Annotated in this window: 54 protein-coding genes (1 of these 54 running past the window's edge); 30 read left to right on the top strand and 24 right to left on the bottom strand. The window is 69.9% G+C overall.

What is annotated here, in order from left to right; genetic code table 11:
• Window positions 1-261: the beginning of an ArsR/SmtB family transcription factor gene (locus tag VF106_RS50095; protein WP_330847355.1), read on the bottom strand. Its footprint begins 441 nt before the window's first position; 261 of the gene's 702 nt are visible here — the first part of the coding sequence; it begins with the start codon at window positions 259-261; its stop codon lies beyond the left edge, outside the window.
• 57 nt (window positions 262-318) lie between these two features.
• Between VF106_RS50095 and VF106_RS50090 the strand changes: the two genes are divergently transcribed.
• Both VF106_RS50090 and VF106_RS50085 read left to right on the top strand, forming a co-directional pair.
• Complete coding sequence (locus VF106_RS50090) at window positions 319-900, top strand: flavin reductase family protein (protein ID WP_330847229.1); 582 nt, start codon at window positions 319-321, stop codon at window positions 898-900.
• Between the two features lie 48 nt (window positions 901-948).
• Window positions 949-1,929: an aldo/keto reductase gene (locus tag VF106_RS50085; protein WP_330847228.1), complete on the top strand. Its 981-nt coding sequence runs from the start codon at window positions 949-951 to the stop codon at window positions 1,927-1,929.
• An 18-nt stretch (window positions 1,930-1,947) separates the two neighbouring features.
• Here the strand turns inward: VF106_RS50085 and pafA are convergent, their stop codons facing one another.
• The 7 genes from pafA to arc all read right to left on the bottom strand — a co-directional run bounded on the left by pafA (window position 1,948) and on the right by arc (window position 9,727).
• Window positions 1,948-3,306, bottom strand: coding sequence for a Pup--protein ligase (gene pafA / locus VF106_RS50080; RefSeq protein ID WP_330847227.1), 1,359 nt, complete (start codon window positions 3,304-3,306; stop codon window positions 1,948-1,950).
• Window positions 3,307-3,386: 80 nt separating this feature from the next.
• Window positions 3,387-4,157, bottom strand: a complete 771-nt coding sequence (gene prcA / locus VF106_RS50075; RefSeq protein ID WP_330847226.1) for a proteasome subunit alpha — start codon at window positions 4,155-4,157, stop codon at window positions 3,387-3,389.
• A 36-nt stretch (window positions 4,158-4,193) separates the two neighbouring features.
• A complete protein-coding gene (gene prcB, locus VF106_RS50070) occupies window positions 4,194-5,075 on the bottom strand; it encodes a proteasome subunit beta (protein ID WP_330847225.1) in 882 nt (293 codons plus the stop codon).
• 41 nt (window positions 5,076-5,116) lie between these two features.
• On the bottom strand, window positions 5,117-5,344 hold the full coding sequence (locus tag VF106_RS50065; protein ID WP_414639252.1) for a ubiquitin-like protein Pup: 228 nt from the start codon (window positions 5,342-5,344) through the stop codon (window positions 5,117-5,119).
• A gap of 71 nt (window positions 5,345-5,415) precedes the next feature.
• The gene (gene dop / locus VF106_RS50060) at window positions 5,416-6,924 is read right to left on the bottom strand and encodes a depupylase/deamidase Dop (protein ID WP_330847224.1); all 1,509 of its coding nucleotides are present in this window, start codon (window positions 6,922-6,924) and stop codon (window positions 5,416-5,418) included.
• A 91-nt stretch (window positions 6,925-7,015) separates the two neighbouring features.
• Window positions 7,016-7,912: an aldo/keto reductase gene (locus VF106_RS50055; RefSeq protein ID WP_330847223.1), complete on the bottom strand. Its 897-nt coding sequence runs from the start codon at window positions 7,910-7,912 to the stop codon at window positions 7,016-7,018.
• Entirely contained in the window at window positions 7,913-9,727 is a 1,815-nt protein-coding gene (gene arc / locus VF106_RS50050) for a proteasome ATPase (protein WP_330847222.1), read from the bottom strand. It lies immediately after the preceding gene.
• 255 nt (window positions 9,728-9,982) lie between these two features.
• Between arc and VF106_RS50045 the strand changes: the two genes are divergently transcribed.
• The 4 genes from VF106_RS50045 to VF106_RS50030 all read left to right on the top strand — a co-directional run bounded on the left by VF106_RS50045 (window position 9,983) and on the right by VF106_RS50030 (window position 12,889).
• Window positions 9,983-10,678, top strand: coding sequence for an Rv0361 family membrane protein (locus tag VF106_RS50045; RefSeq protein ID WP_330847221.1), 696 nt, complete (start codon window positions 9,983-9,985; stop codon window positions 10,676-10,678).
• Between the two features lie 176 nt (window positions 10,679-10,854).
• The gene (locus tag VF106_RS50040; RefSeq protein ID WP_330847220.1) at window positions 10,855-11,484 is read left to right on the top strand and encodes a hypothetical protein; all 630 of its coding nucleotides are present in this window, start codon (window positions 10,855-10,857) and stop codon (window positions 11,482-11,484) included.
• Window positions 11,485-11,520: 36 nt separating this feature from the next.
• Window positions 11,521-12,240 carry a flagellar basal body-associated FliL family protein gene (locus VF106_RS50035; protein WP_330847219.1) on the top strand — a complete coding sequence of 240 codons (720 nt, stop codon included), beginning with the start codon at window positions 11,521-11,523 and terminating at the stop codon, window positions 12,238-12,240.
• A complete protein-coding gene (locus VF106_RS50030) occupies window positions 12,227-12,889 on the top strand; it encodes a hypothetical protein (protein ID WP_330847218.1) in 663 nt (220 codons plus the stop codon). The genes VF106_RS50035 and VF106_RS50030 overlap by 14 nt, the downstream gene beginning before the upstream one ends.
• A 9-nt stretch (window positions 12,890-12,898) precedes the next feature.
• On the opposite strand, the gene VF106_RS50025 is transcribed toward VF106_RS50030, so the two are convergent.
• Window positions 12,899-13,732: a tRNA (adenine-N1)-methyltransferase gene (locus VF106_RS50025; RefSeq protein WP_330847217.1), complete on the bottom strand. Its 834-nt coding sequence runs from the start codon at window positions 13,730-13,732 to the stop codon at window positions 12,899-12,901.
• A 117-nt stretch (window positions 13,733-13,849) separates the two neighbouring features.
• Between VF106_RS50025 and VF106_RS50020 the strand changes: the two genes are divergently transcribed.
• The gene (locus tag VF106_RS50020) at window positions 13,850-14,614 is read left to right on the top strand and encodes an Rv0361 family membrane protein (protein WP_330847216.1); all 765 of its coding nucleotides are present in this window, start codon (window positions 13,850-13,852) and stop codon (window positions 14,612-14,614) included.
• On the opposite strand, the gene VF106_RS50015 is transcribed toward VF106_RS50020, so the two are convergent.
• Window positions 14,611-15,741 carry a M50 family metallopeptidase gene (locus VF106_RS50015; protein ID WP_330847215.1) on the bottom strand — a complete coding sequence of 377 codons (1,131 nt, stop codon included), beginning with the start codon at window positions 15,739-15,741 and terminating at the stop codon, window positions 14,611-14,613. The two genes, VF106_RS50020 and VF106_RS50015, sit on opposite strands and share 4 nt — an antisense overlap.
• 84 nt (window positions 15,742-15,825) lie before the next feature.
• Between VF106_RS50015 and VF106_RS50010 the strand changes: the two genes are divergently transcribed.
• Both VF106_RS50010 and VF106_RS50005 read left to right on the top strand, forming a co-directional pair.
• Window positions 15,826-16,707, top strand: a complete 882-nt coding sequence (locus VF106_RS50010) for a RecB family exonuclease (protein WP_330847214.1) — start codon at window positions 15,826-15,828, stop codon at window positions 16,705-16,707.
• Window positions 16,708-17,475 (top strand): thioesterase family protein, encoded by a 768-nt coding sequence (locus tag VF106_RS50005; protein ID WP_330847213.1) that lies wholly within the window; start codon window positions 16,708-16,710, stop codon window positions 17,473-17,475.
• A 74-nt stretch (window positions 17,476-17,549) separates the two neighbouring features.
• Here the strand turns inward: VF106_RS50005 and hisG are convergent, their stop codons facing one another.
• From hisG to VF106_RS49990, 3 genes are read right to left on the bottom strand one after another with little or no spacing between them, the layout of a single operon-like run.
• A complete protein-coding gene (gene hisG, locus VF106_RS50000; RefSeq protein WP_330847212.1) occupies window positions 17,550-18,395 on the bottom strand; it encodes an ATP phosphoribosyltransferase in 846 nt (281 codons plus the stop codon).
• A 14-nt stretch (window positions 18,396-18,409) separates the two neighbouring features.
• Window positions 18,410-18,673 (bottom strand): phosphoribosyl-ATP diphosphatase, encoded by a 264-nt coding sequence (locus VF106_RS49995; RefSeq protein WP_330847211.1) that lies wholly within the window; start codon window positions 18,671-18,673, stop codon window positions 18,410-18,412.
• Between the two features lie 39 nt (window positions 18,674-18,712).
• Window positions 18,713-19,405 (bottom strand): HAD family hydrolase, encoded by a 693-nt coding sequence (locus VF106_RS49990; RefSeq protein WP_330847210.1) that lies wholly within the window; start codon window positions 19,403-19,405, stop codon window positions 18,713-18,715.
• Window positions 19,406-19,457: 52 nt separating this feature from the next.
• Here VF106_RS49990 and VF106_RS49985 point away from each other — a divergent pair, with 52 nt between their 5' ends.
• Both VF106_RS49985 and VF106_RS49980 read left to right on the top strand, forming a co-directional pair.
• Complete coding sequence (locus tag VF106_RS49985) at window positions 19,458-20,336, top strand: PAC2 family protein (RefSeq protein WP_330847209.1); 879 nt, start codon at window positions 19,458-19,460, stop codon at window positions 20,334-20,336.
• A gap of 82 nt (window positions 20,337-20,418) precedes the next feature.
• Window positions 20,419-21,570 carry an MFS transporter gene (locus VF106_RS49980; RefSeq protein WP_330847208.1) on the top strand — a complete coding sequence of 384 codons (1,152 nt, stop codon included), beginning with the start codon at window positions 20,419-20,421 and terminating at the stop codon, window positions 21,568-21,570.
• A 499-nt stretch (window positions 21,571-22,069) separates the two neighbouring features.
• On the opposite strand, the gene mshC is transcribed toward VF106_RS49980, so the two are convergent.
• Window positions 22,070-23,308 (bottom strand): cysteine--1-D-myo-inosityl 2-amino-2-deoxy-alpha-D-glucopyranoside ligase, encoded by a 1,239-nt coding sequence (gene mshC / locus VF106_RS49975; RefSeq protein ID WP_330847207.1) that lies wholly within the window; start codon window positions 23,306-23,308, stop codon window positions 22,070-22,072.
• Window positions 23,309-23,447: 139 nt separating this feature from the next.
• On the opposite strand from mshC, the gene VF106_RS49970 reads away from it, so the two are divergent.
• Window positions 23,448-24,626: a S8 family peptidase gene (locus VF106_RS49970; protein ID WP_330847206.1), complete on the top strand. Its 1,179-nt coding sequence runs from the start codon at window positions 23,448-23,450 to the stop codon at window positions 24,624-24,626.
• Between the two features lie 22 nt (window positions 24,627-24,648).
• Complete coding sequence (locus VF106_RS49965) at window positions 24,649-24,888, top strand: hypothetical protein (protein WP_330847205.1); 240 nt, start codon at window positions 24,649-24,651, stop codon at window positions 24,886-24,888.
• 306 nt (window positions 24,889-25,194) lie between these two features.
• On the opposite strand, the gene VF106_RS49960 is transcribed toward VF106_RS49965, so the two are convergent.
• On the bottom strand, window positions 25,195-26,166 hold the full coding sequence (locus tag VF106_RS49960; protein ID WP_330847204.1) for an aldo/keto reductase: 972 nt from the start codon (window positions 26,164-26,166) through the stop codon (window positions 25,195-25,197).
• Window positions 26,167-26,221: 55 nt separating this feature from the next.
• Between VF106_RS49960 and VF106_RS49955 the strand changes: the two genes are divergently transcribed.
• From VF106_RS49955 to VF106_RS49945, 3 genes are all read left to right on the top strand, one after another.
• On the top strand, window positions 26,222-26,887 hold the full coding sequence (locus VF106_RS49955) for a DUF427 domain-containing protein (protein ID WP_330847203.1): 666 nt from the start codon (window positions 26,222-26,224) through the stop codon (window positions 26,885-26,887).
• A 117-nt stretch (window positions 26,888-27,004) separates the two neighbouring features.
• Complete coding sequence (locus tag VF106_RS49950; protein WP_330847202.1) at window positions 27,005-27,961, top strand: efflux ABC transporter ATPase subunit, DrrA-related; 957 nt, start codon at window positions 27,005-27,007, stop codon at window positions 27,959-27,961.
• Complete coding sequence (locus VF106_RS49945) at window positions 27,958-28,725, top strand: ABC transporter permease (protein ID WP_330847201.1); 768 nt, start codon at window positions 27,958-27,960, stop codon at window positions 28,723-28,725. Before VF106_RS49950 ends, VF106_RS49945 begins: the two co-directional genes overlap by 4 nt.
• On the opposite strand, the gene VF106_RS49940 is transcribed toward VF106_RS49945, so the two are convergent.
• Window positions 28,703-31,774, bottom strand: a complete 3,072-nt coding sequence (locus VF106_RS49940; protein WP_330847200.1) for an ATP-binding protein — start codon at window positions 31,772-31,774, stop codon at window positions 28,703-28,705. The two genes, VF106_RS49945 and VF106_RS49940, sit on opposite strands and share 23 nt — an antisense overlap.
• Window positions 31,775-31,833: 59 nt before the next feature.
• Between VF106_RS49940 and VF106_RS49935 the strand changes: the two genes are divergently transcribed.
• Complete coding sequence (locus VF106_RS49935) at window positions 31,834-32,457, top strand: YdcF family protein (RefSeq protein WP_330847199.1); 624 nt, start codon at window positions 31,834-31,836, stop codon at window positions 32,455-32,457.
• Here VF106_RS49935 and hrpA read toward each other — a convergent pair.
• The gene (gene hrpA / locus VF106_RS49930; protein ID WP_330847198.1) at window positions 32,451-36,335 is read right to left on the bottom strand and encodes an ATP-dependent RNA helicase HrpA; all 3,885 of its coding nucleotides are present in this window, start codon (window positions 36,333-36,335) and stop codon (window positions 32,451-32,453) included. The two genes, VF106_RS49935 and hrpA, sit on opposite strands and share 7 nt — an antisense overlap.
• A gap of 87 nt (window positions 36,336-36,422) precedes the next feature.
• Here hrpA and VF106_RS49925 point away from each other — a divergent pair, with 87 nt between their 5' ends.
• Window positions 36,423-36,803 (top strand): PPOX class F420-dependent oxidoreductase, encoded by a 381-nt coding sequence (locus VF106_RS49925; RefSeq protein WP_330847197.1) that lies wholly within the window; start codon window positions 36,423-36,425, stop codon window positions 36,801-36,803.
• A 10-nt stretch (window positions 36,804-36,813) separates the two neighbouring features.
• On the opposite strand, the gene VF106_RS49920 is transcribed toward VF106_RS49925, so the two are convergent.
• From VF106_RS49920 to VF106_RS49910, 3 genes are read right to left on the bottom strand one after another with little or no spacing between them, the layout of a single operon-like run.
• Window positions 36,814-37,434 (bottom strand): L-threonylcarbamoyladenylate synthase, encoded by a 621-nt coding sequence (locus tag VF106_RS49920; RefSeq protein ID WP_330847196.1) that lies wholly within the window; start codon window positions 37,432-37,434, stop codon window positions 36,814-36,816.
• Window positions 37,435-37,444: 10 nt separating this feature from the next.
• Window positions 37,445-37,816 (bottom strand): DUF3037 domain-containing protein, encoded by a 372-nt coding sequence (locus tag VF106_RS49915; protein WP_330847195.1) that lies wholly within the window; start codon window positions 37,814-37,816, stop codon window positions 37,445-37,447.
• Window positions 37,800-38,558 carry a HipA family kinase gene (locus tag VF106_RS49910; protein ID WP_330847194.1) on the bottom strand — a complete coding sequence of 253 codons (759 nt, stop codon included), beginning with the start codon at window positions 38,556-38,558 and terminating at the stop codon, window positions 37,800-37,802. Before VF106_RS49910 ends, VF106_RS49915 begins: the two co-directional genes overlap by 17 nt.
• 115 nt (window positions 38,559-38,673) lie before the next feature.
• On the opposite strand from VF106_RS49910, the gene VF106_RS49905 reads away from it, so the two are divergent.
• Window positions 38,674-39,642, top strand: coding sequence for a formylglycine-generating enzyme family protein (locus tag VF106_RS49905; RefSeq protein ID WP_330847193.1), 969 nt, complete (start codon window positions 38,674-38,676; stop codon window positions 39,640-39,642).
• 28 nt (window positions 39,643-39,670) lie between these two features.
• Complete coding sequence (locus VF106_RS49900) at window positions 39,671-40,225, top strand: hypothetical protein (protein ID WP_330847192.1); 555 nt, start codon at window positions 39,671-39,673, stop codon at window positions 40,223-40,225.
• Here the strand turns inward: VF106_RS49900 and VF106_RS49895 are convergent.
• Genes VF106_RS49895 through VF106_RS49885 form a run of 3 tightly spaced genes read right to left on the bottom strand, consistent with a single transcriptional unit; the run spans window position 40,219 to window position 42,814 of the window.
• Window positions 40,219-41,223 carry a GNAT family N-acetyltransferase gene (locus VF106_RS49895; RefSeq protein WP_330847191.1) on the bottom strand — a complete coding sequence of 335 codons (1,005 nt, stop codon included), beginning with the start codon at window positions 41,221-41,223 and terminating at the stop codon, window positions 40,219-40,221. The genes VF106_RS49900 and VF106_RS49895 overlap by 7 nt on opposite strands.
• Window positions 41,220-42,233 (bottom strand): GNAT family N-acetyltransferase, encoded by a 1,014-nt coding sequence (locus tag VF106_RS49890; RefSeq protein ID WP_330847190.1) that lies wholly within the window; start codon window positions 42,231-42,233, stop codon window positions 41,220-41,222. The genes VF106_RS49895 and VF106_RS49890 overlap by 4 nt, the downstream gene beginning before the upstream one ends.
• Window positions 42,230-42,814: a hypothetical protein gene (locus VF106_RS49885; protein ID WP_330847189.1), complete on the bottom strand. Its 585-nt coding sequence runs from the start codon at window positions 42,812-42,814 to the stop codon at window positions 42,230-42,232. Before VF106_RS49885 ends, VF106_RS49890 begins: the two co-directional genes overlap by 4 nt.
• Before the next feature lie 382 nt (window positions 42,815-43,196).
• Here VF106_RS49885 and VF106_RS49880 point away from each other — a divergent pair, with 382 nt between their 5' ends.
• From VF106_RS49880 to VF106_RS49855, 6 genes are read left to right on the top strand one after another with little or no spacing between them, the layout of a single operon-like run.
• A complete protein-coding gene (locus VF106_RS49880) occupies window positions 43,197-44,156 on the top strand; it encodes an NAD-dependent epimerase/dehydratase family protein (protein ID WP_330847188.1) in 960 nt (319 codons plus the stop codon).
• A 12-nt stretch (window positions 44,157-44,168) separates the two neighbouring features.
• Window positions 44,169-45,128, top strand: coding sequence for a glycosyltransferase family 2 protein (locus tag VF106_RS49875; protein WP_330847187.1), 960 nt, complete (start codon window positions 44,169-44,171; stop codon window positions 45,126-45,128).
• Window positions 45,125-46,315, top strand: coding sequence for an ATP-grasp domain-containing protein (locus VF106_RS49870; protein ID WP_330847186.1), 1,191 nt, complete (start codon window positions 45,125-45,127; stop codon window positions 46,313-46,315). Before VF106_RS49875 ends, VF106_RS49870 begins: the two co-directional genes overlap by 4 nt.
• Window positions 46,312-47,592, top strand: coding sequence for a hypothetical protein (locus VF106_RS49865; protein WP_330847185.1), 1,281 nt, complete (start codon window positions 46,312-46,314; stop codon window positions 47,590-47,592). Before VF106_RS49870 ends, VF106_RS49865 begins: the two co-directional genes overlap by 4 nt.
• Before the next feature lie 18 nt (window positions 47,593-47,610).
• Entirely contained in the window at window positions 47,611-49,398 is a 1,788-nt protein-coding gene (locus VF106_RS49860; RefSeq protein WP_330847184.1) for a carbamoyltransferase family protein, read from the top strand.
• Window positions 49,395-50,030 carry a hypothetical protein gene (locus tag VF106_RS49855; protein ID WP_330847183.1) on the top strand — a complete coding sequence of 212 codons (636 nt, stop codon included), beginning with the start codon at window positions 49,395-49,397 and terminating at the stop codon, window positions 50,028-50,030. Before VF106_RS49860 ends, VF106_RS49855 begins: the two co-directional genes overlap by 4 nt.
• Before the next feature lie 12 nt (window positions 50,031-50,042).
• On the opposite strand, the gene VF106_RS49850 is transcribed toward VF106_RS49855, so the two are convergent.
• Window positions 50,043-50,549 (bottom strand): hypothetical protein, encoded by a 507-nt coding sequence (locus tag VF106_RS49850; RefSeq protein WP_330847182.1) that lies wholly within the window; start codon window positions 50,547-50,549, stop codon window positions 50,043-50,045.
• 526 nt (window positions 50,550-51,075) lie between these two features.
• Here VF106_RS49850 and VF106_RS49845 point away from each other — a divergent pair.
• The 4 genes from VF106_RS49845 to VF106_RS49830 all read left to right on the top strand — a co-directional run.
• Window positions 51,076-52,101 (top strand): zinc-dependent alcohol dehydrogenase family protein, encoded by a 1,026-nt coding sequence (locus tag VF106_RS49845; protein ID WP_330847181.1) that lies wholly within the window; start codon window positions 51,076-51,078, stop codon window positions 52,099-52,101.
• Between the two features lie 340 nt (window positions 52,102-52,441).
• Window positions 52,442-53,755, top strand: a complete 1,314-nt coding sequence (locus tag VF106_RS49840) for an MFS transporter (RefSeq protein ID WP_330847180.1) — start codon at window positions 52,442-52,444, stop codon at window positions 53,753-53,755.
• A gap of 20 nt (window positions 53,756-53,775) precedes the next feature.
• Entirely contained in the window at window positions 53,776-55,464 is a 1,689-nt protein-coding gene (locus tag VF106_RS49835; protein ID WP_330847179.1) for a fatty acyl-AMP ligase, read from the top strand.
• Window positions 55,461-56,936 (top strand): type I polyketide synthase (locus VF106_RS49830; RefSeq protein WP_414639251.1); only part of this gene is annotated, 1,476 nt, incomplete at its 3' end. The genes VF106_RS49835 and VF106_RS49830, both read left to right, overlap by 4 nt.

The following is a 56,936-nucleotide window of genomic DNA, read 5'->3' as shown; positions in this document are numbered from 1 at the left end:
GCTGGCCAGCCGTTCGATCAGCTCGGCCACGTCGGCATTGGCAAGTCGAACGTATCGGTGACGGCCCTGCTTGAGGGAGCGGACGAACCCGGCGTCGGTGAGGGCGCGGATGTGCTCACTCGCTGTCGACGGGGCGATGCGGGCAGCCTTGGCCAGCTCACCCACCGTCCAGGCACGACCGTCGATGAGCGCCAGGCACATGGTCGCCCGGCTCCCGTCGGCCAGCACGGCGGCCACCTCCGCGAGCTTCATGCCTCCGATGCTAGGTAGTCGACACGTCGGCGCCGACCGAAGAGTCCCGCGGGCAACCTGACGATCATGGTGATCGATCCTCCCGTGCTCTACCCCGGCAATTCGGTCGTATTGCTGTCCAGCGTGAACCAGGACGGCACGACGAACCTCGCACCGATGTCGTCCGCGTGGGCCTTGGGACGGACAGTCGTATTGGGGCTCGGCCTCGGTGGGCACACCTTCCGGAACCTGTCCGCCAGGCCGGACTGCGTGCTCAACTACGCCAGCGCGGACCTCTGGCAGGCGGTGGAACGGCTCGCACCGCTGACGGGTGGACCGGCACGTGGTGTGTTCCGGACGGAACGGGACAAGTTCGGCGCCGCCGGCCTCACCCCGGTCCCCGGCGACCTGGTCGCCGCGGACCGGGTCGCGGAGTGCCCGATCCAGGTGGAGGCCAGGGTGCTGGACGCCCGCCCACTCACCACAGGCGACGGCGGAGTTGTTGAGGTGGCCGTGCGACGGGTGCACGTTCACCCGTCGCTGGCCGAGCCGGACGGACGGCACGTGCGGGTGGCCGAGTGGGAGCCGCTCTTCTACGTGTTCCGGCACTACCTCGGCCACGGGATGGAGTTGGGCCGCACCTTCCGCGCCACCGCCGCCGCTCGTTAGGGCGAATATCGCTTGCGGTTTCGCGGCCGAGACGGTGGTGTGGGCTGAGTGAAGATCAATCGACTCGGACGCAGCGCCGTGACGGTCACGGAACTCGGTTTCGGGGGCGGCCCGCTGGGTGGCCTGTTTACCCCACTGGACGACGGCACGGCGGCGGAGGCGTTGACCGCGGCGTGGGAGGGCGGGATCCGCTACTTCGACACGTCCCCGCATTACGGGATCGGGCACTCGGAGCGGCGGATCGGCGAGTTCCTGCGCCAGGTGCCGCGCACGGAGCTCACCCTGTCGACCAAGGTCGGCCGGCTGCTGGTCCCCCAGGACGCGGCGGGCCGGATGGACGACTACTTCCAGGTACCCGCGACGCACCGGCGGGTGTGGGACTTCTCCCGTGACGGGATCCGTCGCAGTGTCGAGGACTCCCTCACCCGCATGGGTGTCGACCGTATCGACATGCTGTTCCTGCACGACGCCGAGGAGCATTTCGAGACCGCACTGCGTGACGGGTACCCGGCGCTGGCCGAGCTGCGGGCGGAGGGCGTGATCGGCGCTATCGGGGCTGGCATGTACGACAGCGGCAAGCTGACCCGGCTCGTACGGGAATCCGAGGTCGACGCCGTCATGCTGTCCGGCTACTACACGCTGCTCGAACAGTCGGCCCTCGACGACCTGCTGCCGGCGTGCATGGCACGGGGTGTCTCCGTCCTGGCGGCGTCGATCTTCAACTCCGGACTGCTCGCCACACCACGGCCCCAGCCCGACGCGCGGTTCGACTACCGGCCCGCCGCCGAGGAGGTGCTCCAGCGGGCGCACCGCATCGCCGACGTGTGCGAGGCCCACGGCGTGACGCTGCCCGAGGTCGCCATGGCGTTCCCGCTGCGGCACCCCGCGGTCGCCGGCATCGTGGTCGGCATGCGCTCCGCCGACGAGGTACGGCGCAACCTGGCCGCGTTCACCACACCGGTGCCCGACGGCGTGTGGACCGACCTGACGACGGCCGGGCTCCTCGACGAGCGGGTCGCGCTCGCCTGAGCAGGCCCGCCCGCCCTGCTAGAGGGAAGCGATCAGGCGCTCGACCCGTTCGTCCACCGCGCGGAACGGGTCCTTGCACAGCACGGTGCGCTGGGCCTGGTCGTTCAGCTTCAGGTGCACCCAGTCGACCGTGAAGTCGCGGCCGGCCTGCTGCGCCGCCGCGATGAAGTCGCCGCGTAGCTTCGCTCGGGTGGTCTGCGGGGGTGTGTCCTTGGCGGCCTCGATCTCGCCGTCCTCGGTCACCCTGGCGACGAGGTCCTTGCGCTGAAGCAGGTCGAAGATGCCGCGGCCCCTGCGGATGTCGTGGTAGGCCAAGTCCAGCTGCGCGATGCGGGGCGAGGACAGCTCCATGCCGTGTTTGGCCTGGTAGCGCTCGACGAGGCGGTGCTTGATCGCCCAGTCGATCTCGCGGTCGATGCGGCTGAGGTCCTGCGCCTCGACCGCGTCGAGCGTCCGACCCCACAGCTCGATCACCCGCTCGGCGATCGGGTCGGGGCCGCGCTGCGCCACGTGGTCCGCCGCCCGGTTGAAGTACTCGCGCTGGATGTCCAGCGCCGACGCCTCCCGGCCGCCCGCGAGCCGCACCAGCCGGCGACCGGTGAGGTCGTGGCTGATCTCGCGGATGGCGCGGATCGGGTTGTCCAGGCTGAAGTCCCTGAACTGGACGCCGTCCTCGATCATCTCCAGCACGAGGTTCGCGCTGCCCACCTTGAGCAGCGTGGTCGCCTCGGCCATGTTCGAGTCGCCGACGATCACGTGCAGACGGCGGTAACGCTCCGCGTCCGCGTGTGGCTCGTCGCGGGTGTTGATGATCGGGCGGGACCGCGTGGTCGCGGACGACACGCCCTCCCAGATGTGCTCCGCGCGCTGCGACAGGCAGTACACGGCGCCACGCGGGGTCTGCAGCACCTTGCCGGCGCCGCAGATCAGCTGACGCGTCACCAGGAACGGCAACAGCACGTCCGCGATCCGCGAGAACTCCCCGGCCCTGGTGACCAGGTAGTTCTCGTGGCAGCCGTAGGAGTTGCCGGCCGAGTCGGTGTTGTTCTTGAACAGGAAGATGTCGCCGCCGATGCCCTCGTCGGCCAGCCGCCGCTCGGCGTCGACGAGCAGGTCCTCCAGGATCCGCTCGCCCGCCTTGTCGTGCGTGACCAACTGCACCAGGTCGTCACATTCCGCGGTGGCGTACTCGGGGTGCGAGCCGACATCGAGGTACAGACGAGAGCCGTTGCGCAGGAACACGTTCGAGGAACGTCCCCAGGACACCACCCGACGAAACAGGTACCGCGCGACCTCGTCCGGGCTCAGCCTGCGCTGGCCGTGGAAGGTACAGGTCACGCCGAACTCGGTTTCGATGCCGAAGATCCGCCGCTGCATCCCTTTAGCCTAAGCGCTTGACGGCCAGAGATCTGCTGGCCGCTCCGAGGTGAGATGAACTAGTCATCGAACGACTCCGATCACGCCTCGTCAGCGCCTGGGGACTCGGAGTCAGACTTTTCGGCCGACCCCTCGGTGGATTCGGACGAAACGGACGGTAGCAGTGCCGTCAGCGCAGCGCCCTCGATCCGTCGGAACGCCCGCTTGGGCCGCGCCCGATCGAGCACGGCGACCTCGAGCTTGCCCACGCCGTTGTCGCCGTTGCCGGACGCCGACCCCGCCGACCCCGCCGACAGCGCGGCGACCGCGAACCCGAGCGCCGCCTCGAGCGACATGCCCTCCTCGTAGGTCTCCTTCATCTTGTTGGAGACCGGCTCGGTCTGACCGCCCATGACCAGGTACGACGGCTCGTCCACGATCGAGCCGTCGTAGGTGAGCCGGTAGAGCCGGTCGGCCTCCGGAGTGGCGCCCACCTCACCGATGCACAGCTCCACCTCGTACGGCTTGAGCTGGTCGGCGAACACCGAGGCGAGCGTCTGCGCGTAGACGTTGACCAGCAGGCGGGCCGAGACGTCCCTGGGGTCGTTCGCGAGCCCCCACAGGTCGACGTGCCGGATGCCGCCCCGGCGCAGGCCGTCGAACTCGCTGTAACGGCCGGTGGCGGCGAACCCGATCCGGTGATAGATCTCGGACACCTTGTGCAGCGTCGCCGACGGGTTGTCGGCGACGAACAGCACGCCACCCGCGTACTTGAGCGCCACGACACTGCGGCCCCTCGCGATGCCCTTGCGGGCATACTCCGAGCGATCCCGCATCAACTGCTCGGGCGAGGCGTACAGCGGCATTGTCACGTTGGGGGCTCCTACTCTCTGCTCTCCGTCAGGGGGTCAGCCGCGAGGCTGGCTGGTCCGGGCGGTCACCACGGCCTCGGCGACCTCGGCCGCCTGCTCCTCCGGCACGTGTACCGCGCCGTCGGCCGCGGTGATCGTGACGATGCTCGGGTAGATCTTGCGGGCGAGGTCCGGACCGCCGGTCGCCGAGTCGTCGTCGGCGGCGTCGTACAGCGCCTCGACCGCCATGCTGATCGCGGCGTCCTGGCTGGCGCCGGGATCCCACAGCTTCTTCAGCGCCGACCGGGCGAAAAGCGAACCCGAGCCGACCCCGTGGAAGCCGGCCCGCTCCTCGTACCGCCCACCGACGACGTCGAACGACACGATCCGCCCGGCCTTCGCCGGATCGGGCGCGTCCACGTCGTAGCCGACGAACAGCGGGATGGCCGCGAGGCCCTGCATGGCCGCCTCGAGGTTGCCCCGCACCAACGCCGAGAGCTTGTTGGTCTTGGCGTCGAGGGACAGCGAGACACCTTCGAGCTTCTCGTAGTGCGACAGCTCGACCTGGTAGATCCGCACCATCTCGATGGCGAGACCGGCGGTACCCGCGATGCCCACCGCCGAGTACGCGTCGGCGACGAACACCTTCTCCATGTCACGTTGCGAGATCAGGTTGCCCGAGGTCGCACGCCGGTCGCCGGCGATGAGCACGCCACCGTCGAACGTCACGGCCACGACCGTGGTGCCGTGCGGGGCCTGTTGGGCCAGGTCGGCGAACTGCCGGGCGCGCACCGGCTCCTCGATGCCCGGTCCACCGCTGCCCGGCAGCAGGTGGGGGGCCTGCACCCGGAGGAAGTCGATGAACGACGACGTCTCGGCTGTCATGTAGGCAGCCGGGAGTGAGGCGCCGGGCATGGCGCGAGATCGGGTGTGTTCCATGCCTGCTTTCTGTCCTGTCGGGTGGGGACGGAAGAGGGAATTTACTCCCCGCCCTTTTGCACGTAGGCCCGCACGAAGTCCTCGGCGTTCTCCTCTAGCACGTCGTCGATCTCGTCCAGGATCGTGTCGACGTCCTCGCCGAGCTTCTCGCGGCGTTCCTGACCAGCCGGCGCCGCGCCGTCGACATCCTCGTCGCCGTCACCGCCACCTTGCCGGTGGGTCTGTTCCTGCGCCATCTCGCCTCCCGTATCGGGGCTTGTCTTCTCCAAGATTACCGACCAGCACCGACAATTTCGCGGACCATCCGGCTGATGATCTCGATTCGCCCTCAGCGAACGGGTTACCTGCGTGGCGCACCGGTTAACGCGTCTACCAGCTGTTCGGCCGTCTCGGACGCCTCGATCAGCTCGCCGACGTGGGACTTGGTGCCTCGCAGCGGCTCCAGCGTCGGTATACGGACGAGCGACTCGCGCCCCAGATCGAAGATGACCGAGTCCCATGACGCCGCCGCGATCGAGTTCGGGTAGCGCTCGAGGCAGCGGCCGCGGAAGTAGGCCCTGGTGTCCAGCGGCGGCGTCGTGATGGCCGCCCGCACCTCCTCCTCGGTGACCAGCCGCTTCATCGAGCCGCGGGTGACGAGGCGGTTGTACAGGCCCTTGCCGAGCCGCACGTCGGAGTACTGCAGGTCGACCAGGTGCAGGCGTGGGGCGTTCCACGCGAGGCCGTCACGGGCGCGGTAGCCCTCCAGCAGCCGCAGCTTGGCCGGCCAGTCCAGGCGGTCGGCGCACTCCATCGGGTCACGGGCCAGTGCGTCGAGGGTGTCGCCCCACGTCTGCAGGACGTCCATCGACACCGCGTCCTGCTCGGTGCGGTCGATGTGCTCGGAGATCAGCTCGTGGTAGGCCCTCTGGAGGTCCAGGCCGGTGTACTTGCGCCCGTTGGACAGCTCGACGGTGACCTTGAGCGTCGGGTCGTGACTGATCGTGTGCACCGCGCGGACCGGGTCGGCCAGCTTGAGCGAGTCGAACCGGACGCCGGCCTCGATCAGGTCGAGGACCAGCGCGGTCGTCCCGACCTTGAGGTAGGTGGACGTCTCGGCCAGGTTGGCGTCGCCGATGATCACGTGCAGGCGGCGGTACTTGTCCGCGTCGGCGTGCGGCTCGTCGCGGGTGTTGATGATGCCCCGCTTCAGCGTGGTCTCGAGGCCGACCTCGACCTCGATGTAGTCGGCACGCTGGGACAGCTGGAAGCCGGCCTCCTCGCCGGCCGCGCCGATGCCGACCCGCCCGGAGCCGACCACGACCTGCCGGGACACGAAGAACGGCGTCAGGCCGGCGATCACGGACGTGAACGGTGTGTTGCGGGCCATCAGGTAGTTCTCGTGGGTGCCGTAGCTGGCGCCCTTGCCGTCCACGTTGTTCTTGTACAGCTGCAGCCGCGGCTGGCCGGGCACGGTGGCGGCCCGCATCGCCGCCTCCTCCATCACCCGCTCGCCGGCCTTGTCCCAGATGACGGCGTCCCGCGCGTTGGTGACCTCCGGCGCGGAGTACTCCGGGTGCGCGTGGTCGACGTAGAGGCGGGCGCCGTTGGTGAGGATGACGTTGGCCGCGCCGAGGTCCTCGACCTCGGGGTCGGACGGGGGCACACCGGGCGCGCCGAGGTCGAAGCCGCGCGCGTCGCGCAGCGGTGACTCGACCTCGTAGTCCCAGCGGGCCCTGCGCGCGCGAGGGATGTCCGCGGCGGCCGCGTAGGCGAGCACTACCTGGGTGGAGGTCAGTACCGGGTTTGCGGTGGCGTCTCCTGGAACAGCGATGCCGTACTCCACCTCGGTACCCATGATCCGGCGCATGTTCTAGAGCCTACGGTCAGTGGCTGTCTCGGTGTCGACTGCCACGCGAGTGGTCTCCACTCCATCGCGGCACCGGGAGTGCAGGCTCCCGTCAGGCCCAGGCCAGGGACGAGCGGTGTCGCCAGTAGTCGGCGGGTGGCTCGGCCAGGTTCGGGAGGTCCACGTCGCCGACCGTGAGTGCCGCGAGGTTGCCGGCCAGCTGCTGGGTGCCCGCGGCGCCGGAGAGCACGATGTCGACCCAGGGTTGGGCGAGCGCGGCGGCCAGCGCGACCGCGTCGGGGCCGACGTCGAGGGACTTCGCCAGCGCGGCCACCGGTTCCGGCGGGTCGAGCGCCAGCCGGCCGTTGGCCATGGCCTCCTTGACGAGCACGTGCGCACCCTCCGTGTGCGCCTCGGCAAGGGCGGGGCCGACCGACGGCTCCAGGACGTTCCAAGTCGACTGTACTGCTGAGAAGACGCGGACTCCGTGACGTTCCAGTGCCAGCGCCCGCCGCACCACGTCGGCCTGCGCGGGGCCTGACGTCGAGAAGCCGACCCGCACGGGGAGCGCCGCCAGCGCGTCCTGTAGTGCGAGGTCGTCGAAGAGCGGGCTGTCCGGGGTCAGCGAATGCACCTGGTACAGCGCGAGGCGGTCGCCGAGAAGGGCCGTGCTCTCGGCCCACTGGGCACGAAACCGGTCAAGTGTATGGGACTTCTCCTCGTGGACGGCCGCGTCGAGACGCCAGCCGCCGACGTAGGCGTAGCCCCACTTGCTGGACACCGTGACACCGGCGGGCACTCGCGAGTCAAGCCAGCCCGCCAGGAACTCCTCGGCCAGCCCGTACGAGCGGGCCACGTCCACCCAACGCACGCCGGCCTCGTAGGCGGCGTCGAGCACCGCCCACGAGGCCGCGCGCATGTCCTCCACCGAACGCGACGGCGGCAGCTCGGAACGGCCGACGTTGATGTACGCCGGCCGGCCGAGTGCCGCCAGTCCGAGCCCGAGCACCTACAGGTACTGGCCCGTGTTCGTCGCGGTGTCGATCGCCCGACCCGACTCCTGGTTCTTGCCGGTGACGAGGGTCCGGATGTAGACGATCCGCTCCCCCTTCTTGCCGGAGATGCGTGCCCAGTCGTCCGGGTTGGTGGTGTTCGGCAGGTCCTCGTTCTCCGCGAACTCGTCGACGATCGCGTCCAGCAGGTGCTGCACGCGCAGGCCGGGCTGCTTGGTCTCCAGCACCGACTTGATCGCCGCCTTCTTCGCCCGGTCGACGATGTTCTGGATCATCGCGCCCGAGTTGAAGTCACGGAAGTACAGGACCTCCTTGTCACCGTTGGCGTAGGTGACCTCCAGGAAGCGGTTGTCCTCCGTCTCCTCGTACATCCGCTCGACCGTGTGCTGGATCATCGCGTCGATCGTCGCCTTCGGGTCCCCACCGAACTCGGCGAGGTCCTCGGCGTGGATCGGCAGGTTGCGCGTGAGGTACTTCGAGAAGATGTCCCGCGCCGCCTCCGCGTCCGGCCGCTCGATCTTGATCTTCACGTCGAGCCGGCCGGGCCGCAGGATCGCCGGGTCGATCATGTCCTCGCGGTTGGAGGCGCCGATCACGATGACGTTCTCGAGGCCCTCGACACCGTCGATCTCACTGAGCAACTGAGGCACGATCGTGGTCTCCACGTCCGAGGAGACACCGCTGCCCCGGGTGCGGAAGATCGAGTCCATCTCGTCGAAGAACACGATCACGGGCGTGCCTTCCGACGCCTTCTCCCGTGCGCGCTGGAAGATCAGCCGGATGTGCCGCTCGGTCTCGCCGACGAACTTGTTGAGCAGCTCGGGGCCCTTGATGTTGAGGAAGTACGACTTGGCCTCGTGCGCCTTGCCGTCACCCCGCGCCGCCGCGACCTGCTTGGCCAGCGAGTTCGCCACCGCCTTGGCGATGAGCGTCTTGCCGCAGCCGGGCGGGCCGTAGAGCAGGACACCCTTCGGTGGCCGCAGCTCGTACTCGCGGAACAGCTCCGCGTGCAGGAACGGCAGCTCCACCGCGTCGCGGATCTGCTCGATCTGCCGGAACAGGCCGCCGATGTCCTCGTACCGGACGTCGGGCACCTCCTCCAGCACCAGGTCCTCGACCTCGGCCTTGGGCACCCGCTCGTAGGCATAGCCCGACTTCGAGTCGACCAGCAGCGAGTCGCCCGGCTTGAGGGTCGACTCCCGCAGCGGGTCGGCCAGCCACACCACGCGCTCCTCGTCGGCGTGCCCGACGACCAGCGCACGCAGCGGTGGCGAGTCGTCGGCCTCCGCGAGCAGCTCACGCAGCGTCGAGACCTCACCGATGCGCTCGAAGGCGCCGGCCTCGACGATCGTCAGCGCCTCGTTCAGTCGCACGGACTGACCGCGGCGCAGGTCCGCCACCTCGACGGCGGGTGAACAGGCCACCCGCATCTTCCGGCCGGCCGTGAACACGTCCACGGTGCCGTCCTCGTGCCCGGAGAGGAACACGCCATAACCGCTCGGTGGTTGTGCGAGCCGGTCGACCTCCTCCCGGAGCGCGAGGAGCTGGCTCCTCGCCTCCCGCAGGGTCTCGACCAGCTTGGCGTTACGCTCAGTCAACTGGCTGACCCGCTCCGACGCCTCGGCGAGCCGCTGCTCAAGCAGGCGGGCATGCCGAGGCGAGTCCGTCAGTTTCCGGCGCAGCAGCGCTACTTCCTCTTCGAGGAACCGGATCTGGGCAGCCTCCGACGGCTCGTGCCCAGTACCCGGTTCCGGTCCAGCGCCGTGCTCGTCAGCCTCCTCTGGCCGACCACCGGGACGATCGTGCTGCATGTCGGCACCTCCTCCCGAACATCTACTTACCCACACGGTACCGGTGCAGACCGACAAAAGAAGACCATCCACATCTCGGAACTGTCGCGTCACATCGCGGAAACGGCCACTGTCGGAAGTGGATTAGGCCATCTCAGCGCTTTGTGGAACCGGTCACCCGCTACCGTGCGTCAGGAAGTTGACCGACGTCAGCGCCGTCGGCGGCGCTGTCCAGACCTGGCGGCGGGCCCGCCACGAACGAGGGAGTCGCAAGCGATGTCGCAACCACCGCAGCAGCCCGGCCCATGGGGCGGGCAGCCGGGGTGGGGGCAGCAGCCGGGCCCTGGTCAGCAGCCCGGTGGCTATCCCCCGCAGGGCAGCTATCCCCCGCAGAGCGGCTATCCCCAACCGGGCGGCTACCCGCAGACCGGTCCGCAGCCACAGCAGTACGGACAGCCGGCGTACGGCCAACCGGCCTACGGACCGCCGGGCCCGTACGGGCAGCCGACCGGCTACGGCTACCCGCCGCGGAAGAAGAGCCCGATGCCGTGGCTACTCGCAGGTGGCGGCGTGGTCGTCATCGCGGTCGTCGTGGTCCTGGTCATCGCCCTCACCGGCGGCTCGGACACCAGCAGCCCGGAAGGTGTCGCGAAGGCCGCCGTGGCCGCGGCCAACGACAACGACATCGACGCGCTCACCAAGCTGACCTGCAGCGGCAGCAGGGCGGACGTCGAGGCCCAGATGGCTGACCCGAGCGAGCTCGACCCGTCCCTCGCGGACGTGAAAGTGAGCTACGAGCTGGGCGACGTCACGACCGAGGGCGAGGACAAGGCGACCGCCAAGATCACGATCACCTTCGAGAACCTGCCGGCCGAGGCCGAGGGGTTCATCAGGCCCACCACGGTGCCGTTGAACCTCCGCAAGAAGGACGGCGAGTGGTGCCTCGACGGGTTCGCGAGCCCCAGCCCCTGAGCCGGGTCACGACTTGGTCGACGCGGTGGTCGCTGGGCGTGTCCCGGCGACCACCGATGTCGCACCGCTCTCCTACGATGGGATGAGTCCCGTCAGATCGTCCGCGTCTTTCGGGAACGGACGGCGCACCGGCTCCGTCTGGTCAGTGACACGCGTGAGGAGTTCGGGGCCCGAAGATGACGTATCCACCGCCGCAGCAGCCCGGTCAGTCGTCCTACCAGGGCCTGGGTGCGTACTCGGGTGGTCCGCCGAAGCAACGCAACACCGGCAAGATGGTCGCCATCGTCGTCATCATCGTGATGGTGCTCGCCGGCGGTGGCGTCGCCGCCTACTTCCTCACGAAGGGTGACGACAAAGCCAACGACAAGGCGTCCTCCGAACAGAGTAAGGACGCGTCGTCCAACGACACGGACAGCAACGAGCCGTCCAACGGTGCGTCATCAGATCGTGACCAAGGTCAAGCCGGGGGCGATTCGGACGCCAGCAACACTCCAGACGACGTGCGTGACGACTACATGGCCGCCTACGAGAACAACGACTTCTCCGACGTCGTGACCGACGCCTGCGGCGCATACAAGAAGAAGTTCGGCACGGACACCTCCGAGCTGGAGAGCACGCTGCAGGACTACGAGATCACCGCGACGGCCGACGGCGACGTGGACGTCGACGGTGACAACCCCGACACGGCGACCGCGAAGATCGATCTGACGCTCGTCAACACCGAGGAGACGCAGGACGCGAAGATCCTCATCAAGATGGTCGAGGAGAACGGCAGGTGGCGGTTCTGCGGCGAAGACGAAGCCTGACCTGACCACTCGTCCCCCACGATCGGAGTCACCGTCATGACGTACCCGCCGCAGCCGGGTCAACCCGCGCCGCAGGGTCCGCAGAACCCGTACGGCCAGCAGCCCGGTCAGCCTGGCCAGTACGGACAACCGCCTCAGCCCGGCCAGTACGGACAGCAGCCCCAGACCGGCCAGTACGGCCAGCCACCCCAGCCCGGTCAGTACGGTCAGTACGGCCAGCCCCAGACCGGGCCGCAGCCCCAGTACGGGCAGTACGGACAGCAGCCCTACGGGCAGCCGGGTTATCCGGGAGGTGGGCCGCCCAAGAAGAGCAAGACGGGCCTCATCGTCGGGATCGTCGTGGCGGTTCTGGTGCTGGCCGGCGGCGGCGTGACCGTGTGGCTGCTCACGAAGGGCGACGACAACCCGAGCGCGACCGGCGGCACGAGCCAGTCGGCGGATCCGCCGTCGGGAGGCAACGAGCCGAGCAGCGGCGAGCCGGGCGGCGAGGCCGCGGTGACCGCCGCCGCGCAGAAGTACGCCGACGCGATCAACGACACGGACGAGGCCGCGGCGACCGAGGTGATGTGCGACAAGTCTGGTGGCGCCGGCACCCTGTTCACATCGATCAACGGTCAGGCGAAGGTCGAGCTCGGCGACACCGAGATGGCCTCGGACACGACCGCGACGGTCGGCTTCATCCTCGTGGGCGCCAGCGGCGACCCGCTCCTGCTGCCGTTCGAGTTCACCGATGGAGCCTGGTGTGTCGTCTTCTGAGGAACCAAGAGACGACGACCTGACCGAGAAAACGGACCCGGCGTCCGACAGCGGCGGCGACGGGACGGACGAGGCCGCCGCCGGCGCCGCACCGGAAACGGGCGCCGCGACTCCGGGACCCGAAGCCGGCCGGCGGAAGGTGCTGCTGATCTCGACGGCAGCGGTCGTTGTGCTGGCCGTCGTCGGCCTCGTCGTCTACCTCCTGACCAGCGGCGACGACAACGTGGAGAACACGGCGGGCCCGGACGTGCCGAGCATCACGGGCACCGCCCCGCCGAACGGCACGATCCCGTCCGCACCGCCCGGCGAATCGACGCCTCCGCTCGCCCCGCCGTCCTCCTCAACCACCGAGGAGGAGACCACGGAGGCGAACTCCGCGGACGTCGGGGCCGCCGGGGACGTGGCCGAGCAGGCGGCGAACGCGATCTCCGGCGCGGACGTCAGCACACTCGCCGAGCTGAGCTGCGACCCGAGCACGGTGGGCACCGACGAGACGTTCCCCGACAACGCGACGGCCGAGGTGGTCGGCGAACCGCAGATCGACGGCGACACGGCGACGGTCGACATCAAGCTGACCATCGAGGGCGCCGAACCGGCCACGGTCCCCATCCCGCTGACCAAGCAGGACGGCAGGTGGTGCATCCCGTGATCCCGTGCGTCAGGGCTGACGGCCCCGGCGCTGCGGGCGTGGGGTGACGACACCGTCGGCCAGACGGCGGGCGGTCAGCAGGAACGCGGTGTGCGCCACCATCCGGTGGTCCGGGCGCACGGCGAGGCCGACCACGTGCCAGGGGCGCATCAGGGTCTCCCACGCCTCCGGCTCGGTCCAGCACTGCTGCTCACGCAACGCCTCGGTCACCTTCGACAGCTGCGTGGTCGTGGCCACGTACGCCACCAGCACGCCGCCGGGGATCAGGCTCGCCGCGACCGTGGGCAGCATCTCCCACGGAGAGAGCATGTCCAGGATCACCCGGTCGACCTCACCCTCGTGGGTCGCGAGGTCACGGACCCGCAGGTCCCAGTTCGGCGGGCGCTCGCCGAAGAACGCGGTGACGTTGCGGACCGCGTGCTCGGCGTGGTCCTCCCGCACCTCGTAGGAGGTCACGCAGCCGGCCGGGCCGACCGCCCGCAGCAGCGAGCACGTGAGCGCGCCGGAACCGGCGCCCGCCTCGAGCACCCGAGCGCCGGGGAAGATGTCCCCCCACATCACGATCTGCCCGGTGTCCTTCGGGTAGATCACCTGGGCGCCGCGCGGCATGGACAGCACGTAGTCGGCGAGGCGTGGGCGCAGCGCGAGGTAGGCGGTGCCGCCAGCGGAGGTGACCAGCGAGCCCTCCGGTTGACCGATGAGGTCGTCGTGTGCCACCGCGCCGCGATGGGTGTGGTAGTGCTCGCCCGCCGCGAGCACGAGCGTGTAGTGCCGTCCTTTCGGATCGGTGAGCTGTACCCGGTCGCCTACTCCGAACGGTCCGCTCGCCCTGACCTCCGCCACCCGATTCCCTTCCTCCACTAGGTCCAACCGCGAGATCGTCCCAGACCCGGTCCCGGTCACTGTCGGGGACCGCCACTACCCTGACCGGGCGAACCGCAGGTGATCAAAAGGGGGATCATGACGTACCCACCGCAACAGCCAGGTCCGTACGGTCCGCAGGACCCGTACGGCCAGCAGCCGTACGGTCAACAGCCCTATGGCCAGCAGCCTTATGGCCAGCAGCCGCCCGGTCAGCAACCTTCGGGGCAGCAGCCCTATGGGCAGCAGCCACCGCAGTACGGTGCGCCCCAGTGGGGTCAGCCGTCGTACCCGGTGGGCCCGCCGCCGAAGAAGTCGAGGACCGGTCTGATCACGACCCTGGTCATCGTCGCCGTGCTGGTGGTCGCCGGTGGCGGCGTGGCGGCGTTCCTGCTGTTGAAGGACAACACCACCACGGCCGGTGGGGACACCCCGCGGGAGGCCGCGGACGCGTTCGTCGGCGAGCTGGGCAACCAGCTCAGCAAGCCGGTCGCGGAGGTCGACCTCGGGGCGTTGCGGTCGCTGACGTGCGGAAGCGACTACGGCACGCTGACCGACGACCTTGCGGAAGCGCGTGAGAAGCAGAGCAGCGCCACGAAGAAGCCCGACCCGGAGAAGGTCTCCTTCGCGATCTCCAACTTCAAGGAGACCAGCGACGGCGCGTCGTTCGACATGACGCCGAAGCACGACGGCGAGGAAGAGGACCCGATGAGCATGAGGGTCCTCAAGGAGAACGACAGCTGGGTCGTGTGCGGCCTGTACGACAAGGAGCAGGAGGACGGGGGGTCCCCGCCGACCAGCGCTGACGGTGAAGCTCCTTCGCTCTCCGAGTCGATCCCCAACCCGATCCCGAAGACCACCTAGAAGCGGCGACGCCCGGCGAGGCTGGCCCGTAGGTCGTCCCGGTGGAGGACGCCGGCGGGTCGGCCATCCGCGTCGACCACCAGGAACTGCCATGCGGCTGTTTCCTGGACCCGTTCCGCGATCTCCTCCCCCGGCTCGGAGTCCAGCAGCACGGACTCCGGCCGGATGGGTTCGGCGGCCTGCTCCGCCGGCGCCATCGGGGAGCGCTCGGCGAGCCGTACGGCGGCCACCGGGTCGAGCAGGCCGGCCGCCACGCCGTCGGCACGGACCAGCACGACACCTCGCCCCGCCGCCGCGCTCAACGCGTTGGCGACCGGGCTTTCCGCGGGCAGTTGCAGTACAGGACGGACCAGGTCGGCGAGCACGAGCCCGTCCGGCCATGTCCTGCGTTGATCCGAGGCGAGCTCTCCGCGCGCACCCGAGACGACGAACCACGCGGTGAGCGCGCACACGCCGAGCCGGAGCCACCGGTCCGGGCTCTCGTTCGCGAGTCCCCAGAGTGCCCAGAACATCAGCAGTGCGGCGACGAGCCAGCCGCCGGCGACGGCGGCCCGGGTGCCGATCCCCCGATCGCCGAACGCGGCCCACACCCCGGCCCGGAGCATCCGGCCCCCGTCCAGGGGGAGGCCGGGCAGCATGTTGAACACGGCGACCGCGACGTTGGCGACCGCGCACTCCAGCACCAGCAGCCAGATCGGGCCTTCCGCCGGCATGAGCAGCAGGACCCCGCCACACAGCGCGGCCAGCACCGCCGACACGATCGGGCCCGCGGCGGCGATCAGGCCTTCCTGGGACGGTTTGCGTGGCGTTCTCGTGATCTCGGCGAGCCCGCCGAGCAGGAACAACCGCAGCCTGCGCACCGGGATGCCGAGCCGCAACGCGACGACGCAGTGCCCGAGTTCGTGTGCCAGCACCGACACCCCGAGCAGGACGGCGAAGGCCGCGGCGAGGGAGAGCGAGACGACGGCGCCCGCGTCGGGCAGGAAGCGTTCGACGAGCGGGGCGTACAGCACGACGATCGCGACGGAGCCGACCCACCAGGAGGGCGAGAGCAGCACCGGCACGCCGCGGAAACGGAACAGCACGAGGCCGCCGTCGCGTTCGGCCCAGCTCGTCCCGTCGGTCATGGGTTGCAAGAGTAGGGGGAAATGTGTGGGAACGCGGTATGAGCCCGCGAGTTCTTGTCGGTGGTCTCTTCTAGGGTCTACCCCATGACGGAAACCCCTGCCGCCACCGCTCTCGAGGAGGTCGTGCCGCAGCAGCGGCGGCCCGCGCTGTCGCCGTCGCGGGCCGGTGACTTCAAGCAGTGCCCCCTGCTGTACCGGTTTCGCGCCGTGGACCGGCTGCCCGAGACGCCCACGACCGCGCAGGTTCGAGGCATCGCCGTGCACTCGGTCCTGGAGGAGCTGTTCGCGTTACCGGCGGCCGAGCGCCTGCCCGACCGCGCGCACGAGTTGCTCGCGCCGGTGTGGCAGCAGCTACGGGAGGATCGGCCCGAGCTCGCCGAGCTGTTCGCCGACGAGGACGCCCTCGAGCAGTGGCTGGAGTCGGCGGCCGGGATGATCGACGGCTACTTCACGCTGGAGGACCCGCGCCGGTTCGACCCGGAGGCCCGGGAGCTGCTGGTCGAGACCGAGCTGAGCTCCGGGGTGCTGTTGCGTGGGTACATCGACCGGTTGGACGTCGCCCCGACGGGTGAGATCCGGGTCGTCGACTACAAGACCGGCGCCGCGCCCCGCGAGATCGGCGAGGCCAAGGCGTTGTTCCAGATGAAGTTCTACGCGCTGGTGCTGTGGCGGCTACGCGGGGTGGTGCCCAAGCAGTTGCTCCTGATGTACCTGGCGGACCGGCAGTCGCTGGCCTACACCCCGGACGAGGCCGAGCTGCTGCGGTTCGAGCGCACGCTGGACGCGGTGTGGGAGGCGATCCTGCGGGCCGGCAGGACGGGTGACTTCCGGCCGAACAAGAGCAAACTGTGTGACTGGTGTTCGCACCAGGCACTGTGCCCGGAGTTCGGTGGCACACCGCCGCCGTACCCGGGCTGGCCGGAACCCGACGCGGGTGAGGAGACACCGTTGGACAGGGCGGACTAGATGTTCTACGAGCCACTCGGCGACGACCGCTACGCCTCGACCGTGCACACGACGGGGCCGTGGTCGCCGCTGACCCAGCACCTCGGGCCTCCGTCGGCGCTGATGGTCCGCGAGATGGAGCGATTACCGGCGCGGGCGCCGATGGTGATCGCCAGGGTGACGGTGGAGATCCTGGGGCCGGTGCCGGTCGCGGAGCTGTCCGTGACGGCGTCGGTCGACCGGCCGGGCCGGGCGGTGGAGCTGCTGAGCGCGTCGCTGTCCTCGGACGGGCGGGTCGTGGCGCGGGCACGCGCGTGGCGGATCGTCCGGTCGGACACTCGCCAGGTGGCGGCGGACGTGCACGAACGGCTGGCGCCGCCGTCATCGGGTCGGGTCCTGACCCGGCCCGAGGGCTGGGTTTCCGGCTACCTCGACATCATGGAGTGGCGTGCCCTGTCCGGTTCGCTCGCCGAGCCGGGTCCTGCCGTGGTGTGGGCACGGCAGGGGGTGCCGCTCGTGGGTGACGAGGAGCCGTCCGGGCTGCAGCGCCTGCTGACCGTCGCCGACTCGGGGAACGGCCTGTCCAACCGGCTGGATCCGCGCAAGTGGCTGTTCATCAACACCGACCTGACCGTGCACGTGTACCGGGAGCCGGTGGGTGAGTGGGTCGCGATGGCCGCGGCGACCGCGATCGGCCCGGAGGGCGTCGGCACCGCGACGACGGTGCTGCACGACCTCGACGGCCCGGTCGGCCATGGTGCGCAGGCCCTGCTGGTGCGGCCCCAGTAAGGCGGCGCCGCACGACGTCGACAACCCGGTCGGGCCGGGGAAGCCGCCGGCGTGGATCGGTCTCCGGAAAGCCCTCAGAGCCGGCAGGAGCGGATGTCCGACGCGAGGACCGCCCGTGCGCCCAGTGCGGCGAGGCGGTCCATGATCACGTTGGCTTCCTTGCGGGACACCATGGCCCGGACGGCCACCCAGTCCGCCGACGCCAGCGGGGCGACGGTCGGCGACTCGATGCCGGGGGTGACGGTGATGGCCTCGTCCAGCAGGGACTTCGGGCAGTCGTAGTCGAGCATCACGTACTGCTGCGCGAACACGACACCTTGGAGACGCCCGGCCAGCTGGTCCTTCGCGGGGCTGTTCTCGGCGTGCACGCCGTGCACCAGCACGGCCTCCGACCGGCAGATCGGGTCGCCGAAGACCGTCAGGTTGTGCTGGCGCAGGGTGCGGCCGGAGTCCACGACGTCCGCCACCGCGTCCGCCACGCCGAGCTGCACCGAGATCTCCACGGCGCCGTCGAGCCTGATCACGGTCGCGTCGATGCCCCTGGCCACCAGGTCCTGCTTCACCAGGTTGGGGTACGACGTGGCCAGGCGCTTGCCGGCGAGGTCGGTGATCTTCCAGTCGGTGCCGGCGGGCGCCGCGTACCGGAACGTCGAGCCGCCGAAGCCGAGCGGCAGCCGTTCCGCCACCGGGGCGGCGGACTCCAGCGCCTGGTCACGGCCGGTGATGCCCAGGTCGAGCTGGCCGGAGCCGACGTAGATCGGGATGTCCTTGGGGCGCAGGAAGAAGAACTCGACGTCGTTGACGGTGTCGAGAACCGTGAGGTCGCGCTGGTCGTAGCGCTTCCGGTACCCGGCCTCGGCGAGCATCTCGGCAGCCGGCGCGGCGAGCGCGCCCTTGTTCGGCACGGCAACGCGCAGCATGAACGAAACTCTCCTTAGAGGTACCGGTAGACGTCTTCGAGATCGAGGCCGCGACCCAGCATGAGCACCTGCACGCGGTAGAGCAGCTGGGACACCTCCTCGGCGAGGCGCTCGTCCGACTCATGCTCCGCTGCGATCCACACCTCACCCGCCTCTTCGAGCACCTTCTTGCCCTGTGCGTGCACCCCCGCGTCGAGCGCGGCGACGGTGCCGGAGCCCGCCGGCCGGTTGGTCGCCCGGTCGCGGAGTTCGGCGAACAGCTCGTCGAACGTCTTCACGCCGCTGATCCTGCCATTACCCGCCAACTCACTTTCGGGTCAGGTCAGCAGAGCAGTGAGGTCCGCCACCGTCAGCCCTTCGAGTGACGTCCGGAGCACGCGCCGCTCCCCCGGCTCGACCGGGACCTCACAGGGCACCACCAGCACCGTGCAGCCGGCGGCGACCGCGGAGGCGGTGCCTGTCGGTGAGTCCTCGATGGCAACGCACGCCGCCGGGTCGACGCCCAGCAGCCGGCACGCCTTCAGGTACGGCTCCGGGAGCGGCTTGTTCTCCCCGGCGACCTCGTCCCCGCAGACCGTCACGTCGAAGCGGGACCTGCCGATCGTGTCCAGCGCGATCTCGGTGAGGGCCCGCTCGGTCGAGGTGACCAGCGCCATCGGCAGCCCTGCCGCGTGCACCGTGGCCAGCGCGTCCGCCGCGCCCGGCCGCCACGGCAGGTCCTGCCGGAAGACCTCGGCCATGCGGCGCTCGATCCAGGCGGCGCCGTCGGCGAGCTGGTCGGGACCGGGGTCGGGGATCCCGACCTCGGCGTACAGCAGGTTCAGGGTCACCAACACGTTGGTGCCGACCATGGCCTGCCTGGTCTCGGCGGACAGCTCTCCGCCGAGTTTCTCGGTGAGCTCGTACAGCGGGATGTCCCACAGCTTCTCGGAGTCGAGGAGTGTGCCGTCGAGGTCCCAGAGGACCGCGGCCGGGCTGTCAGGGGACCTCGGATGGGTCTCGGCTGGCATGCGAACCAGCCTACGATCTACCTCGGGTGCCCTCGGGTCGTAGGCTTGCCCAGTGACCGATCCGGACCTGCGGCCAACCGCATCACTCGTCGACCCCGTGGTCGTCTGCGCCTTCGAAGGCTGGAACGACGCGGGAGACTCCGCGACCGCCGCCATCGAGCACCTGCAGCTCACGTGGGAGGCCACGGAACTGTCCGAGATCGACCCGGACGACTACTACGACTTCCAGGTCACACGGCCGACAGTCCGGATGGTCGACGGGGTGACGCGGCGCGTGGAGTGGCCGACCACACGGCTGTCGGTCTGTCGCCCGCCCGGGGCGAACCGCGACGTGGTGCTGGTGCACGGCATCGAGCCGAACATGCGCTGGCGCAAGTTCTGCGCCGAACTGATCGACCAGTTCACCGAACTCGGCGTGACCACGGTGGTCACGCTCGGTGCCCTGCTCGCCGACACACCGCACACCCGGCCGGTGCCGGTCACCGGCACCGCGTACGACGCGGCGTCCGCGGCGAAGTTCGGGCTGGAGAGCTCCCGGTACGAGGGACCGACCGGCATCGTCGGCGTCCTGCAGGACCTGTGCGTACAGACCGGCCTGCCGGCGATCTCCCTGTGGGCCGCGGTGCCGCACTACGTGTCGCAGCCGCCGTCGCCGAAGGCCACGCTGGCGCTGCTGCACCGGGTCGAGGAGATCCTCGACGTCGAGGTGCCGCTCGGTGACCTGCCCGACCAGTCCGAGGAGTGGCAGCGCACGGTCAGCGAGATGGCCGAGGAGGACGAGGACGTCCGCAACTACGTCCGCGCGCTGGAGGAACGCGGCGACGCGGACCTGGCACTGAACGAGACCAGCGGCGACGCGATCGCCGCCGAGTTCGAACGCTACCTGCGCCGCCGACGCCCAGGCCCCGGTCGAGGTCCGTCGGGGGTCTGACGGGTGCCCTCAGCGTTAACGGCCTTCCCGGGCGGCGCGCCTTTGCCGTGTCCGGTTCGGTGACAACCTGTCGGCTTCTCCGTTGGCACCGGACCCGCGGGCCGGCGGCGTGATCGATCGGGCGCGGCTGGCTCGGGGCGGCTTGTACGCCGGTGGGTTTCTCGGCCCGTTCGGGGGCAGTGTGACGTCCTCGATGCTGCCCGAGCTTGGTGGCGACTTCGGCGTCTCCACGTCGGCCGCGTCCGCGACGATCACCGCATACTTCGTGCCGTTCGCCGTGCTGATGTTGTTCTCCGGGACGCTCGGCGCGCGGTGGGGCCAGCGGCGCAGCGTGCTCGGGGCGTACCTCGTGTCGGTCGTCGGGTCGGCGCTGTGCGCGGGGGCCACCGTGTACCCGGTGCTGCTGGCCGGCCGTGGCGTCCAGGGGGTGGCCAACGCGTTCACGACTCCCCTGCTGCTCGCGACGATCGCCGCCACCACGCCACGGGAGCGGCTGTCCCGCACGCTCGGTTGGTTCGCGTCGTTACAGGCGGCCGGCCAGACCAGCGGTCCGCTCGTCGGCGGCCTCGCGGCGGAGGCGACGTGGCGGCTCGCGTTCATCGGCGTGGCGGTGGCGGCCGGCGCGCTCGTGGTGATCGGGCTACCGGACGTCCCGGAGCGCAGTCGGACCGAGCCCGCCCGGCTGCGGTCGGCGTGGCGTCCGGAGGTGATGCGGGCCGCGGCGGTCGCCTTCGTCGGTTGGGGCTGCCTCGGCGGACTGACGTTCCTGGTCGCGTTCCGCGCGGAAGACGGTTTCGGCATGTCGTCGAGCGCCCGCGGCCTGCTGTTGACGGCGTTCGGCGTCGTGGGGATGCTCACCGCCCGGTTCGCCGGCCATGTGGTCGAACGTATTGGCGGCCGGCGCGGCGCACTGCTCGGTGCCATGGCCGGCGCGCTACCGATAGCGCTGATCGGCGTGGCGCCCTGGGTGTCGGCCGTCGGCGTGCTGTGGGCGATCGGCGGTTTCTGCGCGCAGTTCGTCCAGGTAGGCCTCAATACACTCGTATTGACCAGCGAGGAGAACCCGGCGGGCGCGGTGTCGGTCGTACAGGCGTTTCGCTTCATCGGCGCGTCGGCGGCACCGATCGCGTTCACGCCCGTGTACCACCTGTCGCCGGCACTGGGCTTCCTGCTGCCGGCGCTCATGCTGGCGGTGACGCCACCGGTGGCACTGCTGGGCAAGAGATGGCGGTAGCAATCCCCACTCCGCACGAATGGTCCTTTCGTGCACCGGGTGGGCCCCCCGACTTCCACACTACCGGTGGGCACCGACAATCCCGGCCCACACAAGGCCAAACAGCAAAGAGTTCACCCACCCAACCCGAGCGAAAGTCCCATTGGTGCGCCGGGGCCCCCCGGCTTCCACGCTACCGGTGGGCACCGACATTTTCAGGCTGTCTCAGGGTTTCGGGCTGTCTCAGCGTGCCTGGGGCAGGGCATCGGCGATTTCCGCCGGCAGGTGCCAGCTCCGCCGATAGGCAATTGCGCGGTAATGCTGTGTACCTGTCTTGAGATCGTCGCGGCCTTCATTCCCCGAGCTGTCATGCCGAATGTCGCTCAACCGGCGTGTGTTTCTTCCTTAGCGGTTGTGGACAACTCGCCACGCGGCGGGACGAACTGTCGGTGGCCTGTGGCAGGCTGGAACCCGGGGGCCGGAGGCCAACCGCCGCGGGCCCACCGGGTGTTGTTCGGGGCTACAGCAGCACGCCCAGCAGCGCGTCCACCGCGGCCTGGACTGCTTTCGGGGCCTCGGTGTCCTGGCCACCTACTGACAGGGCGGCGTCTGCCCACGCGTCCACCGCGGCGAGGGCGCGTGGTGTGTCCAGGTCGTTCGACAGGTGATCGCGCAGCCTCGCGATCAGGTCCGCCGCCGGCGGTGCCGCGGAAACGGCGACCGCCGTGCGCCAGCGGGCAAGGCGGGCAACCGCCGCGGAAAGCACGTCGGCGGTCCATGGGCGGTCCGCGCGGTAGTGGCCGGACAACAAGCCAAGGCGCACGGCCATGGGGTCGACCTTGTCGGCGCGCAGGCGGGACACGAACACCAGGTTGCCGCGGGACTTGGACATCTTCTCGCCGTCCAGGCCGATCATGCCCGCATGCGTGTAGTGCCGGGCGAAGGGGCGCTCGCCGGTCAGTGCTTCCGCGTGAGCGGCGCTGAACTCGTGGTGCGGAAAGATCAGGTCCGAGCCGCCGCCCTGCACGTCGAATCCCATGCCGAGGCGGTTCAGCGCGATGACGCTGCACTCGACGTGCCAGCCCGGGCGGCCCGGGCCCAGTTCGCTTTCCCAGCTCGGCTCGCCCGGGCGGGCGGCGCGCCACAGCAGCGCGTCCAGCGGGTGACGCTTGCCGGGACGGTCCGGGTCGCCGCCGCGTTCGGCGAAGAGCTTTTCCATCTCGTCCGGGGTGTACTGCGACACCTCGCCGAACCGGCCGGACGCTTCGTGCGCGAAGTAGATGTCGGGGTACTCGTCGTCCTTGACGCGGTAGGCGATCCGGTCGGTGAGCAGTTTGGCCACCGCCTCGACGATCTCCGGGATGGACTCGACCGCACCCAGGTAGTCGCGGGGTGGCAGGACCCTCAGGGCGGTCATGTCCTCGCGGAAGAGCGCCGTCTCGCGCATGGCGAGTACGACCCAGTCGTCCTGGTCGCGTTCCGCGCGCTCGAGCAGCGGGTCGTCCACGTCGGTGACGTTCTGCACGTAGTGCACGTCATGGCGGTTGTCCAACCACTGCCGGTGCACCAGGTCGAATGCGAGGTATGTCGCGGCATGGCCCAGATGGGTGGCGTCGTACGGGGTGATCCCGCAGACGTACATGGTCGCGGTCCGTCCTGGCGCTGTCGGGCGGATCTCGCGGGCCGCGGTGTCGTACAGGCGCAGCGGGCGGGGGGTGCCGGGAACCTCGGGGACCGGGGTGGATGGCCAACTCTGCATGGGTTCGACGATAAACGTCCTGTTCTCGAAGTTGATTGAGGACGGATTCTGTGAGCACCGTTACACCACATGTTGGGATCGCGACTCTCTGGTTAACGCGTGGTGCACGAACCGAACGAGAGAGTGAAGGTGACCTGCCATGACAGCGGCTGCGGACGGAACCACGGGCCGGTACCTCGTCCTGCTCGAAGACGACTGGAGCGACGCGACCGGCGAGCTGAACCGGGTCGCCGGCATCCGTGCCGTGGACACGGGTCAGGAAGGCGCGTCACCGGGCCTGTGGGAGGGTGACGGCCTGGTCATGGGTCAGCTCGGTGTCGCGCTCGTCACCGCGGACGAGGACCAGGTCACCGCACTCGCCAGGGCCGCGGACGAGCCGGGTCCGATCTCGCTGATCGAGCCGGAGCGGTTCGTGCGGGCCATCGAGCCGACCGCGCCGGCGACGGACGTGGAAGCACCGACCGTCGACGAAACCCTGTTCACGTGGGGACTTCAGGCGACCGGTGCACCGAACAGCAAGGCGACCGGCAAGGGCGTCCGTGTCGCTGTGCTCGACACCGGCTTCGACCTGAAGCACCCGGACTTCGCCGGCCGGACCGTCGTGTCCAGCTCGTTCGTCCAGGGCGAGGAGGTGCAGGACGGCAACGGGCACGGCACGCACTGCATCGGCACTTCGTGCGGACCTCGTGAGCTGGAGGACGGTCCCGCGTACGGCATCGCCTACGAGGCCGAGATCTACGCCGGCAAGGTGCTGAGCAACGAGGGATCGGGCGCGGACGGCGGCATCCTGTCCGGTATCGACTGGGCCATCACCAACGGGTGTGCGGTCGTGTCGATGTCGCTCGGCGCGGCCGCTTCGCCGGGGCAGGCGTACTCGCGCACCTACCAGCGGGTGGCGACCAGAGCCATCCAGAAGGGCACGCTGATCATCGCGGCCGCCGGCAACGAGAGCGACCGACGTGCCGGGCGGGTCAACCCCGTCGGTCACCCCGCGAACTGCCCGTCGATCATGGCGGTGAGCGCGATCGACGCCGCACGCAAGATGGCGTGGTTCTCGTGCGGGACGGTCGACACGATCGGCGCGGTCGACGTCACCGGGCCGGGCTTCGACGTCCACTCCAGCTGGCCCACCCCGCTGCGGTACAAGCGGATCTCCGGCACCAGCATGGCGACCCCGCACGTCTCCGGTGTCGCCGCGCTCATCGCGCAGGCCACCGGTGCGCGCGGATTCGAGCTGTGGGCCCGCCTCTCGCAGACGGCGCGCCGTCTGTCTTTGCCGTGCACCGACGTTGGGGCAGGATTGGTGCAAGCACCCTGACCGGCGTCATCGAGGAGGCCACGTGGCGGAAGAGCAGGTGGTCATCTCGGTGGCCGACGACCAGGTCGACGACATGGCCTCGGTGGTCGAAGCCTTACGGCACGCGGGATTACGCGTCGACGAGGTCCTCGAAAGCGTCGGCGTCGTGACGGGCACGGTCGAAGGGGATGTGCTGGGCTCCCTGTCGGCCGTGCCCGGCGTCGCGGAGGTGGAGCAGTCCCGGGAGTTCCAGCTGCCCCCACCGGACTCCACGGTGCAGTAAGCCACAGCACCTACTCGAACACTCGCCGGACTTGCTCCGATCATTGGAGCAAGTCCGCTCGGTCAGCCACGAAGCAGGACCGCAAACTCCAGCGGCGATCCGAACGAAACGAACCCTGCACCAAAGCCCTGCCCAACCGGCCTCCGCGACGCAGCAAGCCAACGAACTTACTCAGGCACGCGCCACACTTGCACCAAACATCGGAACAAGCCCGCTCGGTCCGCCCACCAAGCAGGACCGCAAACTCCAGCGGCCGATCCGAACGAAACGAACCCTGCACCAAACGTCGGAACAAGGCCTGCTCGCTCAGCCACGCAGTAGGGCGGCGACCTCCGTCAGCTGGTCCGGGCGGAGCGGGCCGTGTGCCAGGGCACCCGCGTTGTCTTCCGCCTGCGCGATGTTGCGGAAGCCGGGGATCGGGATCGTTCGTTCGCTGCGGGCCCACAGCCAGGCCAGTGCGCCCTGGGCCAGTGTGCGGCCGTCGCTCGTCAGGATCTCTCGGAGGGCGTCCACCTTGCTCGCCCACTCGTCGGTCGGCACGCCGTCGGCGAAGAAGCGCAGCCACTCCGGGGCCGCGGACCGGATGTCGGCGCCCGTCGCGGGGCGGTTGCGGTCGCGGCGGCCCAGCAGGCCCATGGCCAGCGGCGTGCGGTTGATGCTCGCCAGGTTGTGCCGTTCGCACAGGTCGAGGATCTCCGGCGCGTCGTGCAGGACGCTGCATTCGTGCTGCACCGCGACATAGCCCGGTCGGCCCGCCCACGCCGCGGCCCGCTCCGGATCGTCGGTGCTCCACGCGTAGCCGCGGATCAGGCCCTCCTTCACCAGCTCCTCGGCGGCGTCGGCCAGCGGTTCCGCCTCGTCGACCGACGGCGCGATGTGGAGTTGGTACAGGTCCAGGTAGTCGGTGCCCAGCCGCTGGAGGGAGGCGCGGATGGCCTTGCGCATGTACTCGACCGACTGGTCGGCACCCGTGAGGACCTTGGTGTCCTCGTCGAAGACGTTGCCCCATTTGCTGGCGATGACCACCTCGTCACGGTGGCCGGTGATCGCCCGGCCCAGCACGCGTTCGCTTCGACCGGCGCCGTAGACGTCCGCCGTGTCGAAGAAAGTGACGCCCAGATCGACGGCGCGGCGGATCGCGGCGATGGACTCGTCGTCGTCGACCTCGCCCCAACCCAGGGGCTTACCCTCGATGTCGGAGAACGGACCGCCGACGGCCCAGCATCCGAAGCCGAGCGCGCTCACCTCGCGGTCACCGATGACTCGTTGCGTGTTCATGCTCGACATCGTGAGGGGTGGAGCGCGCTCCAGGTCCAGGACTATTTTCGAGTTCATGCGCAGCAGTGAGGTGAGCCCCAAGCGGGTGCGGGTGTACGCGGGCGGGCAACTCGTGGCGGACAGCCGTGCACCCGTGCTCGTGTGGGAGATCCCGTACTACCCGACCTACTACCTGCCGATCGCGGACGTCCACGCCAGGCTGGAACCGGCCGCCGACGACACGTACGACGTGGTGACCGACGCCGTGACCGTGCCCGGCGCGGCACGCCTTATGGACGACCTGGTGCGTCTCGAGTTCTCCGCCATGGACGAATGGCTGGAGGAGGACGAGCCGATCTACGTCCATCCCCGCGACCCCTACAAGCGGGTGGACATACTGGCCAGCTCGCGCCACGTCGAGGTGCGGATCGACGGGCAGGTGGTGGCCTCGTCCACGCAGCCACGCATCCTGTTCGAGACCGGTCTTCCGCCGCGGTACTACCTGCCTTTGTCCGACGTTCGCATGGACTTGCTCCAGCCGTCGAACAAGAAGTCGTCGTGCCCGTACAAAGGCACGGCTTCGTACTGGCACGTCGGCGACCACGAGGACATCGTGTGGATCTACCGGACGCCGCTGCCGGAGAGCCAGAAGATCAGCGGGCTCGCCTGCTTCTACAACGAGAAGGTCGAGCTGTACGTGGACGGCGAGTTGCAGGAACGGCCGAACACGCCGTTCAGGTGACCGAGCGCGGCACGCTGGTGGTGCTTGGACACCTTGATGAAGCCGTGATGAAACCAGCTGCCCGCATCCTCCTCCTCGACGTGGCCGCCGGCGCCACGAGTGACGAGAAGGAGGGGCATGACCAGCGCTTCATCACGATCGGCGATCGCGGTGACCGGGTTGCGCAAGTCGTTCGGGGACAAGGTGGTTCTCGACGGCATCGACCTGGACGTCCGTGAGGGGACGACGTTCTCCCTGCTGGGCCCGAACGGGGCCGGCAAGACCACCGCGGTGCGGATCCTGTCCACGTTGATCGGCTTCGACGGCGGTCAGGCGCGGATCGCCGGGCACGATCTCGCCACGGAACCCGACGCGGTGCGTGCCGCGATCGGGGTCACGGGCCAGTTCTCGGCGGTGGACGACCTGCTCACCGGCGAGGAGAACCTCGTCCTCATGGCCGACCTGCACCACCTCGGCCGCGCCGAGGGGCGGCGGCGGGTCGCGGCGCTGCTCGACCGTTTCGAGCTCACCGAGGCGGCCAGGAAGCTCGTGTCGACCTACTCCGGCGGTATGCGACGCCGGCTGGATCTGGCGATGACGCTGGTCGGCGACCCGCACGTGATCTTCCTCGACGAGCCGACCACCGGGCTGGACCCTCGCAGCCGTCGCGTGATGTGGCAGATCATCCGCGAGCTCGTGGCCGGCGGAGTCACGATCTTCCTGACGACGCAGTACCTCGAGGAGGCCGACGAGCTGGCCGACCGGATCGCCGTTCTCGACCACGGCAAGGTGGTCGCGGTGGGCACCGCGGAGGAGCTCAAACGGGGCATGCCGGGTGGCCACGTGCGGCTGCGGTTCGGCGACCTGGCCGGGCTCGACGCGGCGGCGTCCGCCCTTGGCGGGGTGTCGCGGGACGACGAGGCGCTCACCCTGCAGGTGTCCGGCGACGGCGGTGTCCCGGCGTTGCGAGCGCTGCTGGACCGGCTGGAGCGAGCAGGGATCGAGGTCGACGAGCTGTCCGTCCACACCCCGGACCTCGATGACGTCTTCTTCGCCCTCACGGGCCACCCGACCACGGAGGAGACGGTCCGATGAGCGACGCGGTGACCATGGTGAGGCGCAACACCAAGCACACCCTGCGCAACCCCAGCGCGGTGATCATGACCATCGGAATGCCGGTGGTCCTCCTGCTGCTGTTCGTCGGCGTGTTCGGCGGGGCGTTGAACACGGGACTTCCCGCCATCCGACGCGACGGCGACTACATCGACTACCTGGTGGCCGGAATCCTGCTGATGACCGTGGGCTACGGGTCCACCACCACGGCTCTGGCCGTCAACCGGGACATGACCGAGGGTGTGATCAACCGCTTCCGCACGATGGCCATCTCCCGCGCGTCGGTACTGACCGGGCACGTCGTCGTCTCCACGGTGCGCACGCTGATCAGCGCCTTCCTGGTCATCGGCGTCGCCATGCTGCTCGGCTTCCGGCCGACCGGCGACCCCGTGCGGTGGCTGGCCGTCATCGGCATGCTCGCGCTGCTCGCGCTCGCCCTCTCCTGGCTCGCGGTCGCGGTCGGCCTGCTCGCCAGAACGGCGGAGGGCACGAGTCCTTTCGTCCTGATCGTCCAGGTGCTGCCGTTCCTCAGCAGCGCGTTCGTCGCGCCGGATGCCATGTCCGCGCCGGTGCGCTGGTTCGCCACGCACGAGCCGTTCACACCGATCATCGACACGCTGCGGGGACTGCTGCTGGACACGCCGGTCGAGGACAGCGGCGTTCTCGCGGTCGCATGGTGCGTCGGCCTCGGGCTGGTCGGCTACCTGTGGGCGCGGGCGCTGTTCAGGCGGGATCCAAGTCGGTGAGCTGATCCAGCGCGGCGGCCCGCAGGCCGTCATGGTCGAGCCCGGCGTACAACGACACCGCCTCCGCGTACGCCGGCCGATCGGCCTGCTCGGCGATGCCCGTGATCCGCTCGGCCGACATGGTCGGCTGGAACTCCCGCAGCAACCCGAAACGCTGAGCCAGGGCGATCATCCGCACGCCCCGCGCAAAAGCGCCACGGTCGAGTTCCACCACGGCCAGCGCCAGAAGGAGCGAGCCGCAGATCGGGAACTGCGGCACCGGCGCCGAGGTGACCATGGCCGACAGGATGCCCGGCAGCGCTTCGCTGATCTCCCCGACCAGCTCGAGGCGACCGTAACGCGCGTGGGTGACCACGGCGACGGCCTCGACCTGGAAGGGCCACAGCCCGGTCAGGTCACCTCCGGCGTTCCTCGCGCGGTCGGCGGCCTGCCGCCACAGGAGCAACCCCGCGTCGACATCACCGCGGCCGAGCAGGATCTCGGCGCGGGCGCAGATCTCGAAGACCATCAGGCAGGGATCGCCCCCGCTGCCGTGTGCCGCCGCGCCCAGCTCACGTTCCGCCTCGTCGAACGCGCCGCGCTGCAGGTTGGCCAGCACCAGCGCCCACCTTCCCCGGGTCGCGGTGGACCACCCGAGCCGTTCCGTGATCGACAACGCCGCGTCAAGGTGATGGAACGCCGGCTCGCCCGGGTCGACCTGCAGGCACAGCTCGCCGACCCGGCCGTGGGCCACGGCCCGGAGCAGCAGCGGACCGTCGTCCTCGACGCACGCGAGCATCCGCCTGGCCGCCAGCAACGCGTTGTCCTGGTCGCCCCGGTTCTCCCACAGGTGGCTGAGCACGTGGTTCGCGATGGCGGCCAGCAGTGGCTCGGGGCTGGCGGCCATCTCGTGCAGCGCGGGGACGTCCGGCGCGCACAGCACGATGTGAGCGGCCCCGATCACGGTGTCCGGCGCGGCCGGCGGCAGGTGACGCAGGGTGACCAGTGCGCGGAGCGGGCTGAGCTCCGGCATGACGAACCCGATCATCGCGCCCAGCACCGCGGCCGTCCTGGTGGCCTCGACGAGGGCGGCCTCGGGCCGGACGTGGGACAGCACCCAGGCGGTGTCCTCGGCCAGCACCGCGAGGCGGGTGAAGTTCGACTCCGTGACCCACAGGCTCGCCAGTAGGGCAGCCGTCACCGAGACGGTCGCGCCGTCCTCCCGGTCGAGCCCGTATCGCAGCGCCAGCAGCAGGTTGTCCTGCTCGGCCCGGATCGTGTCGACGGCGGCACCGGAGACGAGGTCCGGCTCCTGCCACCGTGCCCCGAAATCGCGGGCCCACGCAAGGAAACGGCCGATGACGTCGTCGGTCTCGCCGGCGAGCTCGCGGCGTGTTGTGCTGAACTCGCGCACGGTCTCCAGCATCCAGAAGCGCGTGCCCGAGCCGCTGTCGGCCAACCTCAACAGCGACTGGTCGACGAGTTGCTCCAGGACCACGTCGTCACCGAGCACGTGCCGCGCGGCGGCGGCCGTGAATCCGCCCGGGAACACGGACAGCGCGCGCATCGCGGTCTGCCCGGCGGGCTCCAGGATGTGCCAGCTCCAGTCGATGACGGCCCGCAGCGTCTGGTGACGCCGTGGCGCGTCGCGCGGACCGCCGCGCAGCAGGGCGAACCGGTCGTCGAGGTGTGCCACGATCTCGACCACCGACATCACCCGCACCCGCGCCGCCGCCAGCTCCACCGCGAGCGGCAACCCGTCCAGCCGGCCGCACAGCTCCCGCACCACCGTCGGCGGCAGGTCGACGTCGGGGCGGGTCGCCCTCGCGCGCTGACCGAACAGCTCGACCATCGCCGGCAGATCCAGCTCGGGCAGCGCGTACACCGATTCCGACGAGAGCCGAAGCGGGGCACGACCGGTGGTGAGCACCCGCAGATCCGCGCTCCTGGACACCAGAGCGGCCACCAACTCGGCGACGCCGCGCACCACGTGCTCGCAGTTGTCCAGCACCAACAACGCGGGTCCGGGTCCGAGAACGTCGAGGATGCCGGCGAGCGCGTCCCGCCTGGCGAGCCGGCCGCCCGGGGCCTCCCTCCCGCCGAGCGCGGACGCGACCTCACCGACCACGTCGCTGTCGGCGGTGACGCCGGCAAGGCCGACGAAGGCCACCACCCGCTGCTCCGCCTCCCGGGCGACCGCGTGCGCGAGCCGCGTCTTGCCCAGACCGCCGGCTCCGACGATCGAGGTCACCCGTGACGCACGCACCAGGTCGGCCACGGCGGCAACGTCCTTGTCACGGCCGAGCATCGGGTTGGGCTCCTGCCGCACGCCACGCCGGACCACGGGCGCGACACTCAGCAACAACTCGCGATGCACGCTCTGTAGCGCGGGGCCCGGGTCGCTGCCCAACTCATCCCGCAACGCCCGCCGGTAGTTGTCGTACCTGGACAGTGCCGTGGCCGGGCCCACCGTGGCAGCCTCGCAGCGCAGCAGCTCCACCAGGACTTCCTCATCCCGGGGACGTTCCAGGATCAGCTCGCCGAGCGGCTCGACCGCCTCGCCGGAACGCCCGAGCCGGGACAGCGACAGCGCGCGAGCGCGGGCCAGCGACCGGTACGTCGACGCCCGCGCCGCGCGCAACACCGACAGCGGGTCGTCGAGCCCATTGTCCCAGCTCGTGGCGCCCTCGCAGAGCGCAAGGCCGGCCTCGGCGTGCTGGAGCGCCGAGGCGTGGTCGCCGGCGCGGGCGCACTGCTCGCTCGCGGACGCGCTGAGCAGCACAGCGGACGCGTCGACCTCACCCTCGCCCAGCGAGAGGCGATAGCCGGTGGCTGTGCTGAGGATGACGTCGGCACCAAGCCGCGCACGGGCCCGCGACACCAGGAGCTGCAGCGCCTTCGTGGGGTGTTCTGGTCGGTCGTCCGACCACAGCGTTTCCACCAACCGGGCGGTGCTGCAGCCCGTGCGCAGTTCACCGGCCAGGAGCGCGAGCAGGCCACGCAGCCCGGAGCCGGTGATCTCCATGCCGCGGTAGGACACCCGCGACAGCAGCGCGAGCTCGATGGTCACCGACGTCAGGGTAGCCGGACCGCGCGGTTCTCACCCCGATCAGTGGGAGGATCGCGGCCGTGAACGTGACACGGAAGGCACTGCCGGTACTCGGGTTCGTCTCGGTGATGGCGTGGAGCGAGATCGTGCACTGGCGGGCCTCACGCGCCGAGGTGCCGGCCGCTCGACCCGCGCGTTCCGAGGCGGTGGTCGTGCTCGGGTACCGGAACCGGAGTAGCGAGCGGGCCAACGCGTTGAACCGGTGGCGGGTGCGCGCGGCGCTTCGTTCGGTCGACGAGGCGTTGCCCAGCTCGGTCCTGGTGTGTTCTGGCGGGGTGACAAGCAAGACCGGTGCGGTGTCCGAGGCCTCGTTGCTGGCGCGGTATGCGGTTGCCGAGCTTGGGTTCGCCGGACATGTGTTGTTGGAGGAACGGTCACGCAGCACGTGGGAGAACGTTCGAAATGTGATCCCCTTGCTCGAAAACGTGGACCAAGTCAAGATCGTGTCGAACCCACTGCACGCGCAGAAGGCACGCCTCTACCTGCGTCGCCTGCGCCCCGACCTCGCCGGGCGCCTGGTGCGGGCCGCCGACTACCGGTTCGGGGAAGCGTGGGCGATCAAGCCCTTGTTCGCGCTGTACGGGCTGCGGACGCTGGCCCGTGCCAGGCGCAACCTCGTTGCCGACGACACCCTGGTTCAGTAACCCAGCGCCTCGTCGATCGCGCGGTAGACGCGTTTCTCCGAGACCGGGTAGGCCGTCTTCAGCGTCTGGGCGAAGTAACTCACCCGCAGTTCCTCGATCATCCAGCGGACCTCGGTCAACCGCGGGTCGTCGCCGAGTTGGGACCTGGCTTCCCCGTACGCCTCCCACACGCCCTGCACCGCGTAGGTCCAGTCCGCGTCGCGGGCCGGGCGTTCCGCGAGTTTGTCCAGACGGCGAAGTATCGCCGTCAGATATCGCTCCAGGTCGGACAGTCGCCGGTAGCCGGTCGCGGTGATGAAACCGGAGAAGACCAGCTTCGATCGCTGCGTGCGCATGTCACTCACGGATTCGGTGAACACCTTGCCGGACATGCGGTCCAGCGCCGTGTCCACCGTTGCGTTCACCGTCAGCGCGCCTCGGACGCGGGCCAGCACGTCGTAGAGCACGTCGTGCAGGTCCGCGCGGACGGCGTCGCACAGGGCCCGGAAGGCGTCGGCCGTCCACGCCGGTCCGCCCGCCCGGTCGATGAGGTGGTCGGCGGCGCAGTCGAGGGCGTCCGCGAGTAGTCCTGGCACGCTGCCGTGCGGGTTGGCCGACAGCGCGAGCTTCGCCGCGTTGTCCAGTCGCCGCACCACCTGCTTCACCGGCGACGGCACCGTGAGCAGCACCAGCCGTCGCGTGCCGCGCCACATCGCGCGACGCTGCTCCGCGGGGTTGTCGAACAGGCGGATGGCCACCGACGTGCCCTCGTCCACCAGCGCCGGGTACGCCGTAACCTGCTGGCCCGCGCGGCGCAGCGACACCGACGAAGGCAGTTCGTCGAAGTCCCATGACGTCAGGCCCTCGCGGGTGATCCCCTCGGCGCCGGACTGCAGCGACTCGCGGACCCGGTCGGCCAGCTCACGCTTGAGCACGCCGAGGTCCTTGCCCTGGATGATCGGCTCACCGGACGACTCCTCCACGACCTGGAAGGTCGTGCGCAGGTGCTCGGGCACCTGGTCGAGCTGCCACGCGTCGTCCGGCACGACGACGCCGGTGATCTCCCGCAGCACGGCGGACACGTCGTCGACCGTTGGTTCGGTTATTGGAGTAAGTCGGTCGAGAACCGCGGCAACATGGTCGGGCACTGGAACGAAGTTGCGGCGGATCGGCTTCGGCAGCGAACGGATCAGCGCCGTCACCAGCTCGGTTCGCATGCCGGGCACCTGCCATGGCAGTCCGTCCGCACTGACCCGGTTCAACAGCGGCAGTGGCACCTGGACGGTCACGCCGTCGGTGGCCTCGCCCGGCTCGAACCGGTAGGTCAGCGGCAGCTGGATGTCGTTGTGCCGCATGGCGTCCGGATAGTCCTGTTCGCTCACCCCCACGGTCGGGTTGAGGAGCAGGTCCTTGCTGAAGGTCAGCAGGTTCGGCTGAGTCTGCCGGGTCTTCTTCCACCAGGTGTCGAAATGCCGGCCCGAAACGACCTCCTGGCCGACCCGTTCGTCGTAGAACTGGAACAACGTCTCCTCGTCGACGACGATGTCCCGCCGCCGCGCCTTGTGCTCCAGCTCCTCGACCTCGGCCAGCAGCTCCGCGTTCTGTGCCAGGAACTTGTGGCGGCTCTCCCACTCACGTTGCACGAGCGCGTGCCGGATGAACAGCTCCCGCGCCACCTGCGGGTCGATGCGGCCGTAGTTCACCGCCCGGTCCACGACGATCGGCACGCCGAGCAGCGTCACCCGTTCGGTCGCCATCACCGCGCCGCGTTTCTTCTCCCACCGCGGCTCGGAGTACGTGCGGCGAACCAGGTGCCCGGCGAGCGGCTCGATCCAGTCCGGTTCGATCCGGGCCACGATCCGGCCCCACAGCCGGGTGGTCTCGACCAACTCGGCGGCCATCACCCAACGCGGTTGCTTCTTGAACAGCGCCGAACCGGGGAAGATGCCGAACCGCGCGTTGCGCGCGCCGAGGTAGTCGTGCTTCGCGGCGTCCTTCAGCCCGATGTGCGAGAGCAGACCGGCGAGCAGCGACCGGTGGACCTGGTCGGGCTTCGCTGGTGTCTCGTTCGGCACCACGTCGAGGCTCTTCGTCATCTGCTTGAGCTGCGCCGCGACGTCCTGCCACTCCCGCACCCGCAGGTAGTTCAGGTACTCCGCCCGGCACAGCTTGCGGAACCGGTTCGCCGACAGGTCGCGCTTCTGCTCGGTCAGGTACTCCCAGAGCTTCAGGAACGAGACGAAGTCGGAGTCGGGGTCGCGGAACCGGGCATGCATCTGGTCCGCCTGCGCCTGCTTGTCAGCCGGCCGCTCCCTCGGGTCCTGGATGGACAGTGCGGCCGCGATGACCGTGACCTCGCTGACGCAGCCGTTCCGGTCGGCCTCCAGCACCATGCGGGCGAGTCGCGGGTCGACGGGCAGGCGCGACAGCTTGCGCCCCAACGGGGTCAGCTGGGGCGTGGTGTCCTTCGTGGACGTCTCGAGCGCGCCGAGCTCGTGCAGCAGGTTCATGCCGTCGGTGATGTGCCGGCGGTCCGGCGGCTCCACGAAGGGGAACTCCGCGATGTCACCGAGATCGGCGGCCGCCATCTGCAGGATGACCGACGCCAGGTTGGTCCTCAGGATCTCCGGGTCGGTGAACTCGGGCCGGGCGTCGAAGTCGTCCTCCGAGTACAGCCGGACGCAGATGCCGTCGGACGTACGGCCGCAGCGGCCCTTGCGCTGGTTCGCCGACGCCTGCGAGATCGGTTCGATCGGCAGCCGCTGGACCTTCAACCGGTTGCTGTACCGGGAGATCCGGGCGAAGCCGGGGTCGATGACGTACTTGATGCCCGGCACGGTCAGCGAGGTCTCGGCCACGTTCGTGGCCAGCACGACGCGACGGCCGCGATGTCGCTGGAACACCCTGCGCTGCTCCCCCGAGGACAGTCGCGCGTAGAGCGGCAGGATCTCCAGCCCCGGTTTCTCCAGCGCGGTGAGCGCGTCCGCCGTGTCCCGGATCTCCCGCTCACCGGACAGGAAGACGAGGACGTCGCCAGGGCCTTCCGCCGACAGCTCGTCGACCGCGTCGAGGATGGCCTGTGTCTGGTCGCGGTCCGGATCGGCGTCCGGATCGTCCGGGTCCACGAGCGGGCGGTACCGGACCTCGACCGGGTACGTCCGGCCCGAGACCTCGACGATGGGGGCGTCGTCGAAATGCCGGGAGAACCGCTCGGGGTCGATGGTCGCCGAGGTGATGATCACCTTCAGGTCGGGGCGACGCGGCAGCAGGCGCTTGAGGTAGCCGAGGATGAAGTCGATGTTGAGGCTGCGTTCGTGCGCCTCGTCGATGATCAGCGTGTCGTACTGCCGCAGCATCCGGTCCGACTGCAGCTCGGCCAGCAGGATGCCGTCGGTCATGAGCTTGACGAACGTGCGGTCGCCGACCTGGTCGGTGAACCGGACCTTCCATCCGACGGCCTCGCCGAGCTTGACGTCCAGCTCGTCGGAGATCCGCTCCGCCACGGTGCGCGCGGCGATCCGGCGCGGCTGCGTGTGCCCGATCATCCCGCGCACGCCACGGCCCAGCTCGAGGCAGATCTTGGGCAGCTGTGTGGTCTTGCCGGAGCCGGTCTCGCCGGCCACGATCACGACCTGGTGCTCGGCGATGGCCTTCGCGATCTCGTCGCGACGCTGGCTGATCGGCAGCTCGTCCGGATAGGTGATCTTCGGGACGGAGGCGGCGCGGGTGGTGGCCCGGTTCGCGGCCTTCTCCACCTCACCGGCGATCTCGTCGATCGCGGCCTGCCTGGCCTCGACGTTCTTGATCTTGCTGACCCCGTCGAGGCGACGACGAAGGCGCCGCTCGTCACGCAACGTCAGCTCTTGGAGGCGGGCACGCAGGCTGGCGGGAGTACTCATCTCGACATCGAGCCTAACGGCGGGCACGAGCGAGTTATTTCACCGGCCGGCGGGAATAGGCCCGAAGTGAGCACGGTTGGTGACGGCATGACCAAGAAGTTGAGCCCTCAAGAAGTTGAGCTGCTGAACGAACCGCAGATCGCGAACGTCGCCACCGTCATGGCGGACGGCACTCCGCAGGTCACTCCGGTGTGGATCGACACGGACGGCGAGCACGTCCTGTTCAACACCGCGAAGGGACGCGTCAAGCATCGTAACCTGGTGCGGAACCCGAAGGTCGCGATCTCGGTGGTCGACAAGAACGACCCGTACCGCCTGGTCGTGCTGCGCGGCACCGCCGAGTTCGTCGACGAGGGCGCCGACGCGCACATCGACAAGCTGGCGAAGAAGTACCTCGGCGCGGACACGTACCCGTGGCGCAAGGAGGACGAGCAGCGGGTGATCGTCAAGGTCACGCCGGAGAAGTAGGCGGGGCCACTCACTCGAAGCGGGCGAGGTCGCCCGCCCCGACGCGGACGACCTCCATCTCGTCCTCCGAGAAGTCGATCACCGTGGTGGGCTCGGTGCCGCAGTCGCCGGAGTCGATCACCGCGTCCACCACGTGGTCGAGTGCTTCCTTGATCTCCCAGCCCTGCGTCATGGGCTCCTCCTCGCCGGGCAGCAGGAGCGTGCTGGACAACAGCGGCTCCCCCAGCTCGGCGAGGATGGCCTGCGTGACGACGTGGTCGGGGATGCGCACGCCGACGGTCTTCTTCCTGGCGTGCATGAGCCGGCGCGGCACTTCCTTCGTCGCCGGCAGGATGAACGTGTACGGGCCCGGCGTGGCGGCCTTGACCGCGCGGAAGACAACGTTGCTCAGATAGACGAACTGGCCGAGCTGCGCGAAGTCGGCGCACACGAGCGTGAAGTGGTGCCGGTCGTCGAGCTGGCGGATGGCGCGGATCCGTTCGAGCCCGTCCTTGTTGCCGAGCTGGCACCCGAGCGCGAAGCACGAGTCGGTCGGGTACGCGACCAGCCCGTCGGACCGGATCAGGTCGACGACCTGGCCCACCGACCGGCGCTGCGGGTTGTCCGGGTGCACGTCGAAGTACTTCGCCACCCGGGCGAGCCTAGATCCTCACCTGCGTGCTCACGAGGCGGGTCAGCTCGGCGGCCGGGTCGTCGGTCAGCCCGGTGTGGGCCGGGGAGGTCTGCAGGATGGTGCTGCGTGGCGCGGTCAACCAGCGGAAGCGTTGCCCGACACTGCTCTGCGCCATCGGCCCGGTGCCTTCGCACGCCTGGCACAGCGAACGCAGCGCGTCCTCGAGCACCTCGACGTCCAGCGCGGGATCCAGTGCGTGCAACCGGTCGGCGTCGACCGCCACCGCGCAGCGCAGGAACCGCAGTGGCGCGCAGTAGACGATGGCGCCGACGTTCATGAACTCGCCGCGCTCCGGGCGGGGCACGGCACGCACCAGGGCGTACTCAAACACGTGCGGCACGGGTCTCCTCCAGCGCGGCGACCCAGCTGGGCGCGTCGGCAAGACGTGCGGTGAAGTATGCCGCGTAGGCGTCCCGCACCTCGCCGGGCGTGGGGAAAGCGGGGTCGAGCCAGTCGTCGGGCACCAGGGCCAGCACCTCCCGCACCAGTGCCGGCGTCACGAGCGGACGCAGCTCGGCGTCGACGTCGCGCAGCGAGCCCGCGGCCGGCATCATGACGTGGTCGCCGGCGTCGTACCGGTAGGTCGCCGCGGGTTGCCAGCCCGGCTGCCAGCGATGATGGAAGATCAGCGCCGCGCCGTGGTCGATCAGCCATGGCTGCCGGTGCCACAGCAACATGTTGGGGTTGCGCCAGCTGCGGTCCACGTTGAGCACCAGCGTGTCCAGCCAGAGCAGCCGCGCGGCGAGTTCGGGACCGGGGTCACGCACACGCGGGTTGAAGTCGAACGAGCCCGGCAGATAGTCGACGCCGAGGTTGAGCCCGGCGCTCGCCTTCAGCAGGTCCTGGATCTCCTCGTCCGGCTCGGCGCGCGACAGCTCCGGATCGAGATCGGTGAGCACGAGCTCCGGCACCCGGAACCCGAGCCGACGCGCCAGCTCACCGACGATGACCTCCGCGGCCAGCGCCTTGAGCCCCTGACCGGCGCCCCGGAACTTGAGCACGTACATGCCCAGGTCGTCCGCCTCGACAAGCCCGGGGAGCGAGCCACCCTCCCGGAACGGCGTGACGTACCGGGTAGCCACGACGCGACGAAGACCGTGTTGATCCACAATCGCATGATGACAGGTCGCCCAGCCGACTGCCGCGCCCCGTGGCCAGTGCGCAGGGTGGCGCCGTGCCAGGCCGTAGGGTGACGCGGTGCCGGTGGTCCCCGACGGTTTCGCCTTCAGCCATGTCGAGTCGTGTGGTGAGCCGCATGGTGTCGGGTCGAACGAAGTTGGCGTTTATCTCCATGACGGGGTCGAGTTCGTTCTCGTGCCGGGCAAAGTGGGGGTCACGTTGGGCTGGGAGGGCGGGTTGTCGGGGTTCGACCCCGGCGCGGTCGCCGAGTTCGAGGGGGACTTGCTCGCCGTTGTGGAGGAAGTCCCCGACCTGTCGGAGGAAGACAGGGCGTACTTCACGCTTGCCGGGTACTCCGCGCACATTGACGAGGCCACGTCGCCGGTTCGTGTGGTGTCGGTTCCGGACATGCTGGTCGAACGGTCGCCGCGCGAGGCAGGTGTCCGTTATGTCGGGACCTACGACGCGGACACCGGCGAGCATGAGCTTGTGGACGGCGACGACCTTCTCGAGCGGATCGGCGAGGCGTTTCGCTCGGACGACAAACGCTGGGCCACCCTGCGGCTCGTCGGGTCCGCCGCGCTCACCCGCATCGGCGACAGCGCCCGGTACGAGGTGTGGCGTGAGGTGCCCACCACCCACGCGCGGCTGCGGGACGCGGTGACCGCCGCCGGCTACTCCCTGCTTACCGAGGCCGAGTGGGAGTACCTGTGTGGCGCGGGGTCACGCACGTTGTTCCGGTGGGGCGACTTCTTCCACCGGAACACCGACTATGGGTACGGCGGTGCGCCCAATGTCCTGGAGGCACCCAACCAACATGGGCTGCGGATCGCCTTCGACCAGTTCAAGCGTGAAGTGCTCGATACCGACGAGCTGGCCAAGGGCGGGGATGGTGGCTTGACCCTGCACGACGGCATCGGTCGGTTCGACATGCTGTTCCCGCTCGCGACCTATTTCCGGCAGGAGCACGATCCGGATTATCGCGGCCGAAACCTCGTCGGTGGGTACGATTTCTATCGTCGTGTGGTGCGACTGGACGGTGCCTGACCGCCAACGACCTGGAGGACAAGCCGGAATGCGGGTGATTCTCTGCGGGGCGAACCACGGCGTGCGTCTGTACGACGGCGACAGGGTCACCGCGTACGCGTCCGTCTGGGTGGTGGACTGGTCGGAGCGGGGCTGCGGAAACGCGATCGTGTTGTGGCACAACGGGGTCGTGCGGCTGCTCGCCGAGAATGCCGAGCTCGGCAGGTGGCTGGAACGTGACTTCACGCGTCACTTCCCCGAAGCGGACGGGCTGCCGTGGCCCGAGCCGACACCGGAGACGGTCTGGGTGAACGTCGGGCTCGATCTGGCGCGCGGGTTTTCCGCACGCGCGGGGGACGTCGAGATCACCGGTTCGACGATCCTCGACCGGCGGGCCTTCGAGACCGACGAGTTCGTCCTGGGCGGCGTGCAGCACGGGCTGCGCCTGGTGCTCGCCCCCATCGCGGAGGCGACCATCAACATTGGAGGCAAGCGCGTTCCCGGCGTCGTCACGAGCGGCGGGTCGCCCGAGCGGCCCACGTCCTCGGCGTTCCTCACCACCGCCGAGGTCTGGTCACGCCCGGACGACCGGAGTGCTCAGTAGATCGCCGCCGCGTACTGCGGGACCAGCTCCGCGGTGAGTGACGCCTTCAGCTCCGGTTTGCCACGGCCCACGATCACCCCCTCCTTGCCGTTCGCCTGCGCGTACGCCACCAGCTGCCGATAGTGGTCCAGGTACAGGTTCGGCCGGTCCGGCCGGGTGGCAGGCATCGAGGACCAGTGCCGGGTCACCGGCCACGCCGGGTGGTCCAGGATCGAGATGAACGCCTCGATCGCGCCGGTCGCCGCGTCCCGGTAGGTGCCGACCAGCACATCCGGCTGGCTCAGCAGCGCCGTGAGATACCCCGTGGTCTGCGGCAGTGGCGCCAGCCGGCCCGAGTACTTGCGTTCGTTGTGCCGCAACACCTTCGCCAGCTCCAGCGGATCGAGCGCCGAGCCCTGCTCGACGGCCACCACGAGCGCCGCGTCCGCGTCCACCGTGCGGATGATCTTCCGCATGTCGAACCTGCGGCTGCGTTTCATCGCCGACACCCACCCGGCCACGGACGAGAACCGGGAGGTCCACAGCACGGCGAGCGACTCCGTCGGGCGGGACAGGCACCGGCCCATGGTGCGTTGCTGCGCCACCTCCTCGGCCGTGAGCTGGCGCAGCAACGCGCCGCGGCACCCGAAACCGAGGGCACGCCGCATGGCCGACGTGTAGTCACGGAGAAGCTCCACCGCGGGGACACCGGCGGCCCACCAGCCGGGGAGCGAGCCCGTGCCGGGGTTGCGGACGTGTAGCCCGCCGACCATCCTGGCCCGGCCGGCATCGACGAAACCGTTGCGGCGCACCGGAAGACCGGCCCAGCTGGCACACACCACACCCTCGACGCCAGCGCCAGCACGCAGCACCGACACCAGCAGCGGGGTCCGCGACGACCACGCCTGCGCACTCAGCACCTCCCACGCCCACTCCGCCCGCAGCCCCGCGCGGGCACGCAGATCCCGCCAGTACGCGGGCTCCGCGTCATAGCGGGGATCCAGCACCTCCCAGCTCATTGGCCCACCGCCGGACCGGGTACGCCGACCACGCACATCGGGCGGGCGCCGAACCCAAGCGACTCCTTCTGTGTGAACATTCCCCGCCCCGCGAACAGCTCCCTACGGCCGGTGGCGATGACGTGCCGGATCGCGCGGGCGTGGCAGTCGAAGTACAGGTGCGACCGGTCACCGATGGTCGCCCAGAACTGCAGGACCGGTGACACCGGATGATCCAGGTAGGTGCTGAACGCGTGCACGTGCCCATCCGCGTCGGCGTAGGTGAGCGTGTGCACGTCCGGCCTGCGCAGGAACGCCGCCAGGTACGCTCCGCCGACCGGCGACCTCGGGTCGAACCGCTGCCGGCCGAACCTGGCCCGGTGGGTGCGGAGCATGCCGGCCAGCGCCACCGCGTCCACATCGGACCGCCCGGGACCGAAGCGGACCACCAGTGACGGGTCCTCCGCGACGAGCCGGTCTACCCGCCGGACGTTCTTGCGCCGGTTGCGGGACAGGCTCGCCAGCCACTCCTCGGCACTCCCCCAGCGGTTCTCCAGCACCGATGCCGCGGGTGTCACCGGCCGCACCACGCGACCGGTCCCCGACACGAGCGGCGACAGCGACGCCGGCACGTTGCGGTAGATCATCCCGACCAGCCCCGGCCCCAGTCGCGTTCGTAGCGCGCGCTCGAGCGCACGCACCACCGACCGGTCACGCGACGGCACGACGAAGCCCTCTCCACCGAGCCACGGCTGGTACACCTGCGCCACCCGGGGCACGAACCGGCCGGCCGGTCGCGCCGGCGCGTACCGCCGGGTCTGGCCGGGCGCGCACACGAGGGCCGTCATCGCCCCCACGATCTCCTTGCCGGACCGCGCGACCACCAGCAGCGGCGGGTTGCGCGACAGCCATGCCTCCATGCCGAGCAACTCGAAGTCCCACGGTGCGTACAGATGTTGACACGCAACGAAGTCAGCCCAGCCGGCTGGCACCGGATCGTGCCGGGGGTCATGCACGGTCGTCGCGATCACGGCAAGATCACCGGTGTGCCGTGACGTTGGCAACGCCCGAGCGAACCGGGGCCGAGCAGCACGTCGACGAACACCGGCGAACGTTGGCGCAGCAACGTGAACGCGAGGCCGGCGTCGGTCTGCCGCGCGTACACCCTGCGCCAGTCCAGGTGCCAGCGCCCGCACTGCCGCAAGGTGCCAAGGTAACCGAGGACGGAGTCGTGCAGGAGGCCGTACGGCCCGTTGTCGAGCTCGGTGAGATCCCGGCGCGGCACGACATCCAGCGCGGTCGACAGCTGTTCCGGCAGCGCGGTCACCAGCTCCACAAGTTGCTTGTCCGTGCCGACCGCCACCACGGTCTCGTTCCGCCGCAACGCGGTCGTCAACGCGTGCCACGCGCTCTCGCTCACCCCGGTCGACTGGTCGAGTACGCAACCGACTACACCACGTGGCAGATCCGTGGGCGACAGAACGTCCTTTTTGTCCAGTACAGCGACGAAACCCCTGCCCCGGAACGTGTTCCGCGCCGCCAACACGGGACCGAGTCCGCGCAGCGAATGGGTGACCGCGACACCGCCGGCCAGCGGAACGAGGTCCACCATGCGGCGTACCGCTTCCTCCTTCGCGATCGCTCCACTGTGGACTCCGAGTCGGCCGGGCACCACCACCGGGTCCGTACGGCCCGACAGCGCCCACAACTCGCGGTATAGCGGAACGGTACGAAACGTGTTTATTACCATTTGCCGGTAGGCGTTTCGCCACCACAGATCGACCCGCACGTCCGGAAGTGTGCCACCGATTTGCAGGGGCCCAGACGGTCGGCTCCGTTCTGCGACCGAACGTCGCATCCCAAAAGGGCGGTCGCTGGCCTGAACGGACGAATTCCGTAACGCTGGCTTCCGTCCCGACGTTCCGCGGACTAGGAACTGTCCGACGTGCCATCACCCGCGGCACGGGCAGAAGGACGGGATCGGAGATCCATCTATGAAGGTTGGCGTCACAGGGGGCAACGGCTTCATCGGCCGGTACGTCTGCGAGGAGCTCGTGGACCGTGGCCACGAGCCGATCGTTCTTGACCATCGCGGCAAAAGCTCAGGTCAGGAATATGAGGTGATGCTGGGCGACATTCGGGACTCCATCGCCATGGTGGAGCTCGCCGCGCACTGCGACGGCATCATCCACCTCGCCGCGGTCCTCGGGACCCAGGAGACGATCCTCAATCCGCGACCGTCCGCGGAAACGAACCTCGTCGGCGGCCTGAACTTTCTCGAAGCGGTCGCGCAATACGATCTTCCTGGCGTGAACATCGCGGTCGGCAATCACTGGATGAACAACAGTTACTCGATCTCCAAGTCGGCCGTCGAACGTTTTGTGCACATGTTCAACGCCGACCGGGGAACGCGCGTCAACAATGTCCGCGTCGTCAACGCCTACGGTCCTCGGCAGGCGGCCGCGGCGCCTTTCGGCTCCGGCAAGGTCCGCAAGATCACCCCGGCGGTGATCTGTCGCGCGCTCGCCGGCTGGCCCGTGGAACTGTACGGCGGCGGCCGGCAGATCTCGGACATGGTGTGGGTCGGGGACGTGGCGCGTGCCCTCGTCTCCGCTCTCGAGGTGGCCGATCACGGCGAGGTGCTCGACCGGGTGGTCGAGGTCGGTCCGGTGGAGTCCAGCAGCATCCGGTCCGTGGCGGAGCTGATCATCGAACTCTGTGTCGAGCGCGGCTACTCCCCGGTACCCATTGAGGACTTGCCGATGCGGCCCGGCGAACAGGCCGGCGCGGTCGTCAACGCCGATCCCGAGACGTTGCGCGGCGTCGGCATCGACCCGGCGTCGCTGACGTCGCTGCGTGACGGCATGGCCCGCACCGTCAACTGGTTCATCGAGCACCAGGGAGTCCACTGGTCGGTGCCAGAAGGTGAGCGGCTCCTGCGCACCGCCAACTAGGGGACGAGCAGCATGTCCGGACCGGTCAGCGTGGGCATGACCGTGGTCGTGCCCTGTTACAACGAAGCGGACAACGTCGAGCACGCGTACCGGGAGATCGTCACCGCCCTGAGTGGACACGATCTCGAGGTGCTCTTCGTCGACGACGGCAGTTCGGACGGCACGCTGGCGTGTCTGAAGGACCTCGCGCGCACCGACCCGCGCGTGCAGTACCTGTCGTTCACCCGCAACTTCGGCTTCGAGGCGGCGTTCTCGGCCGGCTACCGGTACGCGAGCCGGCCGTGGATCCTGCACATCGACGCGGACGTGCAGTTCCCGGTCGCCGAGGCGCACAAGCTGATCGCCGCGGCGGAGCAGGGGCGGGACGCGGTGTTCGGCGTGCGGGAGACCCGGTACGACCCGCTCGTGCGGCGGGCCGGCGCGCGGGCGTACCACTTCGTGGCGCGGCGCGTGCTCGGCATCGAGATCCCGCCCGGCGCCACCACGTTCCGGCTCGTGCGGACCGAGCTGGCTCGCGCGATCGTGGACCTACGCCTTGGCACGCCGTACTTCCTGGCCACGGTTCCCCGGCTCACCAACCGGTACTCGACCGTGCCGGTCGCGCACCGGGCGAGGGAGCGCGGCGCATCGAAGCTCAACCTCCGCTGGCTCGTCGGGCACGCGATGGGCCTGTTCGTCGGCTTCTCGAACCGGATGGCCACGGTCGCGTCCGTGCTCGCGTTGCTCGCGGCGGGACTCGCCGGGCTGACCGCGGTCGGTGCCGGCACCGGGCTGCTCGGGTCCACTGTGGTCACGGTGGCGCTGCTCTACGTGTTGCTCACGGTGCTCTGCGTGTTGGCCGTGTCTGTCCGCTACCTCGTCGCGGTCGGCGCCAGCCAAGCGAGACCAGCACTGTTCTACATCAGGGAGGCCACGATCCCGGTAGACCCGACGGACCGGCTGATGGTGGAGAACGTGGGGGTGCCCTCGTGACGACGCTGGTCCTTCTCGGCGCCGCCGACGGTGCGGTGCCCACCTACCAGCGGGCCGCGAAGCTGGGCTACCGCACGATCGCCGTCGACATCAAACCCGGCGCGCCCGCCGTGCCGTTCGCGGACGAGTACCTGCACATCAGCACCCGCGCGCCGGAACAGGTCGCGGCCGCGCTGGCGGGCCGGACGGACATCATCGGCGTGCTCGCGCCGGCGAGCGACATCGCCCTGCCGTCCCAGCGCTGGCTCGCACGGCACTGGAACCTCCCGAACCCGATCTCGGAAGGCGCGGTGCTGGCATCGGCCGACAAGTCGGTGTTCCGCACGGTCTGCGACGGGCTCGGCTTCCCGACCTACGGCGCGGTCGCGGGCACCACCGGTGACCAGCTGCGCGCGGCCGCGCTCGCGCTGCGCTTCCCCACGCTCGTCAAACCCGTCGACAGCACGGGAAGCCGTGGCGTCGTGCCGTGCGGCGGCCCCGGTGAGCTGGGCCTCGCCGTGCGGCAGGCCATCGAGCACTCGCCGTCCGGCCGGGTGGTCGTCGAGGAGCAGGTGACCGGCGAGCACCTGACGGTCGAGGCTGTCGTCGACGGCGGCCGGGTGATCTTCTACTCGGTGAGCTCGCGGACGATCACGCCGCCGCCGTACTACATCACCGCGACACAGCTGCTGCCGGCGGAGCTGCCGAAGGAGGTGGACCGCACGCTGGCCGCCATGCTCGACGCGCTCTGCGCGGAGCTCGGTTACGTCAGCGGGCCGTTGAACCTCGACCTGGTGCTCGCACCGGACGGTCAGCTGTACCTCATCGAGATGGGCGCCCGGTCCGGCGGCAACGGGCTCGCCGAGCTGATCGAGACGAGCTGTGGGGTCGACACCATCGCCGCGGCGATCGCGCTGGCGGTCGGAGACCAGGTGGTGCTGACGCCACGGGAGCCACGACCGGTGCTGTTGCGGGTGATCGCCGCGGACCGGCCAGGGCAGCTCGTGGCGGTGCACGGCATCGCCGAGGTCAAGGCACTGCCCGAGTTCGTCGACCTGCGACTGTTCGCCGAACCCGGCGACCAGGTGAGGCCCTACACGCAGGCGGCGAACAAGGTCGGCTACGTCGTGCTGACAGCGCCCACACCGGACGAACTGCGGGCGGTGGTGTCGTTCGTGGACCGGACGCTGCGGGTCGAGCTGGCATGAACGGACACCAGTGGAGCACGACCGTGACCGTGGCGTCGGTGGCGCCACCCCGCCTGCTAGACGTCGTCCGGCTCGCGGCCGGTCGCGGCGTCTTCCGGCTCGCGAGCCAGCTCATGGCGGTCGCACTCGCCGTGGTGTGGGGCGCGGCGGTGTTCGGGCAGTTCGCCAACGCCATGGGGTTGTGCGCGTGGCTGCTGTTCGTGCCGACCGCGGCGGAGAAGGCGGCACTGAAAGCTTTGCCCCGCATGCGGATGCTCACCCCGCACGTGGCGCGGTTGGTCGTGCGGATCGCAGCCGCCCCGGTGCTGGCACTGCTCGCCGCGTTCGTCGCGGCGGTGACGATCGATCCATCTGGGACGGTCGCGCTGTACCTCGCGGCCGCCTGCTGGGCGGCGGCGACCGGGTTGCTCATGACCGTGTCGGGGCTGCACCGGCTGCGTGGCCGGCCGCTGCTGGACGCGGGGGCGTTCGGCGTGCTGACCGCGACGGTGCCCGCCGCCACAACCGTGACGTGGCTGGCCGGCTGGACACCGATCGCGCACCTTTCGCTGCTGTTGACCGGATTGTTGGCGATCACAGCGTCCTCGCTCGCAGCGCTGCCGAGGGACTGGGTGCTCGGCGGCGGCGCGAACCGCAAGCTCCTGCCCGCGCTGGGTCGCAGCGTGTGGCTACTCGGGTTGTCCGAACTGCTCGACGTGCTCGCGTTGTCCACTGTGTACCTGGCGCTGACGCTCGCCGGCCGGACCACCGACAGCGGCCCGCTCTACCTCGCGGTGCTGGTGGCGAGCATGGTCGGCGCGCTACTGCTGTACCAGTTGAAGCTGTACCAGCCGGCGACGTCGGCACGGCTGCGCGGCACGGGCGGCGCGAGCGGACGGGCACGCACTTTCCGCCTGCTGCGGGCGGCCGAGCGCGGCGGGCTGGCGTTCGCCGCGGTCGTGGCGGCGATGATGGCACTGCCGGCCGGCCGCGCCGTGCTCGCCACCGAGTCGTACGCCGTGCTCGGCGCGATCCTCGCCGTGGAGGTCGTGCTGTCCACAATGGTCATCTATGCGAACTTCCTGCTGGAGAACACGAACAGCAGCGTCCTCACGCTCACCTCGACCGCGGCCGTGGTCGGGCTCCTCGCCACCGGACTGATCGCCCTCGCGGTCGTGCCGTGGCTCGGCGCGGCCGGCGGGCTCACCGCGCTCGTGCTCGCGACGGCGGTCAAGGCCCGCGCACTGCGCGTGCTGCTGGTGCGCCGCCACCCGGAACTGCACACATCCACCTACTGAACAACAGCGGAGCACCCCATGTACGTACTCGGTATCAGCCGGCACCACGACGCCGCCGCGGCTCTGGTGCGGGACGGCGAGATCGTCGCCTTCGCCGAGCAGGAGCGCTTCAGCCGGATCAAGCACGACGGCGGCTTCCCCACCGACGCGATCCAGTACTGCCTGCGGCAGGGCGGGATCACGCTGTCCGATGTGGACCACGTGGCGTACTTCTGGCAGCGCTGGCGCGAACCGCTGCACGCCGCGAAGGTGTTCGCCCGCTACTTCCCCGCCACCCTCGAGGTGTTCCGCAACGAGGGTGACCAGGGTGCCAAGGCGCCAGGGCTCGTCGACACCTTCAGGCACGGCGGCAGGGGCGTGGACAACTTCCACGTCGGTGGGGCGGTGCTCGGGCACGTGAAGCGTGGCTACACCCTCGGCCGCGACCTCAAGCAGGCGCTGGGGTTCGACGGTCCGACGAAGTTCACCGTCCGTCTCGTCGACCATCACCGGGCGCACGGCGCGAGCACGTTCTTCATCTCGCCGTGGGACGAGGCAGCGGTGCTGACCCTCGACGGGATCGGCAGCGACGGCACCAGCACGTGCCTGGCGGTCGGCAAGGGCAACAAGATCACCGATATGCGGCGGTTCAAGTTTCCGCACTCGCTGGGCGCCATGTACGCGGGAGTGACCAACTACCTCGGCTTCTACCCGACCATGGACGAGGGCAAGGTGATGGGGCTCGCGCCGTTCGGCCGGGACACCCACGTCGAGGCGTTCAAGGACCTGGTGCACCTGCACGACGACGGCCGCTACGAGCTGAACCTCAGCTGGTTCCGCCACCACACGTCCGGCCGGCACCTGATGTCGCAGAAGTTCATCGACACGTTCGGCCCGCCTCGCGAGCGCACGAGGGTCACCTCGGACAACCCGATCCCCCAGCACTACATGGACATCGCGTACGCACTGCAGGCACGGCTGGAGGACGTCGGGCTGCATCTCGCGCGCTGGCTGCACGAGCAGACCGGGCTGACGAAGCTGTGCGTGGCCGGTGGTGTCGCGCTCAACTCGGTGATGAACGGCCGGATCTTCCTGGAGACACCGTTCGAGGAGTTCTTCGCACAGCCCGCGGCGGCGGACGACGGCTCGGCACTCGGCGCCGCGCTGGAGGTGAGCGTTGGTGAGCGGGGCGCGCCCCGACCGACGTCCGGCTTCATCTTCACCGGCCCGGAGTTCACCGAGGAGGAGATGGAGCAGGCGTTGCGGGACGCCGGCGTTCAGTACCGGCGGGTGGACGACATCGCGGCGTGGACCGCGACCCGGGTCGCGGACGGGCTGATCGTCGGGTGGTTCCAGGGCCGCATGGAGTGCGGGCCTCGGGCGCTGGGCAACCGGTCGCTGCTCGCCGACCCGCGCGACCCGGAGTCGAAGACGCGGATGAACGAGAAGGTCAAGCACCGCGAGGCGTTCCGGCCGTTCGCGCCGTCCTGCCTGGTGGAGCGGGCCGGTGAGTTCTTCGCGAGCGGTTATCCGTCCGCGGTGATGCTGCTCGTGTTCGACGTGCTGGCACACCAGCGGGACGTCGTCCCGGCGATCACGCACGTAGACGGCACGGCTCGCGTGCAGACCGTGAGCCGTGAGGACAACCCCCGCTACTGGGACATGATCTCGCACTTCGAGCGGCTGACCGGGGTGCCGATGGTGCTGAACACCTCGTTCAACGACAACAACGAGCCCATTGTGTGCACACCGGAGGACGCGATCGCCTGCTTCGTGAAGACCGACGTCGACGGGCTCGCGCTCGGCCCCTTCTGGGTGGAGAAGTGACCGTCCTGTACGCCAGCCGGCGCTGGCTGTGGCTCGCGGGCGCGGTGCCCGCCGCCCTGCTGACCGGGCTGATCATGGTCGTGCTGCCGCCGGACCAGACGCTCGACAACCTCGCCGAGTGGCTGTTCAAGCTGAGCCCGTTCCTGTGCGCGGTGCTGGCGGCCGCGACCTTCCCGCGCGGCCGGTTCGGGCCGGCGCTCGTGGTGACCGGCGTGTTGGTGTACATGGGTTACCTGGACACGGCGCTGATCCTGCGGGTCCTGGAGTACCGCCAGCAGGGTGAGTTCGCGGTCGTGTACCAGTTCCAGCTGTTCGTGGTGACCTACATCGTCCTGTTCGGGCTGCTCGCGTTCCGGCTCGGCGGCGCGCGCACGGCGACCGTGCTGAAGGTGGGCGCGGCCGCCGTGCTCGTCGTGATCTCCGGCCTCAACGACCTGGGGTTCTGGGTCATGAACGACTGGGAGGGCGCGCGTCCGGCCACCCTCGACTGGGCTTCGCACATCATCGTGTTCACCGGCGGGCCGCCGAGCGTGCCGGTGGCGGTCGTGTTCCTCCTGGTCCATCTCGTGCTCGCGGGCGTGGTGTTGGCACTGCCGGTCGAGCGCTGGGTGGACGAGCGCCTCGCCCGCTGAGGGACGCCTTCCTCACGTGGCCGCGCGGGCGGCGTAGAACTCCTCGACCTTGTCCACGCCGTGCAGGTCGACGAGGTATTCCCGGCCGAGGCGTGCGGCGGTCGGTTGCAGGTGTGGCAGCAGCGGGTTGTCGATGACGACGGTGTGCTTGGCGCGGAACTCGTACGCGCGGATCGGGGTGGTGAGGCTGAGGTTCACGACCGTGTGCGACCAGCCCATCTGAATGGGGAGAAGATCGCCGCGGTGTTGCACGGCCTCGTATTCGAGGTTGTCGCCGAACAGGGTGAGCGCGCCCTCCTCACCGCACTCGTAGACGAGAACGATGACATCGGTTTCCGGGTGCCAGTGCGCGTTGGCCACGAAACCGGGCGGTACGTCGAGGCCGCCCGCACAGATGGCGATCTCCGGGGCGTTGCCGTCCGGACGGCCGTCGACCAGCGGCCGTATCCGGTGTCCCTGTGGGGTGATCACCGGATCGATCGACTCGAAAGGGATCGCGGTGGGAGGTTTGGTCAACATGGCGGGTTCCTCTCCGTGACATTCCTGTCCGGGGCCAATGTGGAAACCCCGACCGGCGGGTGAGCAGGCCATCCATCCCTGTCCGTGCGTGTTGCCGTCCCCAGAGTTTGGGGCCCTTGAGGAAATATAGGGAGAACCGGAGGTGTTGTGAAGCCAATCCGTTGACGAGAAGTTGCCGATTTCATATGCACGAAGTGCCTGCACCTGCACCGCGATTGCCGAAATGTCGACGCACTCGACCGACAATTGCCTCTACGGCATTTGCTCGACCTGCCGACAAATGCGGCACGAAGAATTTGTCATGCGGACACCTTATTTTCGCGCGCAGAGGCGCGCGGAGGTCGTCCCGTCGGCAAGCCCGGCGGGCGGCCAAGCGGTCGGCAAGTGACACCTGGTGACGCACCGTGACCAGCGATACTCCTGCCTGTGACTCGCCACCTCCATGGTCACACACCAGGGGGACGGTTGGTTGCCTTCTGGCAGTAATTTTTCACCGGAAGTCCAGCACCCGTGACGAGGGAAGCCCATGAAGGCCGTTGTGTACGCGGAGTACGGGGCGACGCCGGTCGTCGCCGAGGTGCCGGCGCCGGCGTGTCCCGACCGGGGGGCCGTGCTGGAGGTCCGGGCGACGGGCGTGTGCCGGTCGGACTGGCACGCGTGGCGGGGCCACGAGCTCGTCCCGCTGCCCCACGTCCCCGGCCACGAGCTCGCCGGCGTCGTCGCCGAGGTCGGGGCCGGCGTCACCCGCTGGCGGCCCGGCGTTCGCGTGACCGTGCCGTTCGTCTGCGGGTGCGGGGAATGCGCCCACTGCCTCGCAGGCGACGCGCAGGTCTGTCCACACCAGACACAGCCGGGCTTCACCGGCCCTGGTTCCTTCGCCGAGCGAGTGGTCATCCACGCCGCGGACACGAACCTGGTGGCACTGCCCGACTCCGTCGACTTCGTGGCCGCCGCGTCGCTGGGTTGCCGGTTCGCCACGGCGTTCCGCGCGCTCACCGCCCACGGCCGGCTCGGCGCGGGCGACTGGCTGGCAGTGCACGGCTGCGGTGGCGTCGGCCTGTCGGCGGTGATGATCGGCGTGGCGCTGGGCGCCCGGGTGGTGGCGGTGGACATCGCCGCCCCGGCACTGGAACTGGCGGGATCCCTGGGCGCCGAACACCTGGTGCACGCGGACCCTGATCCCGCTGCGACGGTTCGCGAGCTCACCGGCGGCGGCGCGACGGTGTCGATCGACGCGCTCGGCTCACCGGCGACCGCGGCGGCGTCGGTGCGGAGCCTGCGCCGCCGGGGCCGGCACGTGCAGGCCGGCCTTCTGCTGGACGGCGCGACACCGCTGCCGATGGACGTGGTCGTCGCGCGGGAACTCGAGATCCACGGCACGCACGGCATGGCGGCCGCCGACTACCCGTCGATGCTGTCCCTCGTCGCGGCCGGCACCCTGCGTCCGGAACTTCTGGTGGGCAAGGTGATCGGACTGGCCGACGCGCCCGACGCGCTGGTCGCCATGGACCACGCGGCCGCGGGCGCCGGCATCACCGTCATCGAGATGTGAGCCATTCGCCCGGGAGCATTTCCTCGTTACTCGTAACGCGTTGCCAGGCGCGGCCGGCATCATAGGCGGATCATGATGAAGTCCTTCGCCGACTTTGTCACGAGCGGACAATTCCGCCGCACCGGCGAACAAACCGTGATGACTCAACGCCGTGAGCGGATTACTCCTCGTGGTGCTCACCAGGCTGACAACTTTGCGGTTCAACGGAATTGATCCATGTCACCGCTCTTGTTGGCACCCATGGCGAGCCGTATGGTCCGGTTACCTACTGGCGAGTAAACAGGCGCGGGAGGTGCGGGTGAGACCAGCCGGACCAACTACCCGCATTCCACCGGCAACCGTGCTCCTCATCGCCCTCGTCGCGTTCGTGGCCGCCATGGACAACACCATCGTCGTGGCGGCAGCGCCGACCATCGGCCGTGAGCTCGGGATCAGCATCGCGGTGCTGCAGTGGCTCAGCATCGCCTACCTCCTCCCCTACGCGGGTTTGTTGCTGCTGGCCGGCGCGCTGGTCGACCGGTTCGGTGAACGGCGTGCGCTGCGGACCGGGCTGGTCGCGTTCGGTGTCTTCGCCGTCCTGGCCGGGGTGGCCGGGAACGCGGTGCTGCTCATCGCCGCCCGCGTTGGCCAGGGTTGTGCGGCCGCGCTCGTCGTACCCGCGACCATGAGCCTGGTGCGCACCCGGTTGCCTCAGCCGGTTCGGGCGGTCGGTGCGGCGATCTGGACCGCGGCTCTGGCCGCCGCGCTCGCGCTCGGGCCATGGCTCGGCGGCGCGCTCGCCGAGCACGCGCACTGGCGCTGGATCTTCGCCGCCCCGCTGCCGTTCGTCCTACCCGCGCTTCTCCTGGTGCCGAAGGAGATCCCCGCAGGGGACGCGACCGTGCGGGTCCGGCCGACGCCCGCGATCGTGGTGACCGCCGGTCTCGTCATGGTCACCGGGGCGGTCGTGCTGCGCGGTGTGCCGGGCACGGGCAGCGCCGCGCTGCTGGTCGGTGTCGCGGGTGTCGCCGCGTTGTGGGCGTTCACCCGGCTGGAACGGCGCGCCAGGACCCCGCTCGTCCCGCGCCAACTGGTCGCCGACCGGCCTTTCCTGCTCATCAACGTGGTCGCGGCACTGTGGGGCGTCGGTATCGGTGGCGTCGTGTTCTTCACGCCCCTGCACTACCAGGACGCACTCGGGCTGAGCCCGCAGGCGGCGGCGCTTCCGCTGGTCATGGTCGCGGTCGCGGTGATCACCGCCGCGCCGTTCGTCCCACTCGCGCTGCGCCGCTTCGGTCCACAGCGGACGGTCGCGAGCGGTCTGTTCCTCGTCGCCGTTGGGCTCGCGTGGCTCGCCGCGGTCGACCACCTGCCCGGACTCGGGCCACGGCTGGCCGGACTGCTCGTGCTCGGCGCCGGCTCGGCGGGCACGACACCGCTGACCGCGCTGGCGCTCGACCGCGCTGACACCTCGGTGGCCGGCGCGGCCTCCGGGGTACTCACCTCGTCCAGGGAACTGGCCAGTGCGCTCGGCATCGCCCTGTTCGGCCTGGCCATGGCACTGACCGACTACCGGGTCGGCCTCTTCGGCGCCGCGCTGCTCCAACTCGCCGGCGCCTGGCTCACGTTCGTCGCACTGCGCCAGCGATCCACCACGCCAGATCCCGTCCGCTGACACCTTTTCGAGGGGGCGTCGTGTTGCCTACCGTTGCCGAGACCGCCGCACTGCCCGTCCTGCTTCGCGACTGGGCACGCCGCCAGGGCGACGAGCGCGCACTGACCTTTGTGGACTATACACGCGATCCCGGCGGGCTCGCGACCACGCTGACATGGGCGGAGCTCGACGAGCAGGTCGAGCGGATCGCGGCCGCGATCCAGCCCCGGTGCTCGACCGGCGACCGGGTCGCGATCCTGGTCGAGCAGTCGGCGACCTACGTCGCGTCGTTTCTCGCGGCGATCCGCGCCGGGCTGATCGCCGTGCCGCTGTATCCACCGGGTCTGCCCCGTTTCGACGAGCGGCTGGCCGCGGTGCTCGCCGACTGCACCCCGGCACTGCTGCTGGCGAGCTCGGCCCGCGCCACGGACGTGGCGCGGTTCGCCGGCGACGTGCCGGTGGTGCCGGTCGACGCGCTCGGCGAACCGGGACCGTTGCTCGACGTGCCACACGGACCGGACGATGTCGCGTACCTGCAGTACACCTCGGGGTCGACCCGCACGCCGGCCGGTGTCGTGCTCACGCACGCCAACGTGTTCGCCAACGCGCGCCAGGCCGTCGAGTGCTTCGAGCTGGTCCACGGCCGGTCGGTGTGCGTGAGCTGGCTGCCGTTGTTCCACGACATGGGCCTGATGCTGGGTGCCGCGGCCGCGCTCGTGGCCGGGATACCGGTGGTGCTGCTCGATCCCGGCGCGTTCCTGGAACAACCGGTCCGCTGGTTGCGTGCGCTGTCGGCCAATCCCGGCGCGATCACCGCGGCACCCAGCTTCGCCTACGCCTACGCCGCCGCCCGGACCACGGAACGGGACCGCATGCTGCTGCGGCTCGACGGGGTCGAGGTGCTCATCGACGGCAGCGAACCCGTGGCGCCGGCCAACATCAACCGGTTCCACGACACGTTCGCCGAGTGCGGGCTGCGCCGTGCCGCGCACCGGCCCTCCTACGGGCTGGCCGAGGCGACGGTGCTGGTGACGTCCACGCCGGCCGGGACAGAGCCGCGCCCGCGCACGTTCGACGCGGGGGCGCTGGCCGCCGGCACGGCCGCGCCTCCGACGCCAGACCGGCGCACGAGCACGCTGGTCGGCTGTGGAACGCCGGCAGGACAACGGGTTCTGGTCGTGGACGCCGAGACCGGGGTGCCTGTGCGGGACGGCACGGTCGGCGAGGTCTGGGTGAGCGGGCCCAACGTGGCGACCCGGTACTGGCGGGGAACCGAGCGGTCCGAGCACACGTTCGGCGGCCAGGTCCCCGGCGAGCCCGGGCGGTGGCTGCGCACCGGCGACCTCGGCCTGTTCGTCGACGGTGAGCTGTTCATCACCGGCCGCCTCAAGGACCTGATCATCGTCGACGGCCGCAACCACTACCCGCAGGACATCGAGTACACCGTCGAACACGCGCACCCCGCGATCCGCCGGCACGCCACCGCCGCGTTCGCCGTGTCCACTATGGATGGTGAACGTCTGGTGGTGCTCGCCGAACGGGCCAGGGACGCCGAGTCGATGCTGGACGAGGAGGTCACCGTGGCGGTGCGGTCGGCGGTCTCGGCCGAACACGGCATCGGTGTCCAGGACCTCGTGCTGCTCGATCCCGGTGCGGTGCCACGGACATCCAGCGGCAAGATCAGCCGCACCGCCTGCCGTGCCATGTACCTCGCGGAGGGAGGCGCGTGACCGCGGAGAGATGGGACCAGCGGCGCTGGCAGCAGTGGTTGCTTAACCGGTTGACCGTGTTGCTGGGGCGGCCGGTCACGGACCGGGACGTGGACCGCCCGCTGTCCGACTGCGGTCTGTCCTCACGGGACGCGGTCACGCTCGTCGCGGACATCACTCGGCTGAGCGGAAAAGAGGTGCCGAGCACGCTGGTGTGGGCGGCACCGACGATCACCGCGCTGAGCCGGGCCCTGGTCGAGACCACCGAAGCGGACGACCACGTGCCGGTCGCGGCGACGGAACCGATCGCGGTGGTGGGCCTGGCGTGCCGCTTGCCGGGCGCACCGTCGGCGTCGGCGTTCTGGTCGCTGTTGCGTGACGGCGAATGCCCGGTCGCCACCGTGCCTCCCGATCGCTGGGAGTCGTTCGCGGCCGGGCAGGACCTGTCCCGGCTGCCACGGCACGGCGCGTTCCTCGGCGACGTCGCCGGGTTCGACGCCGCGTTCTTCGGTATCAGCGCACGTGAGGCCGACGAGATGGACCCTCAGCAGCGGTTGCTGCTCGAGGTGACGTGGGAGGCACTGGCGAACGCCGGTATGCCTGCCTCGTCGTTGCACGGATCGGACTGCGGCGTGTTCGTCGGCCTGTCGGCGGTCGAGTACGGCCACCTGACCATGGCCGATCTGTCCACTGTGGATGCCTGGTCGGCGACAGGTGTGTCCGCGTCCCTGGCCGCGAACCGCTTGTCGTACGTGCTCGGCACGCACGGCCCCAGCGTCACGGTGGACACGGCGTGCTCCTCGTCGCTCGTCGCCGTGCACCAGGCGACCCGCGCGCTGCAGGCCGGTGACTGTTCGACGGCGGTCGTCGGCGGCGTGAACCTGTTGCTGTCCCCGGGAATCACGGCCGTGTTCGACGCTGCGGGCGCCCTGTCCTCGGACGGGCGGTGCAAACCGTTCGACGCCGCGGCCGACGGCATCGTGCGGGGCGAGGGCTGCGGGGTGGTCGTGCTGCGCCGGCTCGGCGACGCACGCCGCGCCGGGGACCGGATACTGGCCGTACTGCGGGGAAGCGCGGTCAACTCGGACGGCCGGTCGAACGGCATCATGGCACCGAACCCCCGCGCACAGGCCGCGTTGCTGCGTCGCGCGTACGCGAACGCGGACCTGTCCCCTGGCACGGTCGACTACGTGGAGGCCCACGGCACCGGAACCCCACTGGGCGACCCGATCGAGGCGGACGCGCTGCGGGCCGTGCTGGGCGCGAACCGCGACGCGGAGCGACCGCTGCTGATCGGGTCGGTGAAGAGCAACCTGGGCCACCTGGAGGGCGCGGCCGGGATCACCGGGCTGATCAAGGTGGTGCTTGCCCTGCGGCACGGGCAGCTCCCGCCGTCACTGCACTTCACGCAGCCGAACCCGCGGATCGACTTCACCGGGCTGCGGGTCGTCGACGCACCCCGTTCGTGGCCCCGGTACGGCGGGGTGGCGCGG

It is taken from the genome of Actinophytocola sp., from assembly GCF_036378875.1.
Classification (GTDB): domain Bacteria; phylum Actinomycetota; class Actinomycetes; order Mycobacteriales; family Pseudonocardiaceae; genus Actinophytocola.
Note: the sequence above shows the minus strand (reverse complement) of the source record. Positions and strands in the feature narration are given on the sequence as shown.

Bases quoted from the DNA above. Each gene is read 5' to 3' on its own strand.
- VF106_RS50005 (WP_330847213.1), top strand. From the start codon at position 16,708: ATGTTCTACGAGCCACTCGGCGACGACCGCTACGCCTCGACCGTGCAC.
- VF106_RS50035 (WP_330847219.1), top strand. From the start codon at position 11,521: ATGACGTACCCGCCGCAGCCGGGTCAACCCGCGCCGCAGGGTCCGCAG.
- dop (WP_330847224.1), bottom strand. From the start codon at position 6,924: ATGCGCCGGATCATGGGTACCGAGGTGGAGTACGGCATCGCTGTTCCA.
- VF106_RS49960 (WP_330847204.1), bottom strand. From the start codon at position 26,166: ATGAACACGCAACGAGTCATCGGTGACCGCGAGGTGAGCGCGCTCGGC.
- hrpA (WP_330847198.1), bottom strand. From the start codon at position 36,335: ATGAGTACTCCCGCCAGCCTGCGTGCCCGCCTCCAAGAGCTGACGTTG.
- VF106_RS49885 (WP_330847189.1), bottom strand. From the start codon at position 42,814: ATGGTGGACCTCGTTCCGCTGGCCGGCGGTGTCGCGGTCACCCATTCG.
- hisG (WP_330847212.1), bottom strand. From the start codon at position 18,395: ATGCTGCGCGTTGCCGTGCCGAACAAGGGCGCGCTCGCCGCGCCGGCT.
- VF106_RS49990 (WP_330847210.1), bottom strand. From the start codon at position 19,405: ATGCCAGCCGAGACCCATCCGAGGTCCCCTGACAGCCCGGCCGCGGTC.
- VF106_RS49845 (WP_330847181.1), top strand. From the start codon at position 51,076: ATGAAGGCCGTTGTGTACGCGGAGTACGGGGCGACGCCGGTCGTCGCC.
- VF106_RS50090 (WP_330847229.1), top strand. From the start codon at position 319: ATGGTGATCGATCCTCCCGTGCTCTACCCCGGCAATTCGGTCGTATTG.
- VF106_RS49865 (WP_330847185.1), top strand. From the start codon at position 46,312: ATGAACGGACACCAGTGGAGCACGACCGTGACCGTGGCGTCGGTGGCG.
- VF106_RS50045 (WP_330847221.1), top strand. From the start codon at position 9,983: ATGTCGCAACCACCGCAGCAGCCCGGCCCATGGGGCGGGCAGCCGGGG.
- VF106_RS49945 (WP_330847201.1), top strand. From the start codon at position 27,958: ATGAGCGACGCGGTGACCATGGTGAGGCGCAACACCAAGCACACCCTG.
- VF106_RS50020 (WP_330847216.1), top strand. From the start codon at position 13,850: ATGACGTACCCACCGCAACAGCCAGGTCCGTACGGTCCGCAGGACCCG.
- VF106_RS49950 (WP_330847202.1), top strand. From the start codon at position 27,005: ATGACCAGCGCTTCATCACGATCGGCGATCGCGGTGACCGGGTTGCGC.
- VF106_RS49895 (WP_330847191.1), bottom strand. From the start codon at position 41,223: ATGAGCTGGGAGGTGCTGGATCCCCGCTATGACGCGGAGCCCGCGTAC.
- VF106_RS49955 (WP_330847203.1), top strand. From the start codon at position 26,222: ATGCGCAGCAGTGAGGTGAGCCCCAAGCGGGTGCGGGTGTACGCGGGC.
- VF106_RS50040 (WP_330847220.1), top strand. From the start codon at position 10,855: ATGACGTATCCACCGCCGCAGCAGCCCGGTCAGTCGTCCTACCAGGGC.
- VF106_RS49880 (WP_330847188.1), top strand. From the start codon at position 43,197: ATGAAGGTTGGCGTCACAGGGGGCAACGGCTTCATCGGCCGGTACGTC.
- VF106_RS49900 (WP_330847192.1), top strand. From the start codon at position 39,671: ATGCGGGTGATTCTCTGCGGGGCGAACCACGGCGTGCGTCTGTACGAC.
- prcB (WP_330847225.1), bottom strand. From the start codon at position 5,075: ATGGAACACACCCGATCTCGCGCCATGCCCGGCGCCTCACTCCCGGCT.
- mshC (WP_330847207.1), bottom strand. From the start codon at position 23,308: ATGCAGAGTTGGCCATCCACCCCGGTCCCCGAGGTTCCCGGCACCCCC.
- VF106_RS49850 (WP_330847182.1), bottom strand. From the start codon at position 50,549: ATGTTGACCAAACCTCCCACCGCGATCCCTTTCGAGTCGATCGATCCG.
- VF106_RS50010 (WP_330847214.1), top strand. From the start codon at position 15,826: ATGACGGAAACCCCTGCCGCCACCGCTCTCGAGGAGGTCGTGCCGCAG.
- VF106_RS49860 (WP_330847184.1), top strand. From the start codon at position 47,611: ATGTACGTACTCGGTATCAGCCGGCACCACGACGCCGCCGCGGCTCTG.
- VF106_RS49970 (WP_330847206.1), top strand. From the start codon at position 23,448: ATGACAGCGGCTGCGGACGGAACCACGGGCCGGTACCTCGTCCTGCTC.
- pafA (WP_330847227.1), bottom strand. From the start codon at position 3,306: ATGCAGCGGCGGATCTTCGGCATCGAAACCGAGTTCGGCGTGACCTGT.
- VF106_RS50015 (WP_330847215.1), bottom strand. From the start codon at position 15,741: ATGACCGACGGGACGAGCTGGGCCGAACGCGACGGCGGCCTCGTGCTG.
- VF106_RS49875 (WP_330847187.1), top strand. From the start codon at position 44,169: ATGTCCGGACCGGTCAGCGTGGGCATGACCGTGGTCGTGCCCTGTTAC.
- VF106_RS49925 (WP_330847197.1), top strand. From the start codon at position 36,423: ATGACCAAGAAGTTGAGCCCTCAAGAAGTTGAGCTGCTGAACGAACCG.
- arc (WP_330847222.1), bottom strand. From the start codon at position 9,727: ATGCAGCACGATCGTCCCGGTGGTCGGCCAGAGGAGGCTGACGAGCAC.